The following is a 56423-nucleotide window of genomic DNA, read 5'->3' as shown; positions in this document are numbered from 1 at the left end:
GGTGATCTCCAATCTGTTGAACAACGCGGTGAAGTTCACCGAGGCAGGGGCGATCGCCATCCAGGTGGATTATGAAGACGACCGGCTGGCCTTCCGGGTCCGGGATACCGGGATCGGCATCGCCCTGGAGCAGCAGCGCACCCTCTTCATCCCGTTCAAGCAGGTGGAGTCCGACACCAACCGCCGGTTTGGCGGCACCGGGCTTGGGCTTGCCATCTGTCATCAACTCACCCAGAAAATGGGGGGGAGCCTGACCCTGGAAAGTACCCCCGGAATGGGCACCTGCGTGACCTTCACGCTGCCCCTGGCCGAGTGCCAGTGGGAAGCGCCGCCCCTGACCGGTCAGGTATGGTGGTGGTTTGGGGAGGATGAGGGGCTGGAATCGGTGATGGCCAGGCTGGGCGCCAGACTGGTACGCATGGAGGCACACCATTGGCAGCAGCCCCTCGAGGGGCATCTGCTGGCGCAGGAGAATCACCTGGAGCAGGCCCTTGGCAGTGACTGGCTGGCCTGTTTGCAGCGTTCGAACCTCAAGGGCATAGTACTCTCTCCCCATGAGGCCCTGCGGGGGCGCATGGGGGGCAACGCCTGGTGGCGACTGGGACAATCGCCCCTCTACCCCGATCTGTTGCTGGAAACCTGCCAGTCACTGTTCAACCAGCAGGCGAGCCAGTCGATGGGGATGGAGGGGGAGAAGCTCAGGGGGCGGGTGCTGGTGGCGGATGATCACCCCGTCAACCGGGCATTGCTGACGAGGCAGCTCGCTATCCTGGAGCTCGAGTCCGAGGTGGTGGAAGATGGCGAGGAGGCGCTGCGCGCCTGGCAGGGGCAGGACTTCGCCCTGCTGCTGACCGACTGCCACATGCCGGTGATGGATGGCTATGCCCTCACGCGAGCCTTGCGGGATGCCGGGGACAGTGCTCCCATTATCGGGGTGACGGCCGATACCTCTGAGGAGGCGAGCCAGCAGATGCGTGATGCCGGCATGAACGACATGCTGTTCAAGCCCTACAGCCTGGATGCCCTGAGCCAGACCCTGGGACGCTGGTTGCCGACTCAGGAAGAACAGCTCGCCTCGGAGGCGCCCCGGCAAGCCAGGGTTCAACTGCCAGGCATAAGCTGGTTGACCCTGTTCGGGGATGAGGCGGTGGCACGCAGCATGGCCAGCGAATACCTGGAAGCCAACGAGCAGGATGGCGAGGACATGAGGCTGGCGCTGGCCAGCCAGGATACCCAGGCGCTGGTGGAGACGGCACATCGCATCAAGGGGGCCGCGCGCATGGTAGGACAGCAGGCTTTGGCAGAGGAGGCGGCCCGGCTGGAGGCGGCGGCCAGATTGAAACAACTGGACAAGCTCGATGACCTGGCCAGGGCGGTACAGGCATTGATGGACTCTATCAGAGGTGAAACGGGGTTATGGCTCGATGAATAGCGCACAGCATGAGTTGGCGATCATGGTGGTGGAGGATCACAACTTCCAGCGCAAGGCCCTGATGCACCAGATCCGCGGACTGGGCTACGGCAACCTGCTGGAGGCGCAGGACGGGGAGGAGGCGCTGGCACAGTGCCAGCACCACAGGGTCGACATCCTGTTCTGCGATCTGCGCATGCCAGGCATGGATGGCATGGCGCTGCTGCGCCGCCTCTCCCTTGGCGGGTTTCGCGGCGGCATTGTACTGTGCAGCGCCTTGGAGGATGACGTGGTCGATGCCGTGCTGCGCATGAGCCGGGCCTATGGCCTGCAGGTGCTGGGGCGCATCGAGAAACCCGCGTCTCCCCAGCAGATCGCGCAGCTCATCGGTGCCTGGCGGCCCCAGCAGGTGCGCAGCCAGGAAGAGGATGGTTATCACCTGACCCAGGATGAGCTGCGCCGGGCGCTGGATCAGGACCAGTTGCTGCCCTGGTATCAACCCAAGGTGGGTTTTCACAACGGGGAGTGGCTCGGCATGGAGGCGCTTGCCCGCTGGCAGCACCCCGAATATGGCCTCATCTCGCCGGCCCGTTTCATCCCGCTGGCGGAGCACAACGGGCTCATCGACCCGCTCACCGAGGTGATCATCGGCAAGGCGCTGCGGGACGGCCACCTGTGGGAGAAGACCGGGCTCTCCCTGAACCTGTCGATGAACCTCTCCACCACCTCCCTCATCGAGGGGGATCTGTGCAACACCCTGCTCAGCCACTGCCAGCGCTGGAGCATCAACCCCGAGCTCATCACCCTCGAAGTGACCGAGAGCGCCTTCGTCAAGGATCTCGGCAAGTCGCTGGAGGTGCTGACCCGCTTGCGGATGCACGGTTTTGGTCTCTCCATCGATGATTTCGGGACCGGCTACTCCTCCATGCAGCAGCTCGCCCTGCTCCCCTTTACCGAGTTGAAACTGGACAGATCCTTCGTGGATCGCTGCTATGAAGATCCCTCTCGCCTAGCCATCATCGAGTCCAGCATCGAGCTGGCTCGCAAGTTGGGCTTGAAATCGGTGGCCGAGGGGGTCGAAGATGAGGCGACCTGGCAATTGCTGGCGAAGCTGGGGTGCGATCAATGCCAGGGCTTCTTCTCCGCCCGTCCCATGCCCCGCGAGGAGCTGATGGGATGGCATCAGGGTTGGCAAGCTCGTTTGCCCGCGCTCATCAGACGCTAATCCCGGGCAGGATGCCCGACGAATTCCAAGGATGGCCATGAAAATATCAAGCAAGTTGTTGTTGAGCTTCTGTTTTATCAACCTGCTCATCATTCTCTCCTCCGCCCTTGTCTATCATCAGCTCGGCCGGATCGAAGGCTCGCAAGATGCCTTGCTGGCCCAGGCCCTGCCCGCCCTGCAGCGGGACGAGGCGAGCCAGAAAGCCCTGATTGCCACCGTTTCATCCCTGCGGGCCTATCTCATCCTCGGCAAAGATCCGGCACAGGGTGATCGCATCAAGCAGGAGTGGGAAGAGGCCTGGCACGCCATCGATCGCCAGCGTTTCACCCCCGACCTGACCCGGGCACTCAAGGATTTCAAGGGGGCACAGTCACAGGTGTGGGCCCTGGCTCACACCGAAGAGAACCTGCCCGCCCACACCCTGATGCTGCTGGAGGCCGGCCCCCTGGCGGAGTCGGCCCTCGATCAGTTGCAGTCTTTTGCCAATGAAGAGGTGGCGACGCCCCAGGCGACGTTGCCCGGTGACAGGCGCCTGCTGCTCAAGCAGGTGGGGGATGCCTACAACAGCCTGGGCAATGCGCTCTCCGCCCTGCGGGATTTCCTCATCTCGGGGGAGAAGGAGTACCTGGACAAGTATCGGGACTACTACCAGTTCCACCAGCAGCGGGTGGCCGAGCTGAAACAGCAAGAGGCCAACTTCACCGAGGCACAAAAGGGGCTCTGGACGCTCTTTGAAGAGATGTCAGCCCCCTTTGCCGAGCTGGTCGGCCAGGTGATCGAGAAGCGCCAGGCCCCGGACTGGGACAGGGCCAACCACCTGATGGCCACCGAGATAGAGCCCGCCCTGACCCGGCTGGCGGATCAGCTGGCGACTCAGGTGACCCATACCCGTGCCGAGGTGGACAAGATGGCGGGGGAGATGGCGGCCGCCAGTCAGACCATTCACCGCACCCTGCTGCTGGCCACCACCAGCGTCATCCTGCTGGGCACCCTGGTGGCCCTGCTGTTCAGCCGGCGCCTGACCCGGGACATCGCCAGCCTGGTGAAACGGGCGGGCCTGGTGGCCGATGGCCGCCTCCCCGTCACCCCCTTGCCCGTGCTTCGTCAGGATGAGCTGGGAGGGCTCACGGGCTCCATCAACCGAATGTCGGCACAGTTGCGCGAGCTGGTGGGGGAGATCCAGGGGGCGGTCGGTCAGGTGGAAGGGGCTGGCCGCGAGGTGGGTCAGACCACCAATGCCATCGTGGATGATCTGGCGAGCCAGAATCAGCGGCTCGATGCGGTGGCAGCCGCCATCGAGCAGATGTCGGTCAGTACCCGGGATGTGGCGGGCAACATTGCGGACGCGGCGGGAGCGGCTCGCCAGACCGAGCAACAGGCAAGGGAGGGGGAGCAGGCCCTCGCCCGCATGGGGACCACCATGGCGCAGATTGGTGCCATGATTGCCCAGGCAAACCAGGCGATGACGCAGCTCAGCAGCCAGAGCGAGCAAGTGGGGAGGGTCACCGAAGTGATCGCTACCATCGCCGAGCAGACCAATCTGCTGGCACTCAATGCGGCCATCGAGGCGGCGCGGGCCGGTGAGCAGGGACGGGGATTTGCCGTGGTGGCCGATGAAGTGAGGCAGTTGGCCAGCCGCACCAGCGCATCGACCATGGAGATCAACCAGACCATTGCCAGCATCCAGCAGCAGACCCGGGAGACCGCGGATACCGTGGGCAGCGGCACCCTGCTGGTGGAGCAGGGGCGCGGCGCCGTGGCCTCGGTGACCGAGACCCTGGAGTCGATGGCGACGCTGGTGCAGGATCTCAGCGGCCAGCTTGCCGCCATCGCCACCGCCACCGAGCAGCAGTCAAGGGCGGCGCAGGAGGTGGCGGGCACGGTGGAGGAGATTGCCGAGCTCAGCCATCAGTCCAGCGAGCATGGCCAGCAGGGGGAGCAGATCGCCGCCCGCCTGACCCGGGAGACGGGGAGACTGACATCGGCCATCAGCCGCTTCGAACTGGATGCCTGACGCAAGGGAGAGAAAAACGGGGCAGACCTCTGGGTCTGCCCCGTTTTTTCGGCCCGAAAACCTGGTGGTGGAAGGATGCACGACGCAGGTGCGGTCCTGACCGTTCGGGAGCAGGGGGATGGTGTCTTGTGTACTGCCCTGTGGCTCTTTCTGCCGGCAGTACGGGTCACTCCAGGCGGCGGAAGGCCTGATTTTCGAAGCTGCTGCAGGTCTCCTGGTTGAGCAGGTTGACCAGCAGGATGGCCCGCTTTTCGCCATCCGGCTCCAGATAGATGGCTTCAAACCCGGCGAGGGGGCCGGATTCGATAAGTACCTTGTCTCCCTGGGTCGGCAGACGGGCATAGCTGGCGCGCGCCTCGTCGCTGTCGTCCCGGCTCATGAGCCGGTAGATCAGCTGGCTGCTGACGGGGGTCCACTCCTTGCCGAAGTGGATGATGCGACTGATGCCCCGGGTCGATTTCAGGGTGACCGGGGTGACCTCTTCCAGATCCACGTAGATGAAGAGGTAGTTGGGGAACATGGGCTCGCGCTGGGGCACGCGCTTGCCTCGCCGCAGTTTTTCAATCTCGACCATGGGGTAATAGGATTCAACGCCCTGGGCTGCCAGATGGGCGCGGGCGCGGGCTTCTTCCTTGGGTTTGCAGTAGGCCAGATACCATTTCTTCATTGTTGTTCTGTTTTTCGTGTTGCCGTGCTTGCGGCTATCATAACGGGGGTAAAAAAAAAGGCCACGCTTGACGTGGCCTTTTTTCCAGAGTGAGTGATTACCAACCTTTCACCAGACCGCCCTTGAACAGCTCGGTCCCCTTCTTGAAGACCTCGTCGGTCTGGAAGGACTGGACGAACTCCTTGACCTTCTCGTCGTCCTTGTTGTTCTCGCGAGCAACGATCAGGTTGACGTAGGGGGACTCCTTGTCTTCGACAAACAGGCCGTTCTCGGTCGGGGTCAGACCAATCTGACCGGCGAAGGTGTTGTTGATGATGGCCAGATCCACGTCTTCCAGGGAGCGCGGCAGTTGTGCGGCTTCCAGCTCGACGATCTTGAAGTTGCGCGGGTTGCTGGCGATGTCCAGTACGGTCGCTTCCAGACCGGCACCCTCTTTCAGCTTCAGCAGGCCCTGCTTCTCCAGCAGGATCAGGGAACGACCCAGGTTGGTCGGATCGTTCGGCACCGCGATCTGGGCACCGTCTTTCAGCTCGGACAGGGCCTTGACCTTCTTGGAGTAACCGGCGATCGGGTAGACGAAGGTGTTGCCGACCGGCACCAGCTTGAAGCCGCGATCACGGATCTGGGCATCCAGGTAGGGCTTGTGCTGGAAGGCGTTGACGTCGACGCTGCCGTCGTTCAGGGCCACGTTCGGGGTGACGTAGTCGGAGAAGGTGACCACTTCGACGGTCAGGCCGTATTTTTCCTTGGCCACCTTGGCCGCGGTCTCAACCAGCTCGGTCTCGGGACCGGCGATGGCGCCCACCTTCAGGGTCTTGTTCTCTTCCTTCTGGCCGCAACCGACCAGTACCAGGGTTGCCAGCAGCGCAGCTGCTGCGGATTTGATGCCCAATTTCATAAAAACCTCCTGTCAGAAATCGACGATTAACGATGATCACATTGTTTGACCAGGCGCTCACCCGCGCTCTGGATGAGTTGAACCAGTACCACCAGAATGACCACGGTGACCAGCATGACGGTGGGATCGAAACGCTGGTAGCCGTAGCGAATACCCACATCACCGAGACCACCGCCTCCGATGGCACCTGCCATGGCGGAGTAGTTCACCAGGGTGACGAGGGTGATGATGACACTGTTGAGGATCCCCGGCAGGGCCTCGGGCAGCAGCACCTTGGCGATGATTTGCAGGGGCTTGGCCCCCATGGCCTTGGCCGCTTCCAGCAGGCCGTCAGGCACTTCCATCAGAGCCCCTTCCACCAGGCGGGCGACGAAGGGGATGCAGCCCACGGTCAGCGGCACGATGGCGGCGATGGTACCGATGCTGGTGCCGACGATGAAGCGGGTCAACGGAATGATGGCGACCAGCAGAATGATGAAGGGCACCGAGCGGCCGACGTTGACGATGACGCCCAGGACCTTGTTGAGCAGCGGATTGGCCAGGATCTGGCCCGCCTTGGTCACGTGCAGCGCCACGCCGAGCGGCAGGCCGAGCAGGCAGCCGAACAGGGCGGAGGCAAACACCATGATGAGGGTGTCGCCCAGAGCCGAAATCAGCAGATTAATCATTGCTTCGGACATAACCCATTACCTCCAGCTGAATGTGGTTGTCGATGAGGAACTGCTGGGTGGCCTCGCACTGGGCCTCGTCCCCGAACAGTTCCGCCAGCAGGAAGCCGAACTTGACGCCACCGGCGTATTCGATGTCTGCGCTCAGGATGCTGATGTCGATGTTGAAACGGCGGCTCGCCTCGGAAATCAGCGGCGAATCCACCGTGGTCCCGGTAAAGCCGAGCTTCACCAGGGGATAGCTGCCGGGCACCCGCTCGGCACTCATCCGATCCTGATACTCCTGGGGCACTTCCAGGTGGATGGTGGAGTGGATGAAATCCCGGGCCAGCTGGGTCTTTGCATTGCTGAAGAACCAGGCCACTTCCCCCTGCTCGATGAGATGGCCGTCGCTGATGATGGCCACTTCGTCGCAGATCCCCTTCACCACGTCCATTTCGTGGGTGATGAGCAGTATGGTGAGCCCCAGCTTGACGTTGATCTCCTTGAGCAGGGTCAGGATCGAGCGGGTGGTCTGCGGGTCGAGGGCCGAGGTGGCCTCGTCACACAGCAGGACCTTGGGAGCCGGTGCCAGGGCACGGGCGATGGCGACGCGCTGCTTCTGCCCGCCGGAGAGCTCGGACGGATAGGCGTGGGCACGGGCTTCCAGCCCGACCAGGGCCAGCAGTTCGCTGACCCGGCTCTGGATCTTGTCCTTGCTCCAGCCCGCCAGCTCCAGCGGGAAGGCGATGTTGGCGGAGACGGTGCGAGAGGCCAGCAGGTTGAAGTGCTGGAAGATCATGCCGATCTGGCGGCGAGCCTGAGTCAGATCCCGCTCGCTGAGGGCGACCAGGTCCTGGCCATCGACGATGACCTGCCCCTCGGTGGGGCGCTCCAGCAGGTTGACGCAGCGGATGAGGGTACTCTTGCCGGCACCGGAGGCACCGATCACCCCGAAGATCTTGCCTTGGGGCACATGCAGGCTCACGTCACGCAGGGCGTGCACGGCATCACTGCCTTTACCGTAGACTTTGTTGAGACCGATCAACTTAATCATGGATTCTTCCGTGCTAACAGCCTTAAAGCACAGGGCGCTACAGGCGGGTAAATTGGGCAGAGGTTTCACTGGGTAGCTCTGTCATCATGGAGGATGATGCTAAGATGTCCGGATGGCTGTGTCAACGCATGTTTTTACGTCTAGACGTCTAAAAAATGGATAAGGATTCCCGCCATTTGACTATGGTGTGGAGGTATAACCACCAGTATCAATATAAGATTCCGATTTGATGACATTGGTCCGAATATAAGCTGGTAAATATCTTTTATGTCGTCGATTTGATGTCTCCCCTTCGGACAAGGTACCCGGTCGTCCGGGCAGCATCGCTGCCGGTTTCCCCTTCCTCCTGCCGTCTCTTTTTCTGTTTTCTTTTCCATCTCCTTGATGCAGAACAATAAATGACCAGTTCGTGGCCGTGTCGACATGCCAGCTCCCTATACTGGCTGCAGGTAGATGCCAGGAGGGAGGCGAGATGCGATTCCAACAGATCAAGGACCTGATGCTCTATCTCGAGGAGCTTCATCATCGGCAAGGGCACATTTACGGGCGCCAGATCCCCCGGGTGGATGCTGAGCGCAGCAGGATGTTGCTGGCCTATTTGCAAGGGCGGGAGGATGCCGCGGCGGCTCATCTGCACGATTATCGCGAGCAGATGGGAAGCGCGGTGAAGGAGACCTGGCTGGATCAGGGATTTGGCGAGGATCTGCTGGCCGAGGGGGATCGTCTGGCACTGCCCGCCACAACCCAGCCCGCGGAGATAGTGGCCCTGGTGTCACGCCAGGAGGAGAGGCTCATCGGCGAGCTGGAACGTCTGGCCCGGGAGTGCCCCACGCCCGACACGGCGGCGCTGCTGAAAGCCCTGGCCTCCATGGCCCAATCCCGCCTGACCCGTCTGGTACACGGTGCTCATCGCCTCGACGATCTCTGAGCACGGATGAGAGAGACCCGGCACGGGCCGGGTCTTCTGATGTTGCTGGCGGTCAGCCCCCTTGCCGGGCCGCGCCATAGAGGGCGGCGCCTATGATGCCGGCCTGGTTGAGGTTCGCGGCCGCCACCAGGGGAGCCCGGGTCTCAATCTTGTCGATGAACTTGTCGAGCTTGGCGGCGCTGCCGCCCCCCAGGATGAAGAGGTCGGGGGAGAACAGAAACTCCAGGCGAGCCAGGTATTTGTTGAAACGTTTGCCCCAGCGGCCCCAGGAAAGATCCTCGCGCTTGCGCACCGCATCGGAGCAATAGTGTTCGGCCACCATGCCTTCCAGCATCAGGTGACCCAGCTCGGTATTGGGCAGCAACTGACCATTGACGAAGACGGCGGTACCGATGCCGGTGCCGACGGTGATGAGAATGATGACGCCCTGGCGATCCTGCCCGGTGCCAAAGCGCATCTCCGCCAGACCGGCCGCATCGGCGTCGTTCAGGACATGGCAGGGCAGGCCGGTCACATCGGCAAACAGGTGGGCGGCATCGGTCTCAATCCAGCTCTTGTCGATGTTGGAGGCATTCTTGGCGATGCCGTTGTGGATGGTGGCGGGAAAACCGCACCCCACGGGACCCTTCCATTGGAAGTGTTCGACCAGCGCCTTGAGGGTGTGTGCCACGGCGGCCGGGGTTGCCGGTTGCGGTGTGGCGATGCGGTGGCGTTCGCCAATCAGCTCCCCGGTTTCGGTGTCGACCAGGCAGCCCTTGATCCCGGACCCCCCAATATCTACTCCCAGCATCTGCATCAGAATCTTCCTTTTATTGTGCCGATGTTCAATGGTCGGCAGAGCATGAAAAAATGGCTGCGATCCGGCAAGGGCCAGATCACTTATGCGTGATCCGGCAGACCTTTTTCGATGCAGCGGATCAGCAATCGCGTCTTTTTATTCTCTTCCTGCTGACGCCTGGCCAGGGTCGCCAGCGCCCACTCGATATGCTCGGCCACCATGGGCGCCGCCTCAGGCAGCGCCTGTTGCAGGGCGGCCAGGACCTCGCTGCTGGCCGGTCCGTTGCCAAGGGCCACCGCCAGGTTGCGGCGCCAGCGCTGATAGCCGATGCGGCGGATGGGGCTGCCTTCCGTGTGCTTGAGAAACTCGGCCTCGCTCCAGCCCCACAAGGTCAAGAGGGGCGGGCGGTGCAGATTGGGGCGCGGGCTGAAGTCGGGCTCCGGGCTGGCATTGGCATAGCGGTTCCAGGGGCAGATGAGCTGGCAGTCGTCACAGCCATAGATGCGATTGCCCATGAGCGGCCTGAATTCCTCGGGAATGGGGCCGTCATTCTCGATGGTGAGATAAGAGATGCAGCGCCGTCCGTCTACCACATAGGGGGCGATGATGGCACCGGTGGGGCAGATATTGATGCAGGCCACGCACTTGCCACACAGCTCCTTCTCCACCGGGGCATCCACGGGCAGCGGCAGGGCGATGAGCAATTCTCCCAGAAAGAAGAAGGAGCCGGCGGACTCGTTGATCAGCAGCGAGTGCTTGCCCACCCAGCCAAGGCCCGCCTTGGCCGCTAGCGGCCTTTCCAGAATAGGGGCCGAGTCGACGAAGGGGCGCCACTCGCCCAGGGTTTGTCCCGCCGCCTGCAACAGGGTTTCGCACCGCAGCTCGATGCGCTCCCCCAACTGTTTGAGCCGGTTGCGCAGCACCTTGTGGTAGTCGCGGCCGAGGGCATAGCGGCTGATGTAGCCGAGGGTGGGATTGCGCAGGGTGGCGGCAAAGCCCGCCTCGAACGGGAGGTAGTTCATCCGCACCGAGATGACCCGCAAGGTGCCCGGCAACAGCTCGTGGGGGCGGGCCCTCATCATGCCGTGGCGCGCCATGTAGTCCATGGTCCCGTGATAACCGGCATCCAGCCAGGCCTGCAACCTTGGCTCTTCCAGGGTGAGGTCGGTGTCGGCGATGCCGACCTGGTCAAATCCTAGCTCCCTTGCCCAGAGCTTGATATCGTGGGCCAGTTGCGCAAGTTCGGCAGCCGTCATGCAGCATCCCCCCTCTGCCTGTAGGAGTGTGGCAGGCGCAGGGCGGCAATATGGCGTGCCAGTTGCCGGGTCATGGGATGATGAAACGTGGGGGCCGTCATGGTAGAGGTGTTCGGGGACGCTATCCGCAAAAATGAGTGGGAGAGTCTAGCACAACCCCTGTGGCGGGCCGAGCAGATCCGCAGCATGGAACGGCGCTGGGCCGAGCAGGAGGGGTTGCCCCTCTATGTGCTGATGGAGCGGGCCGGGAATGCGCTGTGCAACTATGCCTGTCACCACTGGCCCGACAGCCGCCAGTGGTGGATCTTCGTCGGCCCTGGCAACAACGGTGGGGATGGCTACGTGCTGGCCCGCCTTGCCCGGCGCATCGGCCTCGAACCTCTGGTGATTGCCGCCCGGGCTCCCGGCCTGCTGAGGGGAGATGCCAGGCGGGCTGCCGAAGAGTGGCTCGCATCGGGGGGGAGCGTGACCATGGCCGAGGATCTGCTGCCCGCCACGCTGCCGCCGCCGGATCTGGTCATAGACGCACTGCTCGGTACCGGCGTCCAGCTTCCCCTCTCCTCGTCAATGACAAAGATCGTCGCAACAATCAATGGCTTGAACGCGCCCGTGCTGGCGGTGGATCTCCCCTCCGGTCTCAATGCCGACACCGGCCGCGCCATGGGCGCACTGGTGCGTGCCACCCGCACCCTCACTTTCATCGGCATCAAGCAGGGCATGCTCACCGCCGACGGGGTGGACGGAGTCGGCCACCTCGACCGGGATCCCCTGGGAGTGACGCCGGGGGAGGAACGGGTTCCCGCTGCCGAGCGGATCGATTATCCCAGCCTCAAGGGGTTGCTGACCCCGCGCAGGCGCTCGGCTCACAAGGGACACAGCGGCAAGGTACTGCTGACGGGGGGGAACCTCGGGATGCAGGGGGCCATCCTGCTGGCGGGTCAGGCCTGTCTGCGGGCGGGGGCGGGATTGGTACGCCTGCGCCAGCACCCGGATTGCCCTGCGGCCAGCCTGGTTCAACCCGAGCTGATGGGATGCCCGGCGGACATGGATGAAGGGTGGGCATCGGTGCAGGTACTGGGCCCCGGGCTCGGTCAGGATGAGTGGGGCCGGGACCGGTTCGAACAGGGCATCGGAGCCGCCGTGCCACTGGTATTGGACGCCGATGGATTGAATTGGCTGGCGCAGGCCCCCCGTCATCAGGATAATTGGGTGCTCACACCCCACCCCGGGGAGGCGGCTCGCCTGCTGGGCTGCACCATCGCCGAGGTCGAGGGGGACAGGTTTGCGGCCGTCTCGCGGCTGCAACAGCGCTACGGTGGCGTGGTGCTGCTCAAGGGGGCGGGGTCGCTCATCTGCGACGGCAGGCGTATTTCCCTGTGCGACGAGGGCAACCCCGGCATGGCCAGTGGCGGCATGGGTGACCTCTTGTCTGGTATAATCGCCGCCCTCCTGGCTCAGGGCTGGTCCGCGGGCATGGCCACCCGACTCGGGGCCGTGATCCACGCAGAGGCCGCCGATCTGGCCGCCGCCGAGGGTGAGAGGGGCATGCTGGCATCGGATCTGCTGCCCTGGATCCGTCGTCTGGTCAATCCGACACAGTAACAAGTAACAAGAAGAACATGGCAAAAACCTTGATGATGACACTGCCGGACGAGGCAGCAACAGTGGCGCTGGGTGGCCGTCTGGCAAAGGCGTGCCAGCAGGCCACCACGGTATTTCTGCACGGTGCCCTCGGGGCCGGCAAAACCACCCTGACCCGAGGCTGGGTGCAGGGACTGGGTCATGAGGGCAAGGTCAAGAGTCCGACCTATACCCTGGTGGAGCCCTATGAGCTTGCCCAGTGGCAGGTCTATCACTTCGATCTCTATCGACTGGCCGACCCGGAAGAGCTGGAGTTCATGGGCATTCGCGACTATTTCGCCGCCGATACCCTTTGCCTGGTGGAGTGGCCAGAGAAGGGCGAGGGCTGGCTGCCAGCCCCGGATCTCGAGATCACCCTGAGTTATGCAAACGAGCAGCGCGAGGTGCAGATTGATGCCCGCACTGCTATCGGCGAAGCCATTCTGGAACGGTTGTCATCTCAGTGCGCGTGATCCTTGTCTTTGTTCTCTCCCTGATGGCATTGCCCACCTGGGCCAATCAGCTCAAGAGTGTGCGGGTGTGGCCATCACCGGACAACACCCGGGTGGTGCTCGACATGAGCAGCGCCCCCAATTTCAACTACTTCACCCTGACCGGTCCGAACCGTCTGGTCATCGACCTGAAAGGGGCGAGCAACGCCACCAACCTGGCCCGCATCGAGAACAAGAGCGAGCTGGTGCGCAAGATCCGCGAGAGCACGCCCCTTGAACAAGGCAGCCTGCGCCTGGTGCTGGATCTCGGCTCTGCCATCAAGCCAGTGGTCTTCCCGCTGGCGCCGGCAGGACCCTATGGCCACCGTCTGGTGATCGATCTTCCCTATGAAGAGAAGGGGAGCGCGGCGGCACAACCCGCGCCCGTCGGGGGACAGGGCAAGGCCATCGTCATCGCCATCGATCCTGGTCACGGCGGGGAAGACCCGGGCTCCATCGGCCCGCGCCGCACCTACGAGAAGCGGGTGACCCTGTCGGTGTCGCAGAAGCTGGCGGCCCTCATCGATCGCGAGCCCGGCATGCGTGCCGTGCTGACCCGGCGCGGCGACTACTTCGTCGACCTGAACAAGCGCTCCGAGATCGCCCGCAAGGCCAAGGCGGATCTGCTGGTGTCGGTGCACGCCGACAGCTTCCACAACTCGACCCCGCGCGGCGCGTCCGTCTGGGTGCTGTCGACCAACCGTGCCAACCGCGAGATGGGCAGCTGGCTCGAGAAGCAGGAGAAGCAGGGTGAGCTGCTCGGCGGCGTCGGCAAGGTATTGGCCGAATCCGATCCCAACCCCTATCTGGCACAGACCTTCCTGGATCTCTCCATGGACAAGTCCAGGGCCGAAGGCTATGACGTCAGCCGCCAGATCCTGCGCTCGCTCGGGCGGGTGGCCAGATTGCACAAGAAGGCGCCGGAACATGCGAGTCTGGCGGTGCTGAAGGCGCCGGACATCCCCTCTGTACTGGTGGAGACGGGCTTTATCTCGAACCACGCCGAGGAGAAGCTGCTGGCCACCGCCAGCTATCAGGATCAGTTGGCCCGGGCCATCTTCGAGGGGATCCGCAACTATTACCGCAGCCACCCGACCAAGGGGCCCATGCTCACCGGCAAGGGGCAGGTTGCCGCCCCACCGCGTCAGGCGCCTGCCAGCAAGCCGGTCGCTGTCAGCAAGCCGGCTGCCCAGCCAACGCAGCAGGTCGTGACCAACCGGATGCCGGCGAGCGAGCCCTATCGCGTCGGTGAGGGCGGCGCCCCGGTCAGCAGTGTCGGCAGCGCCTCCGGTGCCGGCGTGATCAAACCTTACAAGGTCGCAGCCCAGGAGCCGAGTGCGCCGGTAGCCAGCGTGCAGAGCAACGACAAGTCCAACATGATCCGCCACGTGGTCACCCGTGGCCAGAGTCTCTCCCGGCTCGCCGAAAAACATGGGGTGAGTCAGGCGCGACTGGTGGAGATCAACAAGCTCAAGTCACGGGACATCCAGATAGGGCAGGTGCTCTATATTCCGCGAAAATAGCGCGGGCTGAAGAACGCAGCCCTTCTCTGCCGATGGCAGGGAGGGGCGGTGAGCGTTGATGGCGCCAGGTCCACCTCTTCCCCTTTTTCATCTGCAGGAGCAAGCGATGCCAATCCGTATATTGCCGCCGATTCTGGCCAACCAGATTGCTGCTGGTGAGGTCGTGGAGCGGCCCTCCTCCGTGGTGAAGGAACTGGTGGAAAACAGCCTGGATGCGGGGGCTGACCGGGTCGAGATCGACATCGACAAGGGAGGCGCCAAGCTTATCCGCATTCGTGACAACGGCTGCGGTGTCGCCAGGGATGAGCTGGTGCTGGCGCTGTCGCGCCACGCCACCTCCAAGGTGGCGACCCTGGACGATCTGGAAGGGATCAACAGCCTGGGCTTTCGCGGCGAGGCGCTCGCCTCCATCAGCTCGGTGGCTCGTCTCACCTTTACCTCCCGCACGGCGGAGCAGGCCGAAGCCTGGCAGGCCCAGGCGGAAGGGCGCGAGATGAGCGTCACCGTCAAGCCGGCAGCCCACCCGGTGGGCACCACGGTGGAGGTGGTGGATCTCTTCTTCAACACCCCGGCGCGGCGCAAGTTCATGCGCAGCGAAAAGACCGAATTTGCCCACATCGACGAACTGGTGCGCCGCATCGCGCTCTCCCGCTTCGACGCTACCCTGATCCTGCGCCACAACGGCAAGGTGGTGCGCCAGTACAAGGCGGCCAACACGGTGGCGGAGCAGGAGCGCCGCCTCGCCGCCGTCTGCGGTTCCCCCTTCATGCACCATGCCCTGGCGGTATCGAGCGAACACAGCGACGTGCGGCTCTGGGGCTGGCTGGCCACTCCGGCAGGGGCCAGGCCGCAGAACGACCTGCAATACACCTATGTCAATGGCCGCATGATGCGGGACAAGCTCATCAATCACGCCATCCGCCAGGCCTATGACGAGCTGCTGCCCGCCGATCGCTTCGCGGCCTATGTGCTTTATATCGAGCTGGATCCCCGCCAGGTGGATGTCAACGTCCATCCGGCCAAGCACGAAGTGCGTTTCCATCAGGCGCGTCTCATCCACGATTTCATCTTCCAGGCGCTGTTCACCGCCCTGCGTCAGGACGGGGCAGGGAGCGCCACCGATGCACCCCTGGCCGAGACCCAGGTCGAGCTGCCGGGCAGCCCGGAGATCACCTATCCGGGTCAGGCGCCGCGCACCGAGTGGTACGGTGCCGAACACGGCTATCGGGCTCCTGCCCCTGCACGAGATGGCGACGGCGTGCGGGAAGGCGGTGGTGGCAGGGGAGGACACTACCAGCCCCCCGAACCCCCGAGCCGGGCCGCGATGCGAGGCATGGGCGCCTTGCTCACCACCCTGCCCGAGGTGGCGATGCCGGCATCCCGGCCCGGAGCCGAGAACGACGCCGTCGAGACGCCTGCCCGAACGGGGGAGTGGCGCGCCCTGAGCCTGGTCGAGCAGGCCTATCTGCTGATGGAGCGTCAGGGGCAGCTGGCGCTGCTCTCCCTGGTGCGCGCCGAGCGTCTGTTGTTGCGCCACTGGCTGCTGGATGCCTGGGGCCAGGGGTTGGCGGCCCAGCCTTTGTTGCTGCCGGTCTCCTTCAAGCTGCCGAAAAACCTGGTCGCCCTGGTGGAGGAGCGGGAACGTCTGCTCAAACGCATGGGGCTGGAGTTGAAAAGCGGGGGACGCGACACCATGATCCTGACTCGGGTGCCCGCCCTGCTGCGCCAGACCGATCTGGCCCGCCTCTTACCCGAATTGTTGCAGCTGGTCGAGAGCGGATCTGACAGTGATGCCGATGCGCAGGCTGGAGTACTATGCCAGTGGTTGGTGGAGCAAGGCATAAGTGCCGAAAAAATATACGATTTTGCCACTGCCACCCGGTTGTTGACGGAACTTGTTGCCGATTTCAGTGACCAACTGGCAGACGTTCGCATGGTGCGCCCGTTGCCGCTGGCGAATGTGCTGGCCGAGTTTGCCGATGGCAACTGACGGCGTCTCGTCGTCTGTTGCATCCATATGACCAGTTTTATGCCGGTTCGCCCGTGAAGGGGCGGCCGAAGGGAGTGTTTAACGTGGCTGACTTGCCGACTGCAATTTTTCTGATGGGGCCGACGGCCTCCGGCAAGACGGATCTCGCCATTGAACTGTGCCAGGCCCTGCCCTGCGACATCATCAGCGTGGACTCCGCGCTCATCTATCGCGGCATGGACATAGGCACCGCCAAGCCGACGCCAGCCGAGCTGGCGCAGGCCCCGCACCGGCTCATCGACATCCTGGATCCCGCCATGAGCTATTCGGCGGCGGATTTTTGCAAGGATGCCCTGCGGGAGATGAAAGAGATCGCCGACCGTGGTCGCATTCCGCTGCTGGTGGGCGGCACCATGCTCTATTTCAAGGCGCTGCTGGAGGGGCTTTCTCCGCTGCCTTCCGCCGATCCCGCCATTCGGGCCGGCATCGAGGAAGAGGCTGCCCGCCTCGGCTGGCAGGCGCTCCATGACGAACTGGTGCGCATCGACCCGGTGGCCGGTGCCCGCATCCACCCCAACGATCCCCAGCGCCTGTGCCGGGCGCTCGAGGTTTACCGCATCAGCGGCAAGACCCTCACCGAGTTGACCCAGGTACAGGGAGAGGGGCTGCCCTACCGGGCGCTGCAGTTTGCCATCGCGCCGAGGGATCGGGCCGTGCTGCACCAGCGCATCGAGCAGCGGTTTGACAAGATGCTGGGCTGCGGCTTCGAGCAGGAGGTCAGGGCGCTTTACGAGCGGGGGGATCTCACCCCGGATCTTCCCTCCATTCGCTGCGTGGGATACCGCCAAATGTGGGACTACCTGGCGGGGGAAGTGGAGTATGATGAGATGCGTTATCGCGGCATTGTTGCCACCCGCCAGTTGGCCAAGCGTCAGATGACCTGGTTGCGCGGTTGGCCTGATGTGACCTGGTTGGAATCTGGTGAGTCTGGCAATCTGGCCAGGGTCGTCGCCCAAGCTGGTCCGGCTTGACACTCCTGTATAATCAGGTTGTTATATTGAATATCCGGTGTTTAAAAACAACAAACTATAAGGAAAAGAAAGATGGCTAAGGGGCAATCTCTCCAAGACCCGTTTTTGAATGCGCTGCGCCGTGAGCGTATTCCTGTTTCTATCTATTTGGTGAACGGCATCAAACTGCAGGGTCAGATCGAATCGTTTGACCAGTTTGTCATTCTGCTGAAGAACACCGTGAGCCAGATGGTCTACAAACACGCCATTTCCACCGTGGTGCCGGCCCGTGCCGTCAACCATCACCAGCACGCCCCGGGCGCCGCCGGTGAAGAGCAGGGTGAAGCCGAGGCGTGATATCCTGCGGCGAGTTCACTCGCCAACTCAGATCCATCATGATACCTGTCAAGGAGCAAGCGCTTGTTTGACCGTTACGAAGCTGGTGAACAGGCCGTTCTGGTACATGTCAACTTCAGCGATGAGGGCGAGCGGGAGGATCTGGACGAGCTCAAGATGCTGGTGAGCTCGGCCGGGGTCAATGCACTGGGGGTGATCACCACCAGTCGCAGCGCACCCAGCGCCAAATTTTTTGTCGGCAGCGGCAAGGCGGAAGAGATCGCGTCCCAGGTCCAGATGCTGGACGCCGACGTGGTCATCTTCAACCATGCCCTGACCCCTGCCCAGGAGCGCAACCTGGAGCGTCTGTTCCAGTGCCGGGTCGTGGACAGGACTGGTCTTATCCTCGATATCTTCGCCCAGCGCGCCCGCACTCACGAAGGCAAGTTGCAGGTCGAACTGGCCCAGTTGCGCCATCTTTCCACTCGTCTGGTGCGAGGCTGGACCCACCTTGAGCGACAAAAGGGGGGGATCGGTCTGCGCGGCCCGGGTGAAACCCAGCTTGAAACCGACCGACGCCTGCTGCGTGAGCGCATCAAGGCCATTTTGCGCCGCCTCGACAAGGTGGCCAAGCAGCGGGAGCAGGGGCGTCGTGCCCGCAACCGCAACGAGGTGCCGACCGTTTCCCTGGTGGGTTACACCAACGCCGGAAAGTCCACTTTGTTCAACCAACTTACAGCTGCCAGCGTGTATGCTGCCGACCAATTGTTCGCAACCCTGGATCCGACCCTGCGCAAATTGGTGATCCAGGATGTGGGTGATGTGATTCTGGCGGATACAGTTGGATTTATTCGACACTTGCCCCATGATCTGGTCGCGGCCTTCAAGGCGACGCTGCAGGAGACCCGCGAAGCGGACCTGCTGCTGCACGTGGTGGACTGTGCCGATGAGCAGATGCAGGAAAATATCGAGTCGGTGCAGCAGGTGCTGGCCGAGATCGAAGCCGATGACCGACCCCAGCTGATGATCTGCAACAAGATCGACAAGCTGGGTGAACATCCGGTCGGGCTGGAGCGTGACGAAGAGGGGCGCCCGGTGCGGGTCTGGCTGTCAGCCCAGACCGGGGAAGGATGTGCAGACCTGTTTACGGCCCTGACTGAATTGCTGGCCGGCTCCATGGTGCACCACACCCTGCAGTTGCCGCCTTCGGCCGCCAGATTGCGCAGTGCGCTCTATCGCCTCAAGGGCATCGAGCAGGAAGGTTTCAGCGAGGAGGGGGATTTTGTGTTGGAAGTCCGCCTGCAACTGGCTGACTGGAACCGCCTCATGAAACAAGAAGGTGATAGTTTACAACGCTTTATCAGGCATTGATTCGTCGATGAGATGAATGTTTGCTGGCTTCATCAACGGTTGATGACCCGATAGAGATGATATCCATCCGCATGTATTAATGGAGACGCTGATGGCTTGGAATGAGCCTGGTAACAACGGCAAAGACCGTGACCCCTGGGGGAACAACGGCAAGAATCAGGGACCCCCTGATTTGGACGAGATGCTGCGCAAGGTGAGCCGCCGTTTTGGTGGTCTGCTCGGTGGCGGCAAGTCTGGTGGTGGCGATGTAGGCAAGTTTGGCCTCTCCATCGCTCTGGTGGTGGCGGTAGTGGTGTGGGTCGTCAGCGGCTTCTATACCATTCGTGAAGCCGAGCGGGGCGTGGTGCTGCGCTTTGGCGAATACTCCCACAACGTGGATCCCGGCCTGCGCTGGAAGCCGACCTTCATCGACCGGGTGATCCCGGTGGACGTGGAGTCTGTCCGTTCCCTGCCGGCGTCCGGTTTCATGCTGACCCAGGATGAGAACGTGGTACGGGTCGAGATGGACGTGCAGTATCGCGTGGTCGATCCCGAGCAGTACCTGTTCAGCGTGACCAACGCCGACGAGAGCCTGAGCCAGGCCACCGACAGCGCCCTGCGCTACGTGGTGGGTCACACCCGGATGGACGATGTGCTGACCACGGGTCGTGAGAAGGTGCGTCAGGAAACCTGGCAGGTGATCGACAGCATCATCGAGCCCTATCAGATGGGTCTGCAGATCGTGGACGTCAACTTCCTGCCGGCGCGTCCGCCGGAAGAGGTGAAGGATGCGTTTGATGACGCCATCTCCGCCCAGGAAGATGAGCAGCGTTTCATCCGTGAAGCGGAAGCCTATGCCCGTGAAGTGGAGCCCAAGGCTCGTGGCCAGGTCAAACGTCTGGAGCAGGAGGCCGAAGCCTACAAGTCCCAGATCGTGTTGAAGGCCAAGGGTGAAGTCGCTCGCTTCAACGAGCTGCTGCCCCAGTATCAGGCCGCGCCCGAGCTGACCCGTGATCGTATCTACCTGGAAACCATGGAAGAGCTCTATCAGCAGGCCAACAAGGTGGTGGTCGACATGCCGGCTGGCAACAACAGCATGATCTACCTGCCGCTCGACAAGCTCTCTGGCAAGGCGAATGCCGTGCAACCGGCACGTCCTGCGGGCACCCCGGCAGTCGAGGCGGCCCAGCCGTCCAACGAAGGGGCCAACTCCACTCCGACCCCGCTGCGTGGCGGTGATCGTTTCAGCACAGGGAGAAACTGATAGATGAAAAAGCTAGCTATTGGTGTCATCGCTGTGGCCGCCATGGTCTGCTTCTCTTCCATCTTCATCGTCGATGAAGGACAGAAGGGGATCGTGGTGCAGTTTGGCAAGGTGAAACGGGTCGACTCCGGTGAACCGCGCCTGTACGAGCCGGGTCTGCACTTCAAGGTGCCGCTCATCGACCAGGTACGCAAGATGGATGCCCGCATCCAGACTCTGGAAGGCCAGGCGGATCGCTTCGTTACGTCCGAGAAGAAGGACCTCATCATCGACTCCTACGTGAAGTGGAAGATCGAGGACTTCTCCAAGTACTACCTGGCGACCGGTGGTGGCAACAAGATCCAGGCTGAAGACCTGCTCAAGCGCAAGATCAACAACGGCCTGCGTTCCGAGATCGGTAACCGTACCATCAAGGACATCGTCTCCGGCGAGCGCAGTACCGTGATGGAAGATGCCCTGATGAAGATGGCGCGCTCCTCCGAGCTCGGCATCAAGGTGGTGGATGTGCGCATCAAGCAGATCAACCTGCCGGTGGAAGTTTCCAGCTCCATCTATCAGCGGATGCGTGCCGAGCGGACCGCGGTTGCCCGTGAACACCGTTCACAGGGCCGCGAGCAGGCCGAGATCCTGCGTGCCGACATCGACCGCAAGGTGACCGTGATGATCGCCGACGCCGAGAGTAATGCCCGTCAACTGCGTGGTGAAGGGGATGCCGAAGCAGCCAGGATCTATGCCGACAGCTACAAGAAGGACCCGGAGTTCTTCAGTTTCGTGCGCAGCATGGAGGCCTATCGCAAGAGCTTCGCCGGCGGCAACGACCTCATGGTCCTGAAACCGGACAGCGAGTTCTTCCGCTACCTCAAGTCGCCGCACGGCAACAAGCAGTAAACACGTGTTGATATGACCCAAGGGCCTGATGATTCAGGCCCTTTTGTTTGCCGGTCACAGACCGGCAGGGGAACAGGGATAAGGAGAGGTGATGCTGACATCCATGTTGATGGGGCTGGGGTTGCTGCTGCTCTTCGAAGGATTGGGGCCTTTGCTTGCTCCCAGGGCATGGCAGCAGATGCTGCGCCTGCTCGGGGAGTTGCCGCCGGAACAGCTGCGCCGCATCGGCGGCTGTCTGGTGGTGGCCGGTGGTGTCATCTTGTGGGCGTTGGCCCGTTATAACCTGTGTTGATACGACAGTGGCACGGCGAATTCAGACAATAAAAAAGAGGCCAGAGGGCCTCTTTTTTATTGTCCGCCGGCTGGCATCAGGCGCTGCGCTGCACCGCCATGTGGGCCAGGGTCTCCAGCGCTTGCTTGTGCCGGGAGTCCGGCAGGATGGCGAGGGCGTCGATGGCCTTGTCAGCCTCTTCCCGAGCTCGCTGGCGGGAGTATTCGAGAGCTCCGGTGCGATCCAGGATGCCCAGAATACGCTCCAGGTGATCCATCCCGTTGCGGTGCTCGATGGCATCGCGCACCAGTTGACGCTCTTCCGGGGTACCCACTTCCATGGCACGCAACAGTGGCAGGGTCGGCTTGCCTTCGGCCAGATCGTCACCCACGTTCTTGCCCATCTCCTCGCTCTGGGAGCAGTAGTCCATCACGTCGTCGATGATCTGGAACGCGGTACCCAGGTACTTGCCGTAGTCGGTCATGGCCTGCTCGACGGGCTCGGGCTGATGGGTCAGCACGGCGGCGAGTCGGGTCGCGGCTTCAAACAGCTTGGCGGTCTTGCAGTAGATGACCGTCATGTAGCTCTCTTCCGTGGTATCCGGATCGTTGCAGTTCATCAGCTGCAGCACTTCTCCTTCGGCGATGGTATTGGTGGCATCGGAGAGGATCTCCATCACCTTCAGGTTGGAGAGTTCGCTCATCATCTGGAAGGAGCGGCTGTAGAGGTAGTCACCCACCAGGACGCTGGCGGCGTTGCCAAACAGGGCGTTGGCGGTTTCCCGGCCGCGGCGCAGGTCGGATTCGTCGACCACGTCGTCGTGCAGCAGGGTGGAGGTGTGAATGAATTCGATGATGGCGGCCAGTTTCAGGTGATCTTCACCCTCATAGCCCAGTGCGCGTGCGGCCATCACGGTCAGCATGGGGCGCATCCGTTTTCCGCCTGCACTGACAATATAGAAACCCAGCTGGTTGATCAGGCTGACATCGGACTGGAGTCTCGCCAGGATCAGTTCATTGACCGCCGTCATGTCGGCGGCACAGAGCGCACGGATAGTCTGTTGGTCCATAAGTCTCGTAACGTGACGGCAGCATTTACTGCGTTTTTAGCAATGGCGGGGATTCTACACGATTTCACAATGGGTTACAGTTAGGCGTTTATTCACGGGGGCAGATATGCGCACAAAATAAACTTTTTGCTAAATTGGCCTTGCCTCGGCAAATCGTTCTGCGTAGAATGCCCGCCCATTGTTATAGGTTTTTGTGCGTGTCTGGCCTTGAGCAAAAGACACGCCTTTACGGAGTTAATCAAATGTACGCGGTATTCCAAAGCGGCGGAAAACAACACCGTGTGGCCGAAGGTCAAATCGTTCGTCTGGAAAAGCTGAACGTTGAGACTGGCGCTACCATCGACTTCAACGAAGTGCTGATGGTTGCTGCAGGCGACACTTTCAAAGTAGGTGCTCCTTTCGTTGAAGGTGGCAAGGTTGTGGCTGAAGTTGTGGCTCACGGCCGTGGCGAGAAAGTGACTATCGTCAAGTTCCGTCGTCGTAAGCACCACCGTAAGCAAGCGGGCCACCGTCAGTGGTTCACTGAAGTCAAAATCACTGGCATCAGCGCTTAATTAGAGGAGTCCGATAGATGGCACACAAAAAAGCTGGCGGTTCATCCCGCAACGGTCGCGATTCTGAAGCTAAACGCCTGGGCGTGAAGCGTTTCGGCGGCGAAACAGTTCTGGCTGGCAGCATCATCGTTCGTCAGCGCGGCACCAAGTTCCACGCTGGTGAGAACGTTGGTCTGGGCAAGGACCACACTCTGTTCGCTACCGCGAACGGTAAAGTGCAGTTCGAAGTTAAAGGTCCGCAGAATCGTAAGTACGTCAGCATCGTTGCTGAGTAATTACGGACCGCAAGGATCCGAAGCCCCGCCAACCTGGCGGGGCTTTTGTTTTTCTGATGAGTTTGACGAAAAAACGGCACGCGGATGAGCCGGCGCTGACAGCCCTCATCGGCCAGATGCGCCTCGCCCGAAGGGGCCCGTATCACTATAATTGCGTATCGGTTTTTCGAATTAAGGTGACGGTTACCTATGAAGTTTGTTGATGAAGTCCAGATTCGAGTCGATGCCGGTGACGGTGGTAACGGTTGTGTGAGCTTCCGCCGCGAGAAGTACATCCCGAACGGCGGCCCGGACGGCGGTGACGGCGGTGATGGTGGCGACGTGTATCTGGTGGCCGATGAAAACCTGAACACCCTGATCGACTACCGTTTCGAGCGCTTCCACGCCGCCGAGCGTGGCGAGAACGGCCAGAGTGCCAACTGTACCGGTCGTCGCGGCAAGGACAAGATCCTGCGAGTACCGGTCGGCACCCGCGCCACCGATGAAGACACCGGCGAACTGCTGGGGGATTTGACCAGTCACGATCAGAAGCTGCTGGTTGCCAAGGGCGGCTTCCACGGCCTTGGCAACACCCGCTTCAAGAGCTCGGTCAACCGGGCGCCGCGCCAGAAGAGCAACGGCACCCCGGGTGAAGTGCGTACCCTGAGGCTGGAGCTGCTGCTGCTGGCAGATGTCGGCATGCTGGGTCTGCCCAACGCAGGCAAGTCCACCTTCATTCGCGCCGTTTCTGCGGCCCGTCCGAAAGTGGCAGACTACCCCTTCACCACCCTGGTACCGAATCTGGGTGTGGTACGCGGTGAAAACTCCCGCTCCTTCGTCATTGCCGACATTCCCGGCCTCATCGAAGGGGCTGCCGAGGGAGCAGGCCTGGGTATCCGCTTCCTCAAGCACCTGGAGCGTTGCCGCGTCCTGATCCACCTGGTGGACATCTGCCCGGTGGATGGCTCCGATCCTGCCGAGAATGCCGTGACCATCGTCCGGGAGCTGGAAAAATACAGCCCCGAGCTGGCGGGCAAGCCGCGCTGGCTGGTGTTCAACAAGATGGACCTGATCCTGGAAGAAGAGGCTCAGGAAGTGATGGACAGAGTCAAGGCAGCCCTCAACCACGAAGGTCCGGTCTACGCCATCACCGCCATCAGCAAGGAAGGCACCAAGAAGGTGTGCTACGACATCCTGGATCTGCTGGACACCATGCCCCGTCAGCTGGCGGAAGATGCCAGAGACGCCATCGAGAAGGTGGAGTTCAAGTGGGACGACTATCACAAGAACCAGCTGGCCAAGGCGGAAGCCGATGCCCTGGCGGCGTCCAAGGCCTTCGATGATGGCTTGGACGATGACGACTGGGACGATGAGGACGACGACGGCGTCGAAGTCATTTACGTTCGCGATTGAGCATCATGTTCGTGACAAGACCGGAGCCAGACAGGCTCCGGTTTTTTTATGGGAGGATCGACGGGGTCACCCTATAGATATATTTTTCATGTCTCTTATTGCCTGACAGTGGCTGCGGATTATACTGCGCACCTGAATGTAACCTGTATGAAACATTATGCTAACCATTCAAATTGAATCGATATGCATGACTGTTTTGGTTTGTTCTTATGGATGGTTCGCCTGATAAAATATTTATGCTTGAAATGATCAATTAACGGCTTGTTTGTGCAGTTTTTTGGGTTATTCTTGCGCCCGTTTTCCGGGCGAGGGCATGAGTATGCAGGCGGCCCGGCTGAAGGAAAAGTCACATTTAAGGCTGTTTATATGTTGGAAAAGACCCTGGAAGCACCGGCAATCCGTACTCGCCGCAACGTGCTGATGTTTTTGATCCCGTCACTGATCGGGATCCTGCTGTTCATGACCCCGGTCATCTATGACGGCAATGTCACCATTCCCGTCGCCGTGTTGGCGAAGCTGGTTCAAACGGTGTTTGCCGATCATCTGGTGGCCATGGTCAGCGCCATCATCACCACCACCATGCTGATGACCCTGATCGCCTGGCTGTTCAAACCGGCGATCCTGGTAAAACGCCCCTTCCTCAACAGCCTGTTCAACGTCTCCCCCTTCTGGGCGTGCGTGCGGGTGCTGGGCGGGGTCTTTGTGCTGTTGACCTTCTTTGAAGCCGGTCCCGAGGTGCTGCGCTCAGGGGCGACCGGCGGCCTGGTGCTGCACGATCTGCTGCCGGTACTGTTCTCCGTCTTCATCTTTGCGGGCCTGCTGCTGCCCTTGCTGCTGGATTTTGGTCTGCTGGAGTTTGTCGGTACCATGATGACCCGCATCATGCGTCCGGTGTTCCGTCTGCCGGGTCGTTCTGCGGTGGACTGCTTCGCCTCCTGGCTCGGTGATGGCAGCGTCGGGATCCTGCTGACCAGCAAGCAGTATGAAGGCAAGTTCTACACCCAGCGGGAAGCGGCCGTCATCGGTACCACCTTCTCCGCCGTCTCCATCACCTTCTGTCTGGTGGTGATCTCCCAGGTGAAGCTGGAGCACATGTTCGTCCCCTTCTACCTGACCGTCTGCCTGGCCGGTGTGGTGGCCGCCATCGTGGTACCGCGCCTGCCGCCGCTCTCCTGGAAGAAGGATGTCTACAGCGACGGTACTCCCCTGTGCCGCAAGCAGGAGGCCATCCCCCATCAGCACAGCGTGCTGAGCTACGGCTATCATCGTGCCCTGACCAAGGCCGACAGCATGACGGATCTCGGCGCCGTGGCGCGTGAAGGGGTGAAAAACGCCCTGGACATGGTATTTGGCGTGCTGCCGGTGGTGATGGCCGTCGGGACCTGTGCCCTGATGCTGGCGGAGCACACCCCGGTGTTCAACTGGCTGGGGGCGCCCTTCGTGCCTTTGCTCGAGTTGCTGCAACTGCCGGAGGCGGAAGCTGCTTCCAAGACCATCATGGTGGGCTTCGCCGACATGTTCATCCCGGCGGTGCTGGCCTCCACTATCGAGAGCGACATCACCCGCTTTGTGATCGCCGCCATGTCGGTCACCCAGCTCATCTACATGTCGGAAGTGGGCGCTCTGTTGCTGGGCAGCAAGATCCCGGTCAAGTTGTGGGAGCTGTTCGTCATCTTCCTGCTGCGCACCCTGGTCACCCTGCCGGTGATTGCCGGTGTGGCGCACCTGCTGTTCTAAGGGGCGAAGTGGAACGAAAAACGGTCAACCTGGGTTGACCGTTTTTTTATGGGCGAGTGTCAGCGGAAGGTCAGTGTGATCCTGCCAGCAGGGCCTGGCATTCGACCTCGTCCAGCTGCGCGGGGGCGAGGAAGCGTCTGGCGTAGTCCCGCCAGATGCCGCTCTCGATGAAGAGGGCAAACAGGGCCGGGTCTATGTGCTGTTCCTGCACCATCTTCACCATGATGGCCAGGGACTGGGAGACCGTTTTGCCAGACTTGTAGGGGCGATCGCTCGCCGTCAGCGCCTCGAAGATGTCTGCAATGGCCATGATGCGGGCTGGAATGCTCATCTGCCCCCCTTGCAACTGGCGCGGATAGCCCGTGCCGTCCATCCGCTCGTGATGGCCCCCCGCAATCTCCGGCACCTTGCGCAAATGGCGGGGGAAGGGGAGCTTCTCCAGCATGCGTATGGTCTGGATGATGTGATCGTTGATCTTGTAGCGCTCCTCTTCGGTGAGGGTGCCACGGCCGATGGCGAGATTGTAGCGCTCCCCCCGGTTGTAGAGGTGGGTGGGCACCCGCACCTTGAAGCCCCATGGGTTGTGTCGGGCGAGATTGTCGTGCTCGGGGCGAGGGACGAGATGCACCGCCTTGTCGGCGAGCAGCGACTCTCGGCAGGGGAGGGGAGAGGGTGTCTCCTGGTGGCGCTTGCGCTCCTCCTGACTGATGCCGAGCCGATCGTCCAGAGTGCGCAACCAGGTGCGGCTGGCAATGGTATCCAGCCTGGCGAGCTTCTCCGGCGCCATCCACTCGCCCCCCAGATTGCACTCGGCCACGAAGGCGAACTCCTGATCCAGGGTGTGCCAGAGGGGGGTTACAGCCTCGAGGGCGGCCTGCTGCCCGGATGGAGGCAGCAGGGCGCAGAGCGCCTCGATGTGAGCATCCCGCTTGAGCACCTCGAAGCGGGTGCGGATCTCGTGGATCCTGTCGTAAATGGTCTCGAGTTTGGTCGCCTTGTCCACCACGAACTCCGGGGTGGTGACCTTGCCGCAATCGTGCAGCCAGCTCGCGATATGGATGGCCTCCCACTCCTCTTCGTTGAGCCGGAAATCGGCAAAGGGCCCCGTCTGCTGTGAGCAGGCAGCCTGGGTCAGCATCCTGGCCAGTTCCGGCACCCGCTGGCAGTGGCCGCCGGTGTAGGGGCTCTTGGCATCGATGGCACCGGCGATGAGCTCGATGAAGGCTTCCAGTAGTTGCTTCTGCTCCTCCAGCAGGCGCTGGTTTTCGATGGCGGAGGAGGAGGTGCCCGCCAGTGCCTCGATGAGGCTGATGCGCGAGGCCAGTTCGCGGGCCGAGCAGTCTGGCAGGATCAGCAGCAGGCAGCCGATCAGCTCCTGACGGTGGTTGTGAAGGGGCTCGACCAGCAGTTGGCAGGCACCGGGGAAGGGGCCCCAGTCGGTGAGGTAGCGGGCCCACTGTGCCTCGTCGAGGGGCAGGCAGAGGCGCTCCGTGTGGTAGAGACCGCCGAGCAGCGCCGCCTGCCACTGTACCTGTTCGCACGCCAGCGGCTGCCCCTGCCAGATGGCGTGAACGGCCTGCATCTCGCTCTCCTGGGCCAGGAAGAGGCAGCCGCCCTCGGCCTGGGCAGCCGCCACCGTCTCGTGCAGGATGCGGCTGAGCAATGAATCGAAGCGATGCTCTGCCGCCAGCGCCCGGCCCATGTTCATGAAATTGCCGAGGGTCAGGCGCATGCTGGACATGGCGCGGGCGAGGTCGTCAATTTCGCGGATCGCCGAATCCGGCCCCGGGCTTTCGCCAAAGTCGAAGTGCTGGATCCGCTCAGCCTCCCCGGTCAATACCAGCAAGGGGGCGGCAGTGCGCCGGGCTGCCAGCCAGATGACGGGCAGCAGGAGCAGCAGACCGGCAAGGGCCCAGGCGAGATTGTGCAGCGCATCCTGGCGCGCCGGGGCGGTGAGTACCTCGGTGGGCACCAGGAGGGCGAGATAAAACGGGGACTCTTCCCCGAGGGAGGAGAGATTGACCAGCCACTCCTGACCCTGAACCGTTGCCAGGGTCAGCTCGGCGGGGTGATGCAGCAGGGCAGGCCGCGCGGCCATCTCCTGTTGCAGCTTGGTGAGAATGGGGTGATTGAGGGCCGACAGCATGGGCAGGCGGCTCAGTTGCTCGAAGCTTGGAAGGCGCTCGGGATCCGTGGCCAGCAGGGTCCCGACCTCGTCAAACAGCACCAGCTGGCTGTGACCGGGCAGGGGCAACTCGCCGATGAGGGAAGAGAGTCCCTCCACGCCCGCATCGAGCCCGATCACCGCCCGGCGATCGTCGCTCTCCACCGCCAGTGTCATGCCTGGCTCCCGGGTAGTGAAGAAGAGGTAGGGGTGGGTCACTATGATGCCCGTGCTCCAGCGCGCCTCCTTGTACCAGCCCCGATCTCGCGGATCGAAACGGTAATCCGGCATGGGGCGCCGCTCCAGCAGCCGCAGCCGCTGGTCGAAATAGAGGAACTCTCCCTGTCCCTGATGCAGGCTCTGGACCAGCAGGCGGCTCTCGGGCGGAGGCGCCTCCAGCGCCCCTCTCGCCCGTTCGGTCAGCTTGCGCACCAGAAAGAAATCGCCGTCCTCGTAACCGGCATAGATGGCACCGTAACTGGTGCTGTTGGCCAGCACTTCCGCCAGCTGGGGCAGGAAGGCTAGCCGCGTCTCCAGCCCTGTCATGGCGGACAGCTGGCCGCTGCGCAGCAGATTCAGGGACATGCGGGCCGGTCGCTGGTTCAGCTTGATGGCGAGGGCAAGCTGCTCCCGGTATTGCTGGAAGCTCTGACGTTCGTGCTCCAGCCCCTGCTGCATGCCCTGCTGGAACTGCAGCACGATGAGGGCGCCCCCCAGCAAGGAGAAGAGCAGGATGAAAAGGGTGGCAATGTGTACGTAAAAGGGTCTGCGACTGAGACTTGCGTTTGTCATGGACGGATCCTTGTCCCCTGGCGATCGCCGTATTGGTCACCTAACAGTGTGCTTGCTGGATGACAAAAAGCCTAGGACTCGATCTTGCGCTCTTCAGCCCCAAATCAACAGCCAGCCTTCGCGCTGCGCCCTTGCCCTGTGGTGAGATGATTCGTTCAGATATCTCGTGCTACATTGCTCCCCTGATAAACGCCCTGTGAACCAATGGAGTGTCCCATGTCTGTCGTCCCCTATTCCGTGCTGGATCTGGTGCCCGTTCCCGAAGGTGGTCTGCCGGCCGAGTCGTTTCGCCACTCGCTGGATCTGGCTCGCCATGCGGAGCGCTGGGGTTACCACCGCTACTGGCTGGCGGAGCACCACAACATGCCGGGCATTGCCAGCGCCGCCACAGCGGTGCTGATTGGCCACCTGGCCGGGGGCACCACGACGTTGCGGCTCGGAGCTGGCGGCATCATGTTGCCGAACCACTCCCCCCTGGTCATTGCGGAGCAGTTCGGCACGCTGAGTTCCCTGTATCCGGATCGCATCGATCTCGGCCTGGGCCGCGCCCCTGGCAGCGATCAGCGCACCATGCAGGCGCTGCGCCGCCAGCGCAGCGGCGAGGTGGATGACTTCCCGGCGGATGTACGCGAACTGATGAGTTATTTCGGCGACGAGGTCGGTGCCGTGCAGGCGGTGCCGGGTCAGGGACTCCATGTGCCCATCTGGCTGCTGGGCTCCAGCCTCTACAGTGCCCAACTGGCTGCGGCCATGGGGTTGCCGTTCGGCTTTGCTTCCCACTTCGCTCCCGCCATGTTGCTGCAGGCGCTGGAGATCTACCGTACCCAATACCGCCCCTCTGCCCGCTGGCCCAAACCCCATGCGGTGGTGTGCGTCAATCTGATCGCCGCCGACACCGACCGTGAGGCCCGCTTCCTGTTCACCACCCTGCAGCAGCAGTTCCTGCGTCTCTACCGGGGGGATGCCGGCAAGCTGCCACTGCCGGTGCAGACGCTGGGGGATGAGTGGTCTCCCCGCGAATTGATGGCGATGGAGCAGACCCTGGCTCGCTCCCTGGTGGGGGAGCCGGATCGGGTACGCCACGGCCTCAAGGCTCTGCTGGCAGAGACCGGAGCGGACGAGCTGATGTTCAACGGCCCCATCGTCGATCATCAGGCGCGCCTGCGCTCCTTCGAGATTGGTGCCGAGCTGATGCAGGGGTTGTAACCCCCCGTGACGTCTGGTCGCCAGCGGCACGCCAAGCCTGGCTGCTCGGGGCGAAAAGGCCACGATTGCGTGGTAGTAAGTTTATGATTTTTAAAGGAAGTCAGGTGAGTGTCGGCCATCTGTCGTGTCGCCTCTCATCCCCTTCCCCTATGCTGGCCCTGTCAATCACCACAAGGAGCGCAAGATGATCGTCAGGAAGTTGAGATTGCAACGGGGATGGTCCCAGGAACAGCTGGCGACCCTCACTGGCCTGAGCGTTCGCACCATTCAGCGAATAGAGCAGGGCCAGCAACCCGGACTGGAATCCCTCAAGGCCCTGGCCGCCGTCTTCGAGCTCGATGTGACCCAACTGCAGGAGAGCGAGATGAAAGGGAATGAGGGCGAAGATCGGGGACGCGTGCAGGTGGCGCGGGATGAGCGGGAGGCGATGAAGTTCGTGGAGGGGCTCAGGGGCTTCTACGGCCACCTCATGAGCTATGTGCTGGTGATAGGGGGGCTGTTTGTCATCAACTACCTGAGCAACCCGGACTATATCTGGGCCTGGTGGCCCATGCTGGGCTGGGGGTTGGGATTGGCTTCTCACGCCATCAACCTGTTCCAGCCCTTCAAGCTGTTTGGCCCGGAATGGGAGCGGCGTCAGGTCGAGAAACGGCTGGGGCGCAGGCTCTGATCCGCTCATCATGAAAAAACGGGCCCGGCATTGCCGGGCCCGTTCTGTTTTCAGCTCCATTTCGCAGGAGAGGGCATTGCTCTCCTCTCAACGGCGGATCATTCCCATGTTCCGCAGAGAGCCGCTCTACTTGGCATAGGCCGGGCAGGGGGTGGCGATCAGGGCGTCGTCCTCGTAGCGCCACAGGGTGAGGCTGTTGCCCCAGACGCACCCGGTGTCGAGTCCCTTGATATCGGATTTGCCGGTGTTGCCCATCAGGGCCGCCCAGTGGCCGAAGACCAGGATGGGGTCATCCACATGGTGCTCGCGCTGCTCGAACCAGGGGCGCAGGCCCGGGGTCGATTCGGTGGGGCCCTTCTTGCATTTGAAGTCGAGGCGCCCGTCGAAGTAGCAAAAGCGCATCCGGGTGAAGCTGTTGATGATGTAGCGGTAACGCTCTATGCCTAGCAGGTTGTCGTTCCAGCTGTCGGGCTGATCGCCATACATGTTGTGCAGCAGCCAGCTGTACTGATCCCCGCGCAGCAGGCTCTCCACCTCCCGGGCACAACTGCGGGCGGTGTGGGCGTCCCATGCGGGGGAGAGGCCCGCATGCACCATCATGATGGGCAGGTCGGGGTGTTCTGCCAGCAGGGGACGGTGACGCAGCCACTCCAGCAGCTCGTCCCGATCCAGGGCCTCCATCAGCGCCTGCAGCTTGTCTTTCTTCTTGAGCGGGGCGACCCCGTGGGCTACCGCCAGCAGATGCAGGTCGTGGTTGCCGAGCACGGTGACGGCCTGCTGCCCCAGTGATTTGACGAAACGCAGGGTGTTGAGGGAGTCCGGCCCCCGGGCGACGAGATCGCCGCACAGCCAGAGCGTGTCGTTATCGAAGTCGAACTCGGCAAGATCCAGCAGACGGCGCAAATCGTCGTAGCAGCCCTGGATATCACCGACGAAACAGTTCGCCATGAAACCTCAGTTGATTATGTTGGGGACGGCCAGCGTGAAGGGGGCGATGGGGGCTTCGAATTGTTGCCCCGATTCATCCTGCAGGATGTAGCTGCCTTCCATCACGCCAAGCGGTGTGGCGAGGGGAACGCCACTCTGGTAGGAAAATGTCTCGCCGGGGGCGATAAGGGGTTGTTCACCGACCACGCCGGGACCTTCCACTTCCAGCATCTTGCCATTGGCATCCGTAATGAGCCAGCGTCGATGCAGCAGTTGCGCCGTGCCCGGACCCAGGTTCTCAATCTCGATGCGATAGAGAAAATGGTAGGGATCTGCGGTTCCCGCCACATAGCTGGGGTGGGGGCGGACCACTATCCGGGCTTGGGTCATGGGATCAGGCCTGTTGCTGGTCGGCCAGCCAGTTGGCGATCGTGACGAACTGCTCGAGGGAGAGATTCTCCGGGCGCAGGTTGCCATCGATGCCAAGCTCGGTCAGCTGGGCGTCGGTGATGAAGTTGGAGAAGCTGTTGCGAATGGTCTTGCGACGCTGGCCGAAGCCTTCGGTGCAGACCCGGTTCAGGCAACGAATGTCTTTGGCGACGATGGTCGGGTTCTTGTGCGGGATCAGACGCACCACGGCGGAATCCACCTTCGGCGCCGGCTTGAAGGCGCCCGGGCCCACTTCCAGCACCGGCACTACCTGACAGTAGTACTGGGTCATCACGCTCAGACGGCCATAGGCCTTGCTGCCCGGGCCGGCGGCCAGACGCAGCACCACTTCCTTTTGCAGCATGAAGTGCATGTCCTCCACCCGGTCGGCAAATTCGCACAGGTGGAAGATGAGGGGGGTGGAGATGTTGTAGGGCAGGTTGCCGAAGATGCGCAGCGGCCCCTTGCCTTCCCCCATCAGGGTGCTGAAGTCAAAGCGCATGGCATCGGCTTCGATGACGGTCAGCTTCTCTTTCAGGGTGGGGTGTTCGCGCAGACGTGCGGCAAGATCCCGGTCCAGCTCGACCACGGTCATCTTGTCCATCTGGGCGGCGACCGGCTCGGTGAGCGCGGCCAGACCCGGGCCTATCTCCACCAGATTCTGACCCGGTTGCGGGTTGATGGCGGCCACTATCTGGTCGATCACATACCGGTCGTGCAAGAAGTTTTGACCGAAACGCTTACGGGCCGTGTGGCCCATGTGCACCTTACTGCTCATATCTTTTTTTCTCTACCATCTGGATGGCGTGGTTGATCGCGGTGGTGAGGCTGCCGGGGTCTGCCAGGTTCTTGCCTGCCAGATCCAGCGCGGTGCCGTGGTCCACCGAGGTACGGATGAAGGGAAGTCCGAGGGTGATGTTGACCGAGTTGCCAAAGCCCTTGTACTTGAGCACGGGCAGCCCCTGATCGTGGTACATGGCGAGTACCGCATCCGCATCCTTGAGGTATTTGTCCTGGAACAGGGTATCGGCCGGCAGCGGGCCGACCAGATCGATCCCTTCCTGGCGCAGGGCGACCAGGGCGGGTTCGATGACATCGATCTCTTCACGGCCCAGATGACCCCCTTCCCCGGCATGGGGATTGAGGCCGCAGACATAGATCCGGGGGTGTTCGATGCCGAACTTGCGCTTGAGATCCGCATCCAGGATGCGGATCACCTTGCCAAGGCGATCCTCGGTGATGGCCTTGGCCACATAGGCAAGGGGAATATGGGTGGTCGCGAGGGCCACTCTCAGCCCTTCGGTGGCCAGCAGCATCACCACATCGGCGGTGTCGGACTGCTGGGCGAAGAACTCGGTGTGACCGCTGAACGAGACGCCCGCCTGGTTGATGATCCCCTTGTGCACCGGCCCGGTCACCACGGCGGCAAATTCGCCGCTCAGGTTGCCGTCGCAGGCGCGCTGCAAGGTGGCCAGCACATAGGCGCCGTTGCCCTCATCCAGCTTGCCTGGCACCACGGGGGCGCCGAGCGGCACGGGGCAGACGGTCAGAGTCCCCGCCCGCTGCGGACGGGTGGGGGCGCTTTCGTCATAGGGTTCAAGCTCGACGGGCAGCCCCAGCAGGGCGGCCCGTTCGCGCAACAGGGCGGGATCGGCGATCACAACCAGCTGATGGGGCCAGGCCCGCTGGGCAATCTGCAGGACCAGATCCGGGCCTATGCCAGCCGGTTCACCCGGGGTGATGGCAAGCCGGTGGCAGCTCAGCTGTGCCTCGGCGTGCCCTGGATGCGCCTTGTTCATCTGCTTGTCGCCCATCAATTGGGTTCGATCTGGATGTAGGCTTCGTCGCGCAGCTCATCCAGCCAGGCCTGGGACTCTTCGGCGAAGCGGCGGTTGAAGATGAGCTGGTAGGCGCGTTGCTCCTGGGCCTTGCCGGTGGCGTCCTGGCTGCGGCGATCCTCGAGCTGTACGATGTGCCAGCCGTGGCTGGTGCGGAAGGGTTCGCTGATCTGGCCCGGTTGCAGGCGCCCCAGCATGTCGCGGAATTCCGGCACATAGACGTTGGGATCAGACCAGCCCAGCTCGCCACCCTGCACCGCAGAGCCCGGATCCTCGGAGTATTTCTCTGCCATGCTGGCAAAGCTGGCCTTGCCGCTCTTGATGTCGTGCAGGATGCCGTCCAGGGTGCCCTTGGCCTTCTCCTCGCTCAGGATGATGGAGGGCTTGATCAGGATGTGGCGCGCCTTCACCTCGGTCTGCATGACCTGTTGCTGACCCTTGGTGTCGAAGATCTTGATGATGTGCAGACCGGCGCCGGAGCGCAGCGGGCCGACGATGTCACCCTTGCCTGCCCCTTGCACGGCTTCCGCCATCAGGGTGGGCATCTCCTGCGGGCTCAACCAGCCCCAGTCACCCCCTTCCAGCGCCTTGGGACCGTTACTCTCGGCAATAGCCAGCTTGCGGAAGTCGGCCCCCTCTTTCAGGGACGCCAGAATGCGCTCGATCTTGGCCTTGGCAGCGTTGAGCTGCTCGGCATTCGGGTTGTCCGGCAGCGCAACCTGGATATGGCCGATATGATATGACGTCTGCTGCTGGCCCTGTTTGCTCAGGGCCTCGACCACCTGCTTGACCTCCTGATCGGAGATGTTGATGCGACGGCGGACCTGGCTGCGGCGCACCTCGTTCATCAGGATCTCGCGGCGCACCTCCTCACGGTACTGGGCGTAGGTCAGGCCTTCCCGCTCCAGTTGGGCGCGCAGTTGCTCCAGGTTCATCTTGTTGTCGGCGGCAATGCTCTGGATGGCCTGTTCCAGCTGGGTGTCACTGATCTTGAGCCCCTGGCGCTCCGCCAGTTGCAGTTGCAGGCTCTCCTGGATCAGCCGATCCAGCGCCTGCTTGCGCAGGGTGACGTCATCGGGCAGGGACTGGCCGCTCTCCTGGGCGGAGGCCTTGACCTTTTGCACCAGGGCCTCCTGCTGACTGGCCAGCACCACATCCTTGTTGACCACGGCAAGCACCTTGTCCATCAGCTCGGGGGCGGCGAGGGCACCCTGGCTCATGACTCCGAACAGGCCTGCGGTCAGCAGGGAAATCAACGTCTTCTTCATATCCATCTCTCAAGGCGTTTGCCAGACCGGTTACTGGTCTCGCAGGTTAAACGGACGAATGTAAGGCAGTGCTTCGGTGTCCAGGGAAGTGCCCTTGGAGCCGGTACCCACGCTACCCAATCCTTTCATTTCAAATTGAATGCCGAAACTGCGCTCGGCAGTGGATGTATTGTTCACGTTATCTGGCGTGTTGACCCATTCCAGGTTGAAGTTGATGCTCCAGCAGCAGGAGTCGTATTTCAGGCCCACTTTGCGGTCCACTTTGACGTTCTGGTTGAGCTCCTGATAGTAGCCGCCATAAAGGTGCCAGCGATCGTCCAGCGGGGTGGTCAGCAGCAGGCCGATCTGGTTGAGATCCGTCACCTGGCCCTTGTGGTCGAGGTCGTAGTTGGCATCCCGCACGAAGCGGTGGTTCAACTGGCTGATCAACTTCTCGTGACGGTATTCCAGGGCGCTGTTGGCAGAGCTTATCTGGCGCTGTTCCATATCATATTGTGCCCCCGCATGGGCATACCACTGCTCGTTGATCTTGGCGTCACCCTCGAACGACAGCGGGGAGCGGGTATTGGTACTCAGCTCATCGCTGCTGTAAAGCTTGACCCTGGGCGCCACGAAGTCGAAGGCTTGGGCAACGGCCAACCGGATTCGTTCATCCCCGGCCGGATCATAAATGCGGGTGGTGACCCCCAAGGAGAGCCGGTTGGAGTCGCTGATGCGGTCCAGACCGGCGAAGCGGCGATCGCTGAAGAGGCTGTAGTAGTCCTGGCGCATGGTGGTGGAGTCATAGACACCAATGTTGTCCTGATCCTTGTAGGGCACATAGAGGTACTGGAATTCAGGCTCCAGGGTCTGGTTGGCGCCCTCGCCAAACCACTGCTGATCCCGCTCGAAGGTCATGCCGCCCTTGAGACGGAACGAGGGCAGTACCCGGGTGATGGTCCCCTCTTCCAGGGTGACGTCGCCGCCCTCTCTCGGGGTGAAACGATTGGTGAAGGTGCTGCTCATCTGGTCAGGCACCGTCTGGTCGTAACGGGTGTACATCAGCTTGTACTGGCTGTCGAGGAAGTAACCCGCCTCGTCAACGAGAGGGATGGTCAGGGTGGGGGCCGTGTAGACCCGGGTGCCGGTGTAGGCTTCACCCTTGTTCTGCTCGATGGCCTGATCGTTGTTGTAGCCGAAGTTGGTCAGTTCGGTATTCCAGGCCAGATCGTACCAGCTGCCCTGCTGGTAGTAGTTGTGGTTGATGCGCGGCATCAGCTCGTGGGGCTGCTGGGCGCTGGCCAGCAGGATCTGGTAGGTCCGTACCTCGGCATCGAGGTTCCAGTTCTGCTGGTAGTAACCCGCCTTCAGGGATTGCTGCAACTGGTTGTCGACCTGGGTCCCCACCTTGGGGGTGAAGTCGTTGAAGTAGTTGTAGTCCTGGTCCCGTACCTTGGTGTAGTCCACCGACACCCGCATGGCGTTGTCCATGAACATGGAGGTGTGGCGGGCACTGAGCAGGTAACGGTGACCATCAGAGAGATGCTGATTGAGGCTGGCCGTCTCGTCGTACTGCTTGTCGTCCGCCAAGTTCTCGAAGTAAAGGCTCCCCACGTGGGCCGGGTCCGGCATGTAGCGGAACTCGACCTGTTCCATCAGGCCCCGTCTGTCCATGAAGCGGGAGGTGATGGTGGCATCGTAGTTGGGGGCGATGTTCCAGTAGAACGGCTGGGTGATGTCCATGCCGTTCTTGGAGCTTTGGGTATAGCCCGGGTAGAGCAGACCGGTCTTGCGCTCATCCTTGATGGGGAAGTTGATATAGGGGAAGTAGAAGACCGGATAGTCATAGAGCCAGAGGCTGGCGTTCCAGGCCTCCCCGAATACCTCGGACTGATCGATGTCGATGCTGCCGGCCTTCAGGGTCCAGGCCTCCTGGCCCGGTGGGCAGGTGGTGTACTGGGCCCCTTCCAGAGTGATGTTCTGGTTGTTGTTGGTCATGGTCAGCTTTTCGGCGAAGCCGCGCACCGGTGAGCCATGGACCTGATACTTGCCCTCTTCCAGCTCGGAGTTCTTGGTGTCCAGGTTGGATTTCAGGGTCTTGTCGCTGGTGACCGTGATCTGGCCATCGTTGTAATAGATGTTGCCGATGGCGATGACATCCCGGCTCTTCTGGTCGAGCTGGGCATAGTCGGAGTCGAACTTGCGCACGCCCTGGCGCACCTTGACGTCACCCTCGTAGACGGCGGTACCGCCCTGCTTGGCCTCCAGGCGATCGGCATCCACCTCGACGGGCTGGGCATTGGCGTCCTGGCCCGCACTGGGCTTCTCTATCTTGGGGACATAGTCATAGCAGAGGCTGTCGAGGATCCCGGTAGCGGGTGGCGCATTGAGTGGCGCTGCCTGGGCCATGAGCGGGCTCAGGGCAGGAACAAGGCTGATGGTCAGGGCGATGGGACAGGAGTATCCCAGTGTCCATTTTGTCATGTGAAAGGCTCGCGCAATCCGTAGTAAAAACGGTGGATTCAGGGCATGCATTTTATGTCAGGATCCATCGAGTTGACATTGCATGTCATTGCTTTATGTTAGCCGGCAATGATAAAGCATTATTGCGGCCAGGGCTAACAGCCAAGTGCTGCTTTCCAATTTGGTTCCCGACTCATGCACGATCGCGCTTCCCTGCTTTTGCAATGGGCTCGCCGGATTTCCGGTGACGCCAACCTCTCGTTGACGCTTATTTCCGGTGACGCCAGTTTCCGCCGCTACTTCCGGGGCGGCGGTCTGGTGTGGGTGGATGCTAATCCGAAAACTGAAAAAAATCATGAATTCGTTCGCAATGCGGCCGCCCTGCACGATGCGGGGCTGCTGGCCCCCGAGGTAAAGGGGGTCGACTACGAGCAGGGATTGCTGGCGGTGACGGACCTGGGGGATACCCAGCTTATCGGCTGCCTGGACGAAGCGAGCGTACTGGCTTGGTATGGCAAGGCCATCGCCCTGCTGCCAAGGCTCGGCGCCGTGGCGCTCGAGCTCGAGCCCTTCGATGAGGCCTTCATGGCCCGCGAAAATGCCATCTTCCCCGAGTGGTTGCTGGGACATCACTTGCAACTGGCCCTGAGTGATGAAGAGCAGCAGTTGCTGGCGGAGACCTTCGCCTGCCTCACGGCGAGCAACCTGGCCCAGCCACAAGGAGTGATGCACCGGGACTTCCACAGCCGCAACCTGATGGTGTGTGGCGGGACGAACCCGAAGGAGAGCGACCTCGCCCTTATCGACTTCCAGGACATGGTCATCGGGCCGCTGAGCTATGACCTGGTCTCGCTGCTGAAAGATTGCTACGTGCGCTGGCCGGACGTGGTGATCGAGCAGGGCATGCGACTTGGCTTCGACACCCTGCAAGGGGCCGGTCTGCTCGGCAATCTGGACTATGCCGCGTTTCGTCGCGCAGCCGATCTCACCGGCATGCAGCGCCACCTCAAGGCGGCGGGGATCTTCACCCGCCTCTATCACCGCGATGGCAAGGCCGGCTACCTCAAGGACATTCCCCGTACCCTGGGCTACGTCGTTGATGTCTGTCGCAGCCATGGCGCCGCCTATCCGGTGCTGGCCCGCTTCGGCCAGTGGCTGGAGCAGGTGGTGCTGCCCGGATTGGCGCGCACCGGGGTGACACCATGAAGGCGATGATCCTGGCCGCCGGGCGCGGCGAGCGGATGCGTCCGCTCACCGATCTGCTGCCCAAGCCGCTGCTGGCGGCGGGGGGCAAGCCGCTCATCGTGCACCATATCGAAAAACTCAAGGCAGCCGGCGTGACCACACTTGTCATCAACCACGCCTGGCTCGGACACAAGCTGGTGGCGGCCCTCGGCGATGGCAGTGCACTCGGGGTCTCCATCCACTGGTCGGCCGAAGAGAGCGCGCTCGAGACCGCCGGCGGCATCGTGCAGGCGCTGCCCCTGCTGGGCTGCGAACCCTTTCTGGTGATCAACGGCGATACCTGGCTCGACCTGGATTATCGTGCTCTGGTGAACCAGCCGCTTGGGGACGATCTCGCCCACCTCTGGCTGGTGCCCAACCCTCCTCAGCATCCGCAAGGGGACTTCTCCCTGCAAGCGGGTCGGGTGCTGGACACCCCGGCACTCACCTTCAGCGGCGTCGGCCTCTATCAGCCCGCCGCCTTTGCCGGCTTGCCCTGCGGGGCGCGCAAGCTGGCCCCCCTGCTGCGCGACTGGATGGCGCTGGGACGGGTGGGTGGCAGCCTGCTGGCAGGCGAGTGGCGCGACATCGGCACAGTGGATCGGCTGCGCGAGCTGGACGAGCAACTGCTCGCCAGCACCCATTAACATCACGAGGTCTTGAACCATGCGTATTTGGGGCAAGGTGCTTGGCACCTTCTTCGGTTTTCTGCTCGGCAACATCTTCGGCGCCCTGCTGGGCCTGTGGATCGGCCATCGCTTCGATCGGGGCATGGGGATCCGTGGGGCCTTCCAGCGGGCACCCAGCCAGCAGCAACAGGCCGTCTTTTTCCATGCCACCTTCGCCGTCATGGGCCACATCGCCAAGGCGAGCGGCCAGGTCACCGAGCACGAAATACGGGTCGCGTCCAACCTGATGGACAGGATGCGGCTGGCCGGAGAGCAGCGGGTACGGGCTCAGGAGTCGTTCCGCCTTGGCAAGGAGGCGGACTTCCCCCTGCGCGAGACCCTGGCGGAGTTTCGCCAGGCGAGCCTGGGGCAGCGCGACATCCTGCGCTTCTTCCTCGAGGTCCAGCTGCAGGCCGCCTTCGCCGACGGTCAGGTAGAGGCGAACGAGCGGGCCATCCTGCAAACCATCGCCGACGAGCTGGGGTTCAGTCGCATCGAGCTGGCCCGCATTCTGGCCATGGCCGAGGCCCAGATGAACTTCTTCCACCGTCAGCAACAGCAGGGCGGTGGCCAGGGGCAGCAATACCGCCAGGAGCCCCCCTCCCGGGATCGCCTCAAGGATGCCTATCAGTTGCTTGGGGTGAACGAGAGCGACAGCGATCAGGAGATCAAGCGTGCCTATCGCAAGGAGATGAGCAAGCATCACCCTGACAAGCTGGCCGCCAAGGGATTACCCCCCGAGATGATGGAGATGGCCAAGGAGAAGACCCAGGAGATCCAGCAGGCCTGGGAGTGGATCCGTGAGGCCCGCGGTATTCGCTGAGCCCTGAGCCCGCCATAAAAAAATGCCCGTCGATGACGGGCATTTTTGTTTTCAGAGTCTGGTTTTTCTTTTCATGGAAGAAAAATCAGTGGGCATCGACCCAGACAAACTTGAGGACGAAGAGCAGGGCCACCACCAGCACGCAGGGGTTGATCTCGCGCCAGCGGCCGGTGCCCGCCTTCATCACGCAGTAGGAGATGAAGCCCACGGCGATCCCCTCGGTGATGGAGAAGCTGAACGGCATCATCACCGCAGTCATGAAGGCCGGTACCGCTTCGGTCAGATCTTCCCACTTCACCCGGGTCAGCTCGGAGCACATCAGCACTCCCACATAGATAAGGGCGCCAGCGGCGGCGTAGGCCGGCACCATGGCGGCGACCGGAGAGAAGAAGATCGCCAGCAGGAACAGGATGCCGACCACGATGGCGGTCAGACCGGTACGGCCGCCGACGGCAACGCCGGAGCTGCTCTCGATGAAGGCGGTGACCGAGGAGGTGCCCATAAAGGCGCCGCCGACCGAGCTCACGCTATCGACCAGCAGTGCCTGCTTCATGCGCGGGAAGTGCCCCTTGTCATCAGCCAGCTTGGCGCGGTTGGTGACGCCAATCAGGGTGCCGGAGGAGTCGAACAGGTTGACCAGCATAAAGGAGAAGATGATCCCGGCGAGGCTGATGTCGAGCGAGCCCATCAGATCCAGCTGGCCGAACACCGGCTCGATGCTGGGCGGCATGGAGACGAAACCCTTGAAGGTGACATCGCCAAACAGCCAGCCCAGCGCCGTGGTGACCACGATGGCGATCAGCACGGCGGAGTGGACGCCGCGGGCGGAGAAGATGCAGATCAGGAAGAAGCCGAGCAGACCCAGCAGGCAGGGCAGGGAGGTGAGGTTGCCCACGGTCACCATGGTGGCGGGGCTCGCGACCACGATGCCGGCATTGTGCAGGCCGAGCAGGGCGATCAGCAGACCGATACCGGCGGTGATGCCGACCCGCAGGGTGAGCGGAATGTTGCCGATAAGCCAATAACGCACCCGCAGCAGGGTCAGGATCAGCAGGCCCAGCGCACCCCAGAAGATGGTGCCCATGCCGACCTGCCAGGAGTAGCCCATGCCAGCCACCACCACGAAGGCGAAGAAGGCGTTGAGGCCCATGGCGGGAGCCAGGGCGATGGGCAAGTTCGCCAGCAGACCCATCAGGATGCTGCCGACACCGGCGATGAGGCAGGTGGTAACGAACACGGCCTGGGTATCCATGCCGGCCGCAGAGAGGATCTGCGGGTTGACGAAGACGATGTAGACCATGGTCAGGAAGGTGGTGATGCCGGCGATCACCTCGGTGCGGGCCGTGGTGCCATGACCGCGCAGGGCAAACAGGCGCTCGAGCAATCCCTGCCCGGCAGCCGGGCTGGCGGTCTGCCCGGTAGCGTGATGTGGTTGATTCATGTTGGATTCCAATGGGTGACGTGAAATAGGCAGCAGGGGGCCCGGCCCATCCATGCGGGGCGGCGGACCCTGATTCTGGCGGTGAAGTGACCAGACTCGTCCTGATACCGTGACAGCGCGCACATTTTCACACAGGCGGCCAGGTTTACAAACCCCGGATGTGCGAGGCGGATCAATGAATAGAGTAAAAATTCAAACGTTTTCTCCCGGAGGCAGGAGAAAGGGGACCAATAGAGCCCCGTTTCCACATCGGGATCAACGGTTTTTCTGGTAGCGTTCGATAAGCTGGCTCAGCACGGCATCGCTCTGCTCCAGCAAGGGATCGAGGGCCAACCCCATGTGTTGCAGCAGCAGGGTGGCCTGGGTTTCGCTCAAGGGGCGGCCATCAAGGAAGTAGGCCTGCTCGGCCAGTTGCTTGTCATGGCGGGGCAGCAGCACCCAGTGCACCCGTCGGGGTTCGATGGCGGCGAGGATCCGGTTGGCGGCCGCGCAGAAGGTATCGATGTGCTGCTTGCCATCCGGCCCCAGGCAGCCGGGTTCGAGCCGGATCTGGATGGTGAGTCTGGTGGTGGAGGCTTGGGTCATGGGTCGCTATCGCTGGGGAATAGGTGGAGATTGTAAGTCAGAAGAGGCAAAAAAGGGGAGCTCCGGCTCCCCTTGTGATGTCATACCTGGCGGCGCGGCTGTTGCCTCGCCTTACTTGGCAATGCGCTTGTACTTGGCGCGGCGCGGCTGGATAGCCTCGGCACCGTAGGTCTTCTTCTTCCACTCTTCGTATTCGGTGAAGTTGCCTTCAAAGAATGCGATCTTGCCCTCGTCCTGGTAGTCCAGGATGTGGGTGGCGATGCGGTCGAGGAACCAGCGGTCGTGGGAGATGACCATGGCGCAACCCGGGAACTCCAGCAGGGCGTTCTCGAGGGCGCGCAGGGTTTCGATGTCCAGATCGTTGGTCGGTTCATCCAGCAGCAGCACGTTGCCGCCGGTCTGCAGCAGCTTGGCCAGGTGCAGACGGCCACGTTCACCACCGGAGAGCTCGCCGACCCGCTTCTGCTGGTCGGAACCCTTGAAGTTGAAGCGGCCGATGTAGGCGCGGCTCGGGAACTCGTAGTTGCCGATGCGCAGGATGTCCTGGCCGTCGGCGACTTCCTCGAACACCGTCTTCTTGTCGTTCATGCTGTCGCGGAACTGATCCACGGAGGCCAGCACCACGGTGTCACCCAGGGTGATGGAACCGGAATCCGGTTGTTCCTGACCCGACATCATGCGGAACAGGGTCGATTTACCGGCACCGTTCGGACCGATGATGCCGACGATGGCACCCTTCGGAATGGAGAAGGAGAGATCGTCGATCAGCTGGCGGTCGCCATAGGACTTGCAGAGGTTGGCCACCTCCACCACCTTGTCGCCCAGGCGCGGTCCGGGCGGAATGAACAGCTCGTTGGTCTCGTTGCGCTTCTGGTAGTCGTTGGTGTTGAGCTCTTCGAAGCGAGCCATACGAGCCTTGGATTTGGCCTGACGGCCTTTCGGGTTCTGACGAACCCACTCCAGTTCCTTCTCGATGGACTTGCGACGGGCGGCTTCGGAACTCGCTTCCTGGGCCAGACGGGCATCTTTTTGCTCCAGCCAGGAGGAGTAGTTGCCCTCCCAGGGGATGCCCTCGCCGCGGTCCAGCTCCAGGATCCAGCCCGCCACGTTGTCGAGGAAGTAGCGGTCGTGGGTGATGGCCACGACGGTGCCTTCGTAGTCGTGCAGGAAGCGCTCCAGCCAGGCCACGGATTCCGCATCCAGGTGGTTGGTCGGTTCGTCCAGCAGCAGCATGTCCGGCTTTTCCAGCAGCAGGCGGCACAGGGCCACGCGGCGGCGCTCACCACCGGAGAGGTGCTTGATCTGGGCATCCCAGGCCGGCAGGCGCAGGGCATCGGCCGCGCGCTCCAGCTGGTTTTCCATGTTGTGACCGCCCTGGGCGGCGATGATGGCTTCCAGCTCGCCCTGTTCGCGGGCCAGCTTGTCAAAATCCGCATCCGGGTCGGCATAGGCTGCATAGACCTCGTCGAGGCGCGCCATGGCGCGTTTGACGTCGCCGACCGCCTCTTCGACCGCTTCGCGTACGGTCTGCTCCGGATCCAGCTTCGGCTCCTGGGGCAGGTAGCCGATCTTGATGCCGGGCTGCGGACGGGCTTCCCCTTCGATCTCGGTGTCGATACCCGCCATGATGCGCAGCAGGGTCGATTTCCCGGCGCCGTTCAGACCCAGCACGCCTATTTTGGCCCCCGGGAAGAAGGAGAGGGAGATGTTCTTGAGAATATGACGCTTGGGCGGCACGACCTTGCCAACCCTGTTCATGGTGTAAATAAATTGAGCCATTGGCTAATTCTCTTCCTTTCAGCAGTTTAATGTCTTGGCATTAACAAACTGATGTCGTGGTGGGGCCGGGTCGACGGGCCGTCAACCCGGTTCCAAAAAACCCGTCGATTGTAAACCAATGGGGAGGGGGCGGCAAAGCCGGGGAGCGGGGAGCCAGGGGGCTGGCGAGCGGCCGAGAGGCGGCAGCGAACAGGAGCGTGCCGGGCCCTGTCTTAAGATTTCCTTAAGCCTGGCCCGATAGGATTCGTGCGGATGAGACGGCCGTCGGGTGGCGCTCAGCGTGGCAGCCGGCGCTCCTTGGCCGGATCCTGCCCCGAGTAGTAGAGCACCCGCTGCACGTACTCCTGGGTCTCCCGATAGGGGGGCACGCCGCCGTGGCGCAGGACGGCCTGCTCCCCGGCGTTGTAGGCGGCGCTGATCCTGACCCAGTCGGGGCCAAACTGCTTCTCCAGCCACTTCAGGTAGATCATGGCGCCACGGATGTTCTGCCGGGCGTCGAACGGCCGGGTCACGCCGAAACGGGCCTGGGTTTCGGGGATGAGCTGCATGACCCCCTGCGCCTGCTTGGGGGAGACGGCGGCGCTGTTCAGATTGGACTCGGCGATGGCGATGGCCAGCGCCAGCTGGGGGTTGACTCTGTGACGTTTGGCCGCCTGGCGGATCATGCTGGCCAGCTGCTGCTTGCTCGTGGATTGGCGGGCCAGGTAGCTGTCCTGATCGAAGGGGGTGCTGGGCCGCACCCAGGGCGCGCCGCCTCCGCTGCCACCGACGCCACAGGTGCCGAGGGGGGCGTTGCCGACCCGCTCGTTGTAGTAGCGGGCGGCCTGCTGATTGCCGAGGCGCATGGCCATGGCGAGGTAGGCGTTCGCGTGGCGCGCGTTGCGTATCCCCTGGGGGCCGCGAGCCAGCAGGCGACCGATGCGGTAGTAGGCTTCCGGGTTGCCCAGGCTGGCGGCGGTGCAGTAGTGGGCGATGGCCTGCCTCGGGTTGCCGCGCTCCATGGCGGCGCCCTGGCGCAGGGCGCTCATCGCCTTGGGGGCCTGGCGAAATGCATCGGCATGGGCCGATGCCGTGGTCAACAGCAGGAGCAGCCCCCAGCCCCAGGCGCAGAGTCTCTGCATGATGGTTACCTCGTTGGCTTGTCCGGAAGATATAGGTTCTCCACGGGGTGGCTGCCAGCCAGACGATGGAACATGTGGTTATGTGTCAGGTCATCAGAGACGAAAACGGTATGGAACTTTTAGGCGGGAGAAGATTCTGCTGGTGGTGACGACCTGAGGTGCGGGCAGGGCCGCGCTGTTGTGCTGCCCCTCTTAGTTGATGCGATTGTTAGTTGTCGGGTGATAGACTGCGATCATCATGATGTAATACCTTGTATTTGTGCAGGTTCTGGCGCTCAGTCCACCTTCTTCATGATGTGCGCAACAGGATCCCTTGGATTATTTTCATTGTCGGGAAGCTCATATGGGTGATTCAGTCGATGTGTCAGTCGTAGTACCAGCCAAGGATGAACGGGACAATCTGGCTCCCCTCATCAGTGAAATCGACGCCGCTCTGGGGGGCGGATACGAGTACGAATTGATCTACGTGGATGATGGCAGCGAGGATGACAGCTATGCCCTGCTGTGCGAGCTGAAGTCCCGCTTCACCAGGCTGCGGGTGGTGCGCCACGCCAGGGCCGTCGGCCAGAGCATGGCGGTGCTGAGCGGGGTGCGCCAGGGGCGCGGCGACTGGCTGGTGGTGCTGGACGGAGACGGCCAGAACGATCCGGCGGACATTCCCGCCATGCTGGAGGAGGCCACGCGCCGTTTCGCGGCGGACAAGAGCCAGGTCGGGCTCATCGGCCATCGTGTCACTCGCCGGGATGACTGGGTGAAACGCCTCTCGTCCAGGCTGGCGAACGGTTTTCGCGATCTGCTGCTGCGGGACGGCATCCCGGATACCGGCTGCGGCCTCAAGGTGGTGCGCCGCGACTGGTATCTGCGCCTGCCCGGCTTCAACCACATGCACCGCTACATCCCGGCCCTGATCCAGGCCCAGGGGGGCCGCATGTCCCCCTGGCCGGTCAACCACAGGCCGCGGCAGGCGGGCGTTTCCAAGTACGGCGTCTGGAACCGGCTCTGGGTCGGGCTGGTGGACGTGGTCGGCGTCTGGTGGTTGCAGCGCCGCTCCAAGGTGGTCGAGATCCGGGAGATGCTGGAGTGATGGACACCCTGCTTTCGTTGTCATCGGTCCGGCTGGTCCGGGATGAGGTCGCCCCCCATGTAGGCGGTTTGAACCGGGGAGGGCGGCGATGATCGATGCCCTGCTTTCCATGGAGCTGACCTGGTTTGACTGGACGGGTCTGCATGTCACCGGCTGGAAGCTCATCGGCTACACGGGGGCGCTCATGTTCGGCGGGCGCTGGCTGGTGCAGTTCCTGGCCTCGAAGCGGGCCGGCCGGCCCGTCATTCCCCGCCTGTTCTGGTACATGAGCGTGCTCGGCAGCCTGATGACGCTCAGCTACTTCATCTTCTCCCCCAAGCAGGACTCCGTCGGCGTGCTGCAGAACCTCTTCCCCACCTTTACCGCCCTCTACAGCCTCTATCTGGACATCCAGCACAGAGGGTGGAAGCGGGACAAGGTCGTCGACGACTATGGGGTTCGCCATGGTAAATGATCGTTATCTGCTCAGGCAGGAGTCGCTGGGCTGGCTGCTGCTGATCGCCCTGGTGGTGCTGGGGGCGGGCCTCGGCCTGCGGGATCCCTGGCCCGCCGACGAGCCGCGCTTCGCCCTGATCGCCAAGGAGATGGTGGAGAGCGGCCAGTGGCTCTTCCCCATGCGCGGCGGCGAGATCTACCCGGACAAGCCCCCCCTGTTTATGTGGGGGATAGCGATAGGGTATCTGCTGACCGGCTCCATCAAGGTTGCCTTCCTGCTGCCCTCCCTGCTGTCTGGCTTGCTGACCATAGCGCTGGTGTGGGATCTGGGGCGCCGGCTGTGGAGCGCACAGGTCGGCTTCATGGCCGGTCTGCTGCTGCTCTTTACGGTCCAGTTCACCCTGCAAGCCAAGACGGCGCAGATCGATGCGCTGGTCACCTTCTTCATCACCCTCGGGGTCTATGGCTTCGTCCGCTTCCTGCTCTGTGGTGGCGGTTGGCGCTGGTACTGGCTCGGCTGGTTCGCCGCCGGGCTCGGCATCATCACCAAGGGGGTGGGGCTGCTGGCCCTGCTGATCCTGATCCCGGCGATCTGGACCCACAGGGAGAAGATCCGTGCCGCCACCAGGGGCGATTGGCTCAAGGGGCTGGCGGGGCCGCTGTTCATGGTGCTGGCCATCGCTCTCTGGCTGGTGCCCATGTTGCTCGCCGTGGCCCAGAGCGGGGATCCCGTGCTGCAGGCCTACCGGGACAACATACTGCTGCGCCAGACGGTGACCCGCTATGCCAACGCCTGGCACCACGTCAAACCCTTCTGGTACTACCTCACCTCGGTGATCCCGCCATTCTGGCTGCCGCTCTCCCTGCTGCTGCCCTGGCTGGTGGTGGCCTGGCGCAAGGCCATCCAGGGGCAGGACAGGCGCATCATATTGCTGCTCGGTTACCTGGTGCTGGTGATCCTCTTCTTCTCGGCCTCGCCGGGCAAGCGCGGCGTCTATGTCACGCCGGGGACGCCGGCTCTGGCCCTGCTGACGGCTCCCTTCGTCGCCGAGCTGCTGGCGAGGGCCTGGCCCGCACGCCTGCTGGGTGGACTCGGCTGGCTGCTGGGGATCGTCTGCGTGGGCGCCGCCGGGGCGCTGGCCTTCAGCGCTAGGCTGGCGAGCAGACTGGGGGATCTGGGCCCGGCCCCCTGGCTGCCCCTGCTGGCGATGGGAGGGGCGCTGCTGCTGGTCAATGCGCTGCTGCGCCGGGCGCCACTCAGTGCCATCCTCTGTTCGCTGGCGGTGGGGTGGCTCATCTACTCCAGTTGGATCTGCGTGAGGCTCAACGACATGCGCACCCCGGAGGGGGTGATGGCGCTGGCGGCGGAGCGGGTGCCTGCGGGGAACGAGCTGCTGCTGGCCGGCTTCAAGGAACAGCACCTGCTGTTCAGCCAACGGCCCCTGCGGCATTACCCTTATCTGATGGGGGATGGGGAGCAGGCGCGCGAGGCGGCGGCCTGGATTGCGGCCGCTCCCGGTCGCTGGGTGCTGGGCGCAGCCGATCTGATGGCGGTCTGCTTCGACGCAGATCGCATGGAGAACCTCGGCAACCGCCACCGCACCGACTGGCTGCTGGCCGGGCCTGAGGCCCTCAAGCCGGCCTGTCGCGGTCTGAGCCCACAGATAGCGCCCTTCAGCTATGCCCCCGGGCCCTGAGCCCGGACGGCAGGAGAGTAAGCCGGATAAACAGAGGGGCTGCCATTGGCAGCCCCTTTCTATTTGGATGATCCTGTGCGGTCAGATCCTGTAGTACTCCCTGTACCACTTCACAAAGCTCTCGACCCCTTCGGTCAACCCTACCTTGGGGCGATAGCCGGTCGCCTCGAACAGCGCCTCTGTGTCGGCCCAGGTGGCGAGCACGTCGCCGGGCTGCATGGGCAGCATGTTGCGGATCGCCCGTTTGCCGAGCGCCGTCTCGATGGCCTCCACGAAGTCCAGCAGCCGCACCGGGCTGCCGTTGCCGATGTTGAAGAGGCGGTAGGGGGCCGGGCTGGCATCCGTCTGCCCCCGCCAGTTGGCATCGCCGACCGGTGGCCTGTCCGCGACCCGCACTATCCCCTCCACGATGTCGTCCACATGGGTGAAATCCCGGCTGAGCTGGCCCTGGTTGTAGATGTCGATGGGCTCGCCCTTGAGGATGGCGCGCACGAACTTGAACAGCGCCATGTCGGGGCGACCCCAGGGACCGTAGACGGTGAAGAAGCGCAGGCCCGTGGTGGGCAGGCCGTAGAGGTGGGAGTAGGAGTGGGCCATCAGCTCGTTGGCCTTCTTGCTCGCCGCGTAGAGAGAGACAGGGTGATCCACTCCGTCCGAGGTCTTGAACGGCATCTGCTCGTTGAGGCCATAGACCGAGCTGGACGAGGCGTAGACCAGGTGCTGTACCCCGTGATGGCGGCACCCCTCCAGCACGGTCAGGGTGCCGGTGAGGTTGCTGTCGGCGTAGGCGAAGGGGTTGTCCAGGGAGTAGCGGACCCCGGCCTGGGCGCCGAGGTGGATCACCCGCTCGAATTGCTCCCGGGCGAACAGCTCGGCCATGGCGGTGCGATCGGCGAGATCGAGGCGCTCGAAGCGAAAACCGGGCAGGGGGCCGAGCCGCGCGAGGCGCGCCTCCTTCAGGCTCACCTCGTAGTAGTCGTTGAGGTTGTCGATGCCGACAACCTCGTGGCCCTCGGCGCACAGCCGTCCAGCCAGGTGAAAGCCGATGAAACCGGCGGCGCCGGTGACGAGATACTTCATCGCGGCTGCCCCAGACCGTGCGCCTGTTCCAGGCTGTCGCCTCGGCCGATGGCGTAATAGGTGAAGCCGCGCTGGCGCAGGCGGGCCGGATCGTAGAGGTTGCGACCGTCGATGATGACGGCCTGCTTCAGGGTGCGCTGGATAAGCTCGAAGTCGGGGGCGCGGAACTGCTGCCACTCGGTGCAGATGAGCAGGGCATCGGCGCCCTTGAGGGCCGCCTCCTGGGTGCCGCACAGGGTCAGGTCGTCCCGCAGGCCGTAGAGGTGCTGGGCCTCTTTCATGGCCTCGGGGTCGTACGCCTGCACCTTGCCGCCGGCGGCCCAGATGGCGTCCATCAGCACCCGGCTCGGGGCCTCCCGCATGTCGTCTGTGTTGGGCTTGAAGGCGAGCCCCCAGAGCGCGAAGGTGCGGCCGCTCAAGTCGGCGCCGAAGTGCTGGTGCAGCCGCTCGGCGAGCCTGTGTTTCTGCCTGTCGTTGACCTGCTCCACCGAGCGCAGCAGCGGCGCCTCGCAGCCCGCCTCCTTGGCGGTGTGGATCAGCGCCTTCACGTCCTTCGGGAAGCAGGATCCGCCGTAGCCGCAGCCCGGATAGATGAAGTGGTAGCCGATGCGCGGATCGGCGCCTATGCCCTTGCGCACCGCCTCGATATCGGCCCCCAGCTTCTCCGCCAGATTGGCCATCTCGTTCATGAAGGAGATCTTGGTGGCCAGCATGGCGTTGGCGGCGTACTTGGTCAGCTCGGCGCTGCGCTCATCCATCTGGATGATGCGATCGTGCTGGCGGTTGAAGGGGGCATAGAGCTCCTCCAGCAAGGCGAAGGCATGGGACGAGCCGGTGCCGATGATGATGCGATCCGGTCGCAGGCAGTCATTGACGGCGGCCCCCTCCTTGAGAAACTCGGGGTTGGAGACCACCTCGAGCGGCAGCGAGACGCCGCGCTCGTGCAGGATGGCCTCGATGTGCCGACGCACCCTGGTCGCGGTGCCGACCGGTACCGTGCTCTTGTTGACCACCACCTTGCCCGTTTCCATCAGGCGGCCTATGGTGCCCGCCACCGCCAGCACGTGCTGCAGATCGGCTGAGCCGTCCTCATCCGGCGGGGTGCCGACCGCGATGAAGATGAGCTCGGCGAAGCCCACCCCCTCGGCCACGTCCGTGGTGAAGTGCAGGCGACCTGCCTGGTGGTTGGCCTGCACCATGGGGGCCAGGCCGGGTTCGAAGATGGGGATGATGCCTTCTTTCAGCCGGCCGACCTTGGCGGCATCCACATCCACACAGGTCACCTGGTGGCCCATCTCGGCCAGCACGGCGGCCTGGACCAGACCCACATAACCTATTCCGAATACGGCGACTCTCATCTGCGGCGACTCCTTGGGGGCAGAGATTTGCGAGGCCCCATTCTAGAACGATTCATTGTTGGTAACAGCGGGATCCGTCCGGTTTTTCAGCCTGGGGCCAGGGTGGCGCGGGAGAGAGTGGCTGATCTTGGTGCAGGGGTTGTAACGCAGGGCTGACGAGCACCATTTTGGTGCGTATCGCCACAGTCTTGTGATCCGGCTCACTGAAATCGGACACTGTGGTCATAAACGAAGTCCCGATCCACGGGGCTCGCCACCGCCAGTGCTGGCGGCAGACACTCTTTTCACTTCGCATGGACACCCGGTTATGGACAACACCCCCCGCTCTGCGCACCCGCTCTATGAGGATGTGCTCGCCCTGCTGACCGCGGCAGGCTTCGTCTCCCTCGGCATCTTCCTGTTCCATCAGGTCGGCCTGCTCACCGGCGGCACCGCAGGGCTGGCGCTGCTGCTGCAGCAGGTGACCGGCATCAGCTTCGGCCTGCTGTTCTTCGCCATGAACCTGCCGTTCTACGCCCTGGCCTGGCTCAGGATGGGGCCGCGCTTCACCCTCAATACCTTTGCCGCCGTGGCCACCGTCTCCTTCATGACGGATCACCTCAACGCCGTGGTGCAGATAGGCAAGATCGAGCCCGTCTACGCGGCGCTCATCGGCGGCACCCTGATCGGCATGGGGTTGCTCATCATGTTTCGCCACAAGGCGAGCCTGGGGGGCTTCAATATCCTGGCGCTCTTCATCCAGGACAGGTTCGGCATCCGGGCAGGCAAGCTGCAGATGGGACTGGATTGCGTCATCGTCGTCGCCTCCTTCTTCGTGGTTTCCCCCTGGCTGCTGGCACTCTCCGTGGTGGCCGCCATCATCTGTAACCTGGTGTTGACACTCAATCACAAGCCGGGGCGCTACCAGATAGCCTGATGTGCCCGTGGGGATTGCCCTGCTGGTCAGCCCAAGGCTGGATACCGCAAAAAGACAGAGCGCCTGATGGCGCTCTGTTGCTATCTGCCCCTGGGTGTCACACCACCATGGGAACGCCACTCTCGGGGTGGTGGATCACCTGTGCGGGGTAGTTGTAGAGGCGCGCGATGAGCTCCGGAGTCAGCACCTCGCCTGCGTTGCCGTCAGCCATCAGCCTGCCCTGCTCCAGCATCACCAGTCTATCGGCGTAGCGGGCTGCCAGATTGAGGTCGTGCAACACCACCAGCACGGCGGTGTTGCGACCGGCCAGCGCCCGGGCCATGGCGAGCAACTGGTGCTGGTATTTGAGATCCAGCGCCGAGGTGGGCTCGTCCAGCAGCAGCAGCCGCGCTTGCTGCGGTTCCTCCGGGGCCTGCCAGATCTGGGCCAGCACCCGGGCGAACTGCACCCGTTGACGCTCCCCGCCGGAGAGGCCGGGATAGAGGCGGTTCGCCAGATGGTCGACCCCGGCGTGGGTCATGGCGGCGCGGACTATTTCGTCGCGCCGGCTGGCAGGCTCGCTGTGGGGCAGCCGACCCATGGCCACCACCTCTTCGCACAGGAAGGGGAAGCTCAAGGAGGAGCTTTGCGGCAGCACACCGACCCGGTGTGCCAGAGCGTTGTCGGCCCACCCCCTGCGGGTCTGGCCGAACAGGTGGATCTCCCCTTCATGTTCCAGCTCGCCGGTCAGGCACTTGAGCAGTGAGCTTTTGCCCGCCCCGTTGGGGCCGAGCAGGGCGGTCAGGCTGCCGGCATGCAGGTCGAGATCCAGGCTGTCCAGGATAAGCCGGTTGCCACGACTGAGGCGAAGACCCCGGCAACTGAGCAGGGGGGAGGGGGATCCGGGCAAAGTGACGATCTCCTGTTACAGGGTTCGGCGGCTCTTGACCAAGAGCCAGATGAAGAAGGGGGCCCCCAGCAGGGCGGTGATGATGCCGACGGGCAGCTCGGCCGGTGCGAGCAGGGTACGCGCCAGCATGTCGGCCCCCAGCAGCAGGCCAGCCCCCAGCAGGGCAGACAGCGGGAGCAGGCGGACATGGTTGGGGCCGGCCAGCAGCCGTACCAGATGGGGAACCACTAGGCCGACAAAGCCGATCATGCCCGCCACGGCCACCGCCACGCCGACACCGGCAGCGGTGAGCAGGATGAGGCGACGCTTCAGTGTCTGCACGTTCACCCCCAGATGCCGTGCCTCTCCCTCTCCCAGCAGCAGGGCGTTGAGGGGATTGGCATCGCGCATGAACAGCAGCAGCAAAGCGGCCAGGGTCAGCAGCGCCAGCGTCACATCGACCGGCTTGCCTGCCGCCAGGGAGCCCATCTGCCACAGGCTCAGGTTGCGCAGCATCTGATCGTCGGCGAGGTAGGTGAGCAGTCCGATGACGGCGCCGGAGAGCGCCGTGATGGCCACCCCGGCCAGCAGCATCACGGTGACCGAGGTGCCCCCCTCCCGGGTACCCAGCAGATAGACGAGGGTGGTGGTGAGGGCTCCGCCGAGAAAGGCGAGCAGGGGCAGCAACCCCAGGCCGAGCAGACTCTGCAGGTGCGAGCCCAACGGGGCGAGCAGCACGATGGCCAGGGCCGCGCCGAGTGCCGCGCCACCCGACACCCCTATGATGCCGGGGTCTGCCAGGGGGTTGCGAAACAGTCCCTGCATGACGGCGCCGCAGAGGCCGAGAATGCCCCCCACGGCGATGCAGAGCAGGGTTCGTGGCAGACGGATCTCCTGCACGATCAATAATTTGTGAGCCTCAATCCCGCTCTGTGGTCCGGCAAACAGGGCGCGCAGGCTCTCACCAAGGGAGAGGGACATGGGGCCGGTCGCGAGGGACCCGACCAGCAGCAACGCCAGCGCGCAGCCGGTCAGGGCGAGCAGCCAGGGCAGAGGCAGACGCATCAGGAACCCTGCTTGATCCACTGGGCGATCTGGTTCGCCTGTTGCAAGGAACGAAGGCTGAGGCCCCCTTGCAGGGCATGTCCGTCGATGGCGTGGATAGCCTTGTTCTTGCCTGCCGGGGTGGCTGACAGGGCGGGCACCTGGCTCAGGACGGCGTCGGGATCCTGATACTGCTGCCAGTCGCGGCCGCTCACCAACACCAGATCCGGTTGCAGCTCGATGAGGGATTCGGTGGAAACGGGCTTGTAGTCGTGGAGCCCAGCCACCGGATTGACGCCGCCCGCCAGGGTGACGAGGGCGCTGGCGGTGGTGTTGCCGCCAGCGATGCTGGTGGGCTGACCCTTGTGCAGCAGCAGGAAGGCGACCTTGAGGGGCTTGTTCTGCTTCGCCTGCGCCGCCAGGGTGTCGCTCTGGGCGGCAATTTGCTCCTTGAGCTTGCTCCCTGCCGTCTGGTCACCCAGGAGATGGGCCAGGGTGTCGATACGCTCGTTGAGGTTGGCCAGCGTAGGGGCTGTGGCCATGACCTCGACCTTGACGTTGGCACGGCGCAACTGATCAAGCGTGCTGTTCGGGCCCATCTCGTCGCTGCCGACCACCAGGGTCGGAGAGAGGCTCAGGATCCCTTCGGCGGCGAGGGCGCGGTGATAGCCGACCTTGGGCACGCCTCTGGGCTCCGGACTGCTGACATCGGTGGCGACCAGGCTCTGCTCGCCCCCCAGCGCCAGGATGAGTTCCGTGGTGGCCGGGCCTATGCTGACGATACGCTCCACCGCCATGACGGATGGGGAAGAGAGGGAAAGGGCACAGCCGAGCAGGCTGAATGCGAGGGCAAAACGACGGCCCATGCGAACCTCCGAAGGGTGAATGAAATAAGGTTGCCGCCGAGAATATCAAGTCGCCCACCAAAATGCACTGAGAATGAAAGCGATTATCAATTGCGTTACTTGGGGCGCTTTATTACAGTATCCGTCGCGACACCGAGCACCATCGCCAGATCATCCAGGGAGAACCGATGAGCATTGCACAACGCATTCAGGCGCTGCTGGAGCAAGACCCCAGTGCCCACCCGTCCACTATCGCCACCGAGCTGGCCGTCAGCGAGTGGGAGGTGGTACGCCATCTGCCTGCCGCCCTGATGACGTCAGTGCCGGCCGGGGAGGCCGAAGCCCTGCTGGCGGACCTGTCCAGCTGGGGTCAGGTGACCACCATCGTCGAATCCGATGGCTCCATCTTCGAGGTGAAGGCTCCCTTCCCCAAGGGCAAGAACGCGCGCGGCTACTACAACCTGATGGGGCGGGACGGCGAACTGCACGGCCACCTCAAGCTCGACAACGTGGCGGGCATCGCCCTGGTCAGCAAGCTCTTCATGGGCAAGGAGGGGCACTCCTTCCAGTTCTTCGGCCACAGTGGCCGCTGCATTTTCAAGATCTACCTGGGCCGGGACGAGCAGCGTCATCTGCTGCCTGAGCAGGTGGAGCGTTTCATGGCCCTGCGCCGTCAGTATCAAGAGGAAGTGAAAGCATGAGTGAACGTCAGGAGCGCCTGCAAAACCGCCTGCAACCGGAGATCCGCGAGTTCCGCGACGGTTGCCGTACCCTGCAGCTCGCCACTGTGGATGGCGAAGGCAACCCCAATGCCAGCTATGCCCCCTTCGTGCTGCAGGAAGATGGATACTATGTGCTCATCTCCGAGATAGCTCGCCACGCCCGCAACCTGCAACAGGTGCCCAAGGTATCGCTGATGCTGATCGAGGACGAAACCGGTGCCCGCGAGCTGTTTGCCCGCAAGCGTCTGACCTTCGATGCGGTCGCCGAGGTGGTGGCCCGCGACGACGCACGCTGGGAGAAGGCCGTTGCGGCGCTGGAAGGGCGCTTCGGCGAGATAGTCAAAGGGCTCTCCAACCTCAAGGACTT

51 protein-coding genes and 1 pseudogene (2 of these 52 cut by a window edge) are annotated in these 56423 nt (G+C 62.9%); 29 read left to right on the top strand and 23 right to left on the bottom strand.

The features are described 5' to 3' along the window. The 3 genes and pseudogenes from PG896_RS00505 to PG896_RS00495 form a co-directional block, all read left to right on the top strand. A pseudogene (locus tag PG896_RS00505) lies at positions 1–1432 on the top strand (transporter substrate-binding domain-containing protein) (it extends 2843 nt beyond the left edge of the window). Beyond that, positions 1425–2636: an EAL domain-containing response regulator gene (locus PG896_RS00500; protein WP_270804423.1), complete on the top strand. Its 1212-nt coding sequence runs from the start codon at positions 1425–1427 to the stop codon at positions 2634–2636. The pseudogene PG896_RS00505 and the gene PG896_RS00500 overlap by 8 nt, the downstream one beginning before the upstream one ends. A gap of 37 nt (positions 2637–2673) precedes the next feature. Beyond that, positions 2674–4650, top strand: coding sequence for a methyl-accepting chemotaxis protein (locus tag PG896_RS00495; protein WP_270804424.1), 1977 nt, complete (start codon positions 2674–2676; stop codon positions 4648–4650). Positions 4651–4816: 166 nt separating this feature from the next. On the opposite strand, the gene rfaH is transcribed toward PG896_RS00495, so the two are convergent. The 4 genes from rfaH to metN form a co-directional block, all read right to left on the bottom strand. After that, on the bottom strand, positions 4817–5317 hold the full coding sequence (rfaH, locus tag PG896_RS00490) for a transcription/translation regulatory transformer protein RfaH (protein ID WP_010673182.1): 501 nt from the start codon (positions 5315–5317) through the stop codon (positions 4817–4819). Positions 5318–5414: 97 nt separating this feature from the next. After that, a complete protein-coding gene (gene metQ / locus PG896_RS00485; protein WP_010673183.1) occupies positions 5415–6215 on the bottom strand; it encodes a methionine ABC transporter substrate-binding lipoprotein MetQ in 801 nt (266 codons plus the stop codon). Positions 6216–6241: 26 nt separating this feature from the next. Beyond that, positions 6242–6895: a methionine ABC transporter permease gene (locus PG896_RS00480; RefSeq protein WP_103244296.1), complete on the bottom strand. Its 654-nt coding sequence runs from the start codon at positions 6893–6895 to the stop codon at positions 6242–6244. Continuing rightward, entirely contained in the window at positions 6876–7919 is a 1044-nt protein-coding gene (metN, locus tag PG896_RS00475; RefSeq protein WP_103261496.1) for a methionine ABC transporter ATP-binding protein MetN, read from the bottom strand. Before metN ends, PG896_RS00480 begins: the two co-directional genes overlap by 20 nt. A 472-nt stretch (positions 7920–8391) precedes the next feature. Here metN and PG896_RS00470 point away from each other — a divergent pair, with 472 nt between their 5' ends. Then, positions 8392–8847, top strand: a complete 456-nt coding sequence (locus PG896_RS00470) for a hypothetical protein (RefSeq protein ID WP_010673186.1) — start codon at positions 8392–8394, stop codon at positions 8845–8847. 52 nt (positions 8848–8899) lie between these two features. Here PG896_RS00470 and ppgK read toward each other — a convergent pair whose 3' ends face one another. Together ppgK and queG are read right to left on the bottom strand one after the other, a co-directional pair. Further along, on the bottom strand, positions 8900–9643 hold the full coding sequence (ppgK, locus tag PG896_RS00465) for a polyphosphate--glucose phosphotransferase (protein WP_010673187.1): 744 nt from the start codon (positions 9641–9643) through the stop codon (positions 8900–8902). 83 nt (positions 9644–9726) lie between these two features. Further along, positions 9727–10881: a tRNA epoxyqueuosine(34) reductase QueG gene (queG, locus tag PG896_RS00460; RefSeq protein WP_270835292.1), complete on the bottom strand. Its 1155-nt coding sequence runs from the start codon at positions 10879–10881 to the stop codon at positions 9727–9729. Positions 10882–10980: 99 nt separating this feature from the next. Between queG and PG896_RS00455 the strand changes: the two genes are divergently transcribed. From PG896_RS00455 to PG896_RS00410, 10 genes are all read left to right on the top strand, one after another. Next, on the top strand, positions 10981–12483 hold the full coding sequence (locus PG896_RS00455; protein WP_270835291.1) for an NAD(P)H-hydrate dehydratase: 1503 nt from the start codon (positions 10981–10983) through the stop codon (positions 12481–12483). A gap of 17 nt (positions 12484–12500) precedes the next feature. Then, positions 12501–12974, top strand: a complete 474-nt coding sequence (tsaE, locus tag PG896_RS00450) for a tRNA (adenosine(37)-N6)-threonylcarbamoyltransferase complex ATPase subunit type 1 TsaE (protein ID WP_045523780.1) — start codon at positions 12501–12503, stop codon at positions 12972–12974. Then, positions 12965–14515, top strand: a complete 1551-nt coding sequence (locus PG896_RS00445; RefSeq protein ID WP_171865074.1) for an N-acetylmuramoyl-L-alanine amidase — start codon at positions 12965–12967, stop codon at positions 14513–14515. Before tsaE ends, PG896_RS00445 begins: the two co-directional genes overlap by 10 nt. A 106-nt stretch (positions 14516–14621) precedes the next feature. After that, positions 14622–16505, top strand: a complete 1884-nt coding sequence (gene mutL / locus PG896_RS00440) for a DNA mismatch repair endonuclease MutL (protein ID WP_270835290.1) — start codon at positions 14622–14624, stop codon at positions 16503–16505. Positions 16506–16597: 92 nt separating this feature from the next. After that, positions 16598–17515 (top strand): tRNA (adenosine(37)-N6)-dimethylallyltransferase MiaA, encoded by a 918-nt coding sequence (miaA, locus tag PG896_RS00435; RefSeq protein ID WP_161470477.1) that lies wholly within the window; start codon positions 16598–16600, stop codon positions 17513–17515. 72 nt (positions 17516–17587) lie between these two features. Further along, on the top strand, positions 17588–17851 hold the full coding sequence (gene hfq / locus PG896_RS00430; RefSeq protein WP_011704864.1) for an RNA chaperone Hfq: 264 nt from the start codon (positions 17588–17590) through the stop codon (positions 17849–17851). Between the two features lie 63 nt (positions 17852–17914). Next, complete coding sequence (gene hflX / locus PG896_RS00425; protein WP_161470478.1) at positions 17915–19201, top strand: ribosome rescue GTPase HflX; 1287 nt, start codon at positions 17915–17917, stop codon at positions 19199–19201. A 91-nt stretch (positions 19202–19292) separates the two neighbouring features. Next, complete coding sequence (gene hflK, locus PG896_RS00420) at positions 19293–20444, top strand: FtsH protease activity modulator HflK (protein WP_010673195.1); 1152 nt, start codon at positions 19293–19295, stop codon at positions 20442–20444. Positions 20445–20447: 3 nt separating this feature from the next. Next, positions 20448–21332 (top strand): protease modulator HflC, encoded by an 885-nt coding sequence (gene hflC, locus PG896_RS00415; protein WP_010673196.1) that lies wholly within the window; start codon positions 20448–20450, stop codon positions 21330–21332. 91 nt (positions 21333–21423) lie between these two features. Beyond that, positions 21424–21624 carry a DUF2065 domain-containing protein gene (locus PG896_RS00410; RefSeq protein ID WP_043152561.1) on the top strand — a complete coding sequence of 67 codons (201 nt, stop codon included), beginning with the start codon at positions 21424–21426 and terminating at the stop codon, positions 21622–21624. A gap of 76 nt (positions 21625–21700) precedes the next feature. Here PG896_RS00410 and ispB read toward each other — a convergent pair whose 3' ends face one another. Next, positions 21701–22672 carry an octaprenyl diphosphate synthase gene (gene ispB / locus PG896_RS00405; RefSeq protein ID WP_043152564.1) on the bottom strand — a complete coding sequence of 324 codons (972 nt, stop codon included), beginning with the start codon at positions 22670–22672 and terminating at the stop codon, positions 21701–21703. A 242-nt stretch (positions 22673–22914) separates the two neighbouring features. Here ispB and rplU point away from each other — a divergent pair, with 242 nt between their 5' ends. From rplU to PG896_RS00385, 4 genes are all read left to right on the top strand, one after another. Continuing rightward, positions 22915–23226 carry a 50S ribosomal protein L21 gene (gene rplU, locus PG896_RS00400; RefSeq protein WP_005304210.1) on the top strand — a complete coding sequence of 104 codons (312 nt, stop codon included), beginning with the start codon at positions 22915–22917 and terminating at the stop codon, positions 23224–23226. 17 nt (positions 23227–23243) lie between these two features. Then, complete coding sequence (gene rpmA, locus PG896_RS00395) at positions 23244–23501, top strand: 50S ribosomal protein L27 (protein ID WP_010673199.1); 258 nt, start codon at positions 23244–23246, stop codon at positions 23499–23501. 189 nt (positions 23502–23690) lie between these two features. Beyond that, positions 23691–24893 (top strand): Obg family GTPase CgtA, encoded by a 1203-nt coding sequence (gene cgtA, locus PG896_RS00390; protein ID WP_010673200.1) that lies wholly within the window; start codon positions 23691–23693, stop codon positions 24891–24893. Between the two features lie 366 nt (positions 24894–25259). Further along, on the top strand, positions 25260–26630 hold the full coding sequence (locus PG896_RS00385) for a YjiH family protein (RefSeq protein WP_010673201.1): 1371 nt from the start codon (positions 25260–25262) through the stop codon (positions 26628–26630). Positions 26631–26700: 70 nt separating this feature from the next. On the opposite strand, the gene PG896_RS00380 is transcribed toward PG896_RS00385, so the two are convergent. Beyond that, entirely contained in the window at positions 26701–29586 is a 2886-nt protein-coding gene (locus PG896_RS00380) for an HD domain-containing phosphohydrolase (protein ID WP_043152568.1), read from the bottom strand. Positions 29587–29802: 216 nt separating this feature from the next. Between PG896_RS00380 and PG896_RS00375 the strand changes: the two genes are divergently transcribed. Both PG896_RS00375 and PG896_RS00370 read left to right on the top strand, forming a co-directional pair. Continuing rightward, a complete protein-coding gene (locus PG896_RS00375; protein ID WP_010673203.1) occupies positions 29803–30792 on the top strand; it encodes a luciferase-like monooxygenase in 990 nt (329 codons plus the stop codon). A gap of 184 nt (positions 30793–30976) precedes the next feature. Continuing rightward, entirely contained in the window at positions 30977–31462 is a 486-nt protein-coding gene (locus PG896_RS00370) for a 2TM domain-containing protein (protein WP_041211140.1), read from the top strand. A gap of 126 nt (positions 31463–31588) precedes the next feature. On the opposite strand, the gene PG896_RS00365 is transcribed toward PG896_RS00370, so the two are convergent. The 6 genes from PG896_RS00365 to lptD are packed head-to-tail and all read right to left on the bottom strand — an operon-like array spanning position 31589 to position 38387. Next, on the bottom strand, positions 31589–32410 hold the full coding sequence (locus PG896_RS00365; RefSeq protein WP_270835289.1) for a symmetrical bis(5'-nucleosyl)-tetraphosphatase: 822 nt from the start codon (positions 32408–32410) through the stop codon (positions 31589–31591). A gap of 6 nt (positions 32411–32416) precedes the next feature. Then, complete coding sequence (gene apaG / locus PG896_RS00360; protein ID WP_201932925.1) at positions 32417–32779, bottom strand: Co2+/Mg2+ efflux protein ApaG; 363 nt, start codon at positions 32777–32779, stop codon at positions 32417–32419. Positions 32780–32783: 4 nt separating this feature from the next. After that, positions 32784–33596 carry a 16S rRNA (adenine(1518)-N(6)/adenine(1519)-N(6))-dimethyltransferase RsmA gene (rsmA, locus tag PG896_RS00355; protein WP_010673207.1) on the bottom strand — a complete coding sequence of 271 codons (813 nt, stop codon included), beginning with the start codon at positions 33594–33596 and terminating at the stop codon, positions 32784–32786. Next, positions 33586–34581: a 4-hydroxythreonine-4-phosphate dehydrogenase PdxA gene (pdxA, locus tag PG896_RS00350; RefSeq protein WP_270835296.1), complete on the bottom strand. Its 996-nt coding sequence runs from the start codon at positions 34579–34581 to the stop codon at positions 33586–33588. The genes rsmA and pdxA overlap by 11 nt, the downstream gene beginning before the upstream one ends. 50 nt (positions 34582–34631) lie before the next feature. Further along, entirely contained in the window at positions 34632–35924 is a 1293-nt protein-coding gene (surA, locus tag PG896_RS00345) for a peptidylprolyl isomerase SurA (protein ID WP_010673209.1), read from the bottom strand. A gap of 30 nt (positions 35925–35954) precedes the next feature. Then, positions 35955–38387 (bottom strand): LPS assembly protein LptD, encoded by a 2433-nt coding sequence (gene lptD, locus PG896_RS00340; RefSeq protein ID WP_270835288.1) that lies wholly within the window; start codon positions 38385–38387, stop codon positions 35955–35957. A gap of 174 nt (positions 38388–38561) precedes the next feature. On the opposite strand from lptD, the gene PG896_RS00335 reads away from it, so the two are divergent. The 3 genes from PG896_RS00335 to djlA are packed head-to-tail and all read left to right on the top strand — an operon-like array spanning position 38562 to position 41081. Further along, entirely contained in the window at positions 38562–39572 is a 1011-nt protein-coding gene (locus PG896_RS00335; protein WP_113978123.1) for an aminoglycoside phosphotransferase family protein, read from the top strand. Further along, positions 39569–40237 (top strand): N-acetylmuramate alpha-1-phosphate uridylyltransferase MurU, encoded by a 669-nt coding sequence (gene murU / locus PG896_RS00330; RefSeq protein WP_113978122.1) that lies wholly within the window; start codon positions 39569–39571, stop codon positions 40235–40237. Before PG896_RS00335 ends, murU begins: the two co-directional genes overlap by 4 nt. Before the next feature lie 19 nt (positions 40238–40256). Further along, a complete protein-coding gene (djlA, locus tag PG896_RS00325; protein ID WP_102948878.1) occupies positions 40257–41081 on the top strand; it encodes a co-chaperone DjlA in 825 nt (274 codons plus the stop codon). 85 nt (positions 41082–41166) lie between these two features. Here djlA and PG896_RS00320 read toward each other — a convergent pair whose 3' ends face one another. From PG896_RS00320 to PG896_RS00305, 4 genes are all read right to left on the bottom strand, one after another. Next, positions 41167–42522, bottom strand: a complete 1356-nt coding sequence (locus PG896_RS00320; RefSeq protein WP_270835287.1) for an NCS2 family permease — start codon at positions 42520–42522, stop codon at positions 41167–41169. A gap of 255 nt (positions 42523–42777) precedes the next feature. Further along, positions 42778–43107, bottom strand: coding sequence for a hypothetical protein (locus PG896_RS00315; RefSeq protein WP_270835286.1), 330 nt, complete (start codon positions 43105–43107; stop codon positions 42778–42780). Positions 43108–43218: 111 nt separating this feature from the next. Then, positions 43219–44886, bottom strand: a complete 1668-nt coding sequence (ettA, locus tag PG896_RS00310; RefSeq protein ID WP_201955916.1) for an energy-dependent translational throttle protein EttA — start codon at positions 44884–44886, stop codon at positions 43219–43221. Positions 44887–45161: 275 nt separating this feature from the next. Next, on the bottom strand, positions 45162–46007 hold the full coding sequence (locus PG896_RS00305) for a lytic transglycosylase domain-containing protein (protein WP_042075010.1): 846 nt from the start codon (positions 46005–46007) through the stop codon (positions 45162–45164). Positions 46008–46350: 343 nt separating this feature from the next. Here PG896_RS00305 and PG896_RS00300 point away from each other — a divergent pair, with 343 nt between their 5' ends. The 3 genes from PG896_RS00300 (at position 46351) to PG896_RS00290 (ending at position 49223) form a co-directional block, all read left to right on the top strand. Continuing rightward, positions 46351–47091, top strand: a complete 741-nt coding sequence (locus tag PG896_RS00300) for a glycosyltransferase (protein WP_125117506.1) — start codon at positions 46351–46353, stop codon at positions 47089–47091. An 88-nt stretch (positions 47092–47179) separates the two neighbouring features. Further along, positions 47180–47545: a lipid-A-disaccharide synthase N-terminal domain-containing protein gene (locus tag PG896_RS00295; protein WP_103858413.1), complete on the top strand. Its 366-nt coding sequence runs from the start codon at positions 47180–47182 to the stop codon at positions 47543–47545. Continuing rightward, the gene (locus tag PG896_RS00290; protein ID WP_270835285.1) at positions 47535–49223 is read left to right on the top strand and encodes an ArnT family glycosyltransferase; all 1689 of its coding nucleotides are present in this window, start codon (positions 47535–47537) and stop codon (positions 49221–49223) included. Before PG896_RS00295 ends, PG896_RS00290 begins: the two co-directional genes overlap by 11 nt. Positions 49224–49304: 81 nt before the next feature. Here the strand turns inward: PG896_RS00290 and PG896_RS00285 are convergent, their stop codons facing one another. Together PG896_RS00285 and PG896_RS00280 are read right to left on the bottom strand one after the other, a co-directional pair. Then, the gene (locus tag PG896_RS00285; RefSeq protein WP_103858415.1) at positions 49305–50303 is read right to left on the bottom strand and encodes an NAD-dependent epimerase; all 999 of its coding nucleotides are present in this window, start codon (positions 50301–50303) and stop codon (positions 49305–49307) included. Continuing rightward, positions 50300–51661 (bottom strand): UDP-glucose dehydrogenase family protein, encoded by a 1362-nt coding sequence (locus PG896_RS00280; RefSeq protein WP_103858416.1) that lies wholly within the window; start codon positions 51659–51661, stop codon positions 50300–50302. The genes PG896_RS00285 and PG896_RS00280 overlap by 4 nt, the downstream gene beginning before the upstream one ends. 307 nt (positions 51662–51968) lie before the next feature. Here PG896_RS00280 and PG896_RS00275 point away from each other — a divergent pair, with 307 nt between their 5' ends. Further along, a complete protein-coding gene (locus PG896_RS00275; RefSeq protein ID WP_103858417.1) occupies positions 51969–52577 on the top strand; it encodes a YitT family protein in 609 nt (202 codons plus the stop codon). Between the two features lie 97 nt (positions 52578–52674). Here the strand turns inward: PG896_RS00275 and PG896_RS00270 are convergent, their stop codons facing one another. The 3 genes from PG896_RS00270 to PG896_RS00260 are packed head-to-tail and all read right to left on the bottom strand — an operon-like array spanning position 52675 to position 55355. Then, on the bottom strand, positions 52675–53466 hold the full coding sequence (locus PG896_RS00270; RefSeq protein WP_270835284.1) for a heme ABC transporter ATP-binding protein: 792 nt from the start codon (positions 53464–53466) through the stop codon (positions 52675–52677). A 15-nt stretch (positions 53467–53481) separates the two neighbouring features. Beyond that, positions 53482–54513, bottom strand: coding sequence for a FecCD family ABC transporter permease (locus tag PG896_RS00265; protein WP_039040072.1), 1032 nt, complete (start codon positions 54511–54513; stop codon positions 53482–53484). Next, entirely contained in the window at positions 54510–55355 is an 846-nt protein-coding gene (locus tag PG896_RS00260) for a heme/hemin ABC transporter substrate-binding protein (protein ID WP_041211182.1), read from the bottom strand. Before PG896_RS00260 ends, PG896_RS00265 begins: the two co-directional genes overlap by 4 nt. 167 nt (positions 55356–55522) lie before the next feature. Between PG896_RS00260 and hutX the strand changes: the two genes are divergently transcribed. Further along, entirely contained in the window at positions 55523–56035 is a 513-nt protein-coding gene (gene hutX / locus PG896_RS00255) for a heme utilization cystosolic carrier protein HutX (protein WP_171865063.1), read from the top strand. Continuing rightward, positions 56032–56423, top strand: the 5' portion of a protein-coding gene (hutZ, locus tag PG896_RS00250) for a heme utilization protein HutZ (RefSeq protein ID WP_010673228.1). The gene runs 166 nt beyond the window's last position; the window shows 392 of its 558 coding nt (coding positions 1–392); it begins with the start codon at positions 56032–56034; the stop codon falls past the right edge of the window. The genes hutX and hutZ overlap by 4 nt, the downstream gene beginning before the upstream one ends.

The organism is Aeromonas sp. QDB30 (genome assembly GCF_027707645.1).
In the GTDB taxonomy this organism is placed as follows: Bacteria; Pseudomonadota; Gammaproteobacteria; order Enterobacterales; family Aeromonadaceae; genus Aeromonas; species Aeromonas caviae.
This window is presented reverse-complemented; position numbering and strand designations above follow the sequence as displayed.

Excerpts from the sequence above, each read along its gene's own strand:
- PG896_RS00500 (WP_270804423.1), top strand. The coding sequence starts at position 1,425 with ATGAATAGCGCACAGCATGAGTTGGCGATCATGGTGGTGGAGGATCAC.
- PG896_RS00495 (WP_270804424.1), top strand. The coding sequence starts at position 2,674 with ATGAAAATATCAAGCAAGTTGTTGTTGAGCTTCTGTTTTATCAACCTG.
- rfaH (WP_010673182.1), bottom strand. The coding sequence starts at position 5,317 with ATGAAGAAATGGTATCTGGCCTACTGCAAACCCAAGGAAGAAGCCCGC.
- metQ (WP_010673183.1), bottom strand. The coding sequence starts at position 6,215 with ATGAAATTGGGCATCAAATCCGCAGCAGCTGCGCTGCTGGCAACCCTG.
- PG896_RS00480 (WP_103244296.1), bottom strand. The coding sequence starts at position 6,895 with ATGTCCGAAGCAATGATTAATCTGCTGATTTCGGCTCTGGGCGACACC.
- metN (WP_103261496.1), bottom strand. The coding sequence starts at position 7,919 with ATGATTAAGTTGATCGGTCTCAACAAAGTCTACGGTAAAGGCAGTGAT.
- PG896_RS00470 (WP_010673186.1), top strand. The coding sequence starts at position 8,392 with ATGCGATTCCAACAGATCAAGGACCTGATGCTCTATCTCGAGGAGCTT.
- ppgK (WP_010673187.1), bottom strand. The coding sequence starts at position 9,643 with ATGCAGATGCTGGGAGTAGATATTGGGGGGTCCGGGATCAAGGGCTGC.
- queG (WP_270835292.1), bottom strand. The coding sequence starts at position 10,881 with ATGACGGCTGCCGAACTTGCGCAACTGGCCCACGATATCAAGCTCTGG.
- PG896_RS00455 (WP_270835291.1), top strand. The coding sequence starts at position 10,981 with ATGGTAGAGGTGTTCGGGGACGCTATCCGCAAAAATGAGTGGGAGAGT.
- tsaE (WP_045523780.1), top strand. The coding sequence starts at position 12,501 with ATGGCAAAAACCTTGATGATGACACTGCCGGACGAGGCAGCAACAGTG.
- mutL (WP_270835290.1), top strand. The coding sequence starts at position 14,622 with ATGCCAATCCGTATATTGCCGCCGATTCTGGCCAACCAGATTGCTGCT.
- hfq (WP_011704864.1), top strand. The coding sequence starts at position 17,588 with ATGGCTAAGGGGCAATCTCTCCAAGACCCGTTTTTGAATGCGCTGCGC.
- hflK (WP_010673195.1), top strand. The coding sequence starts at position 19,293 with ATGGCTTGGAATGAGCCTGGTAACAACGGCAAAGACCGTGACCCCTGG.
- hflC (WP_010673196.1), top strand. The coding sequence starts at position 20,448 with ATGAAAAAGCTAGCTATTGGTGTCATCGCTGTGGCCGCCATGGTCTGC.
- PG896_RS00410 (WP_043152561.1), top strand. The coding sequence starts at position 21,424 with ATGCTGACATCCATGTTGATGGGGCTGGGGTTGCTGCTGCTCTTCGAA.
- ispB (WP_043152564.1), bottom strand. The coding sequence starts at position 22,672 with ATGGACCAACAGACTATCCGTGCGCTCTGTGCCGCCGACATGACGGCG.
- rplU (WP_005304210.1), top strand. The coding sequence starts at position 22,915 with ATGTACGCGGTATTCCAAAGCGGCGGAAAACAACACCGTGTGGCCGAA.
- rpmA (WP_010673199.1), top strand. The coding sequence starts at position 23,244 with ATGGCACACAAAAAAGCTGGCGGTTCATCCCGCAACGGTCGCGATTCT.
- cgtA (WP_010673200.1), top strand. The coding sequence starts at position 23,691 with ATGAAGTTTGTTGATGAAGTCCAGATTCGAGTCGATGCCGGTGACGGT.
- PG896_RS00385 (WP_010673201.1), top strand. The coding sequence starts at position 25,260 with ATGTTGGAAAAGACCCTGGAAGCACCGGCAATCCGTACTCGCCGCAAC.
- PG896_RS00380 (WP_043152568.1), bottom strand. The coding sequence starts at position 29,586 with ATGACAAACGCAAGTCTCAGTCGCAGACCCTTTTACGTACACATTGCC.
- PG896_RS00375 (WP_010673203.1), top strand. The coding sequence starts at position 29,803 with ATGTCTGTCGTCCCCTATTCCGTGCTGGATCTGGTGCCCGTTCCCGAA.
- PG896_RS00370 (WP_041211140.1), top strand. The coding sequence starts at position 30,977 with ATGATCGTCAGGAAGTTGAGATTGCAACGGGGATGGTCCCAGGAACAG.
- PG896_RS00365 (WP_270835289.1), bottom strand. The coding sequence starts at position 32,410 with ATGGCGAACTGTTTCGTCGGTGATATCCAGGGCTGCTACGACGATTTG.
- apaG (WP_201932925.1), bottom strand. The coding sequence starts at position 32,779 with ATGACCCAAGCCCGGATAGTGGTCCGCCCCCACCCCAGCTATGTGGCG.
- rsmA (WP_010673207.1), bottom strand. The coding sequence starts at position 33,596 with ATGAGCAGTAAGGTGCACATGGGCCACACGGCCCGTAAGCGTTTCGGT.
- surA (WP_010673209.1), bottom strand. The coding sequence starts at position 35,924 with ATGAAGAAGACGTTGATTTCCCTGCTGACCGCAGGCCTGTTCGGAGTC.
- lptD (WP_270835288.1), bottom strand. The coding sequence starts at position 38,387 with ATGACAAAATGGACACTGGGATACTCCTGTCCCATCGCCCTGACCATC.
- PG896_RS00335 (WP_113978123.1), top strand. The coding sequence starts at position 38,562 with ATGCACGATCGCGCTTCCCTGCTTTTGCAATGGGCTCGCCGGATTTCC.
- murU (WP_113978122.1), top strand. The coding sequence starts at position 39,569 with ATGAAGGCGATGATCCTGGCCGCCGGGCGCGGCGAGCGGATGCGTCCG.
- djlA (WP_102948878.1), top strand. The coding sequence starts at position 40,257 with ATGCGTATTTGGGGCAAGGTGCTTGGCACCTTCTTCGGTTTTCTGCTC.
- PG896_RS00320 (WP_270835287.1), bottom strand. The coding sequence starts at position 42,522 with ATGAATCAACCACATCACGCTACCGGGCAGACCGCCAGCCCGGCTGCC.
- PG896_RS00315 (WP_270835286.1), bottom strand. The coding sequence starts at position 43,107 with ATGACCCAAGCCTCCACCACCAGACTCACCATCCAGATCCGGCTCGAA.
- ettA (WP_201955916.1), bottom strand. The coding sequence starts at position 44,886 with ATGGCTCAATTTATTTACACCATGAACAGGGTTGGCAAGGTCGTGCCG.
- PG896_RS00305 (WP_042075010.1), bottom strand. The coding sequence starts at position 46,007 with ATGCAGAGACTCTGCGCCTGGGGCTGGGGGCTGCTCCTGCTGTTGACC.
- PG896_RS00300 (WP_125117506.1), top strand. The coding sequence starts at position 46,351 with ATGGGTGATTCAGTCGATGTGTCAGTCGTAGTACCAGCCAAGGATGAA.
- PG896_RS00295 (WP_103858413.1), top strand. The coding sequence starts at position 47,180 with ATGATCGATGCCCTGCTTTCCATGGAGCTGACCTGGTTTGACTGGACG.
- PG896_RS00290 (WP_270835285.1), top strand. The coding sequence starts at position 47,535 with ATGGTAAATGATCGTTATCTGCTCAGGCAGGAGTCGCTGGGCTGGCTG.
- PG896_RS00285 (WP_103858415.1), bottom strand. The coding sequence starts at position 50,303 with ATGAAGTATCTCGTCACCGGCGCCGCCGGTTTCATCGGCTTTCACCTG.
- PG896_RS00280 (WP_103858416.1), bottom strand. The coding sequence starts at position 51,661 with ATGAGAGTCGCCGTATTCGGAATAGGTTATGTGGGTCTGGTCCAGGCC.
- PG896_RS00275 (WP_103858417.1), top strand. The coding sequence starts at position 51,969 with ATGGACAACACCCCCCGCTCTGCGCACCCGCTCTATGAGGATGTGCTC.
- PG896_RS00260 (WP_041211182.1), bottom strand. The coding sequence starts at position 55,355 with ATGGGCCGTCGTTTTGCCCTCGCATTCAGCCTGCTCGGCTGTGCCCTT.
- hutX (WP_171865063.1), top strand. The coding sequence starts at position 55,523 with ATGAGCATTGCACAACGCATTCAGGCGCTGCTGGAGCAAGACCCCAGT.